General features: G+C 68.2%; 55 protein-coding genes (1 of these 55 cut by a window edge). 33 read left to right on the forward strand and 22 right to left on the reverse strand.

Annotated elements, in window-relative coordinates:
- Positions 1–7 precede the first annotated feature (7 nt).
- The 13 genes from AC07WJ_RS16530 to AC07WJ_RS16590 all read left to right on the forward strand — a co-directional run bounded on the left by AC07WJ_RS16530 (position 8) and on the right by AC07WJ_RS16590 (position 12469).
- Positions 8–448 (forward strand): ATP-binding cassette domain-containing protein, encoded by a 441-nt coding sequence (locus AC07WJ_RS16530; protein ID WP_494936242.1) that lies wholly within the window; start codon positions 8–10, stop codon positions 446–448.
- Positions 445–1140 (forward strand): ABC transporter ATP-binding protein, encoded by a 696-nt coding sequence (locus AC07WJ_RS16535; RefSeq protein ID WP_494936243.1) that lies wholly within the window; start codon positions 445–447, stop codon positions 1138–1140. Before AC07WJ_RS16530 ends, AC07WJ_RS16535 begins: the two co-directional genes overlap by 4 nt.
- A 43-nt stretch (positions 1141–1183) precedes the next feature.
- Positions 1184–1993, forward strand: coding sequence for an enoyl-CoA hydratase/isomerase family protein (locus AC07WJ_RS16540; RefSeq protein WP_494935708.1), 810 nt, complete (start codon positions 1184–1186; stop codon positions 1991–1993).
- 98 nt (positions 1994–2091) lie between these two features.
- Complete coding sequence (locus tag AC07WJ_RS16545) at positions 2092–3729, forward strand: AMP-binding protein (RefSeq protein ID WP_494935709.1); 1638 nt, start codon at positions 2092–2094, stop codon at positions 3727–3729.
- 39 nt (positions 3730–3768) lie between these two features.
- The gene (locus AC07WJ_RS16550; protein ID WP_494935710.1) at positions 3769–4821 is read left to right on the forward strand and encodes an NADPH:quinone oxidoreductase family protein; all 1053 of its coding nucleotides are present in this window, start codon (positions 3769–3771) and stop codon (positions 4819–4821) included.
- A 16-nt stretch (positions 4822–4837) separates the two neighbouring features.
- The gene (locus AC07WJ_RS16555) at positions 4838–5269 is read left to right on the forward strand and encodes a PaaI family thioesterase (protein WP_494935711.1); all 432 of its coding nucleotides are present in this window, start codon (positions 4838–4840) and stop codon (positions 5267–5269) included.
- 36 nt (positions 5270–5305) lie between these two features.
- The gene (locus tag AC07WJ_RS16560; protein ID WP_494935712.1) at positions 5306–6058 is read left to right on the forward strand and encodes a TetR/AcrR family transcriptional regulator; all 753 of its coding nucleotides are present in this window, start codon (positions 5306–5308) and stop codon (positions 6056–6058) included.
- A gap of 541 nt (positions 6059–6599) precedes the next feature.
- Positions 6600–7352 (forward strand): enoyl-CoA hydratase/isomerase family protein, encoded by a 753-nt coding sequence (locus AC07WJ_RS16565; RefSeq protein ID WP_494935713.1) that lies wholly within the window; start codon positions 6600–6602, stop codon positions 7350–7352.
- A 10-nt stretch (positions 7353–7362) separates the two neighbouring features.
- Positions 7363–8103, forward strand: a complete 741-nt coding sequence (locus AC07WJ_RS16570; RefSeq protein WP_494935714.1) for an SDR family NAD(P)-dependent oxidoreductase — start codon at positions 7363–7365, stop codon at positions 8101–8103.
- A gap of 34 nt (positions 8104–8137) precedes the next feature.
- A complete protein-coding gene (locus AC07WJ_RS16575) occupies positions 8138–8968 on the forward strand; it encodes an enoyl-CoA hydratase family protein (RefSeq protein ID WP_494935715.1) in 831 nt (276 codons plus the stop codon).
- A complete protein-coding gene (locus AC07WJ_RS16580) occupies positions 8968–10149 on the forward strand; it encodes an acyl-CoA dehydrogenase family protein (protein WP_494935716.1) in 1182 nt (393 codons plus the stop codon). The genes AC07WJ_RS16575 and AC07WJ_RS16580 overlap by 1 nt, the downstream gene beginning before the upstream one ends.
- A gap of 21 nt (positions 10150–10170) precedes the next feature.
- Positions 10171–11316, forward strand: coding sequence for an acyl-CoA dehydrogenase family protein (locus tag AC07WJ_RS16585; protein ID WP_494935717.1), 1146 nt, complete (start codon positions 10171–10173; stop codon positions 11314–11316).
- A 19-nt stretch (positions 11317–11335) separates the two neighbouring features.
- On the forward strand, positions 11336–12469 hold the full coding sequence (locus AC07WJ_RS16590) for a CaiB/BaiF CoA transferase family protein (RefSeq protein WP_494935718.1): 1134 nt from the start codon (positions 11336–11338) through the stop codon (positions 12467–12469).
- A 44-nt stretch (positions 12470–12513) separates the two neighbouring features.
- Here the strand turns inward: AC07WJ_RS16590 and AC07WJ_RS16595 are convergent, their stop codons facing one another.
- The 7 genes from AC07WJ_RS16595 to AC07WJ_RS16625 form a co-directional block, all read right to left on the reverse strand.
- Positions 12514–14430 (reverse strand): AMP-binding protein, encoded by a 1917-nt coding sequence (locus AC07WJ_RS16595; protein WP_494935719.1) that lies wholly within the window; start codon positions 14428–14430, stop codon positions 12514–12516.
- A gap of 3 nt (positions 14431–14433) precedes the next feature.
- Entirely contained in the window at positions 14434–14730 is a 297-nt protein-coding gene (locus AC07WJ_RS16600) for a Dabb family protein (protein WP_494935720.1), read from the reverse strand.
- A gap of 70 nt (positions 14731–14800) precedes the next feature.
- On the reverse strand, positions 14801–15565 hold the full coding sequence (locus AC07WJ_RS16605) for an SDR family NAD(P)-dependent oxidoreductase (protein WP_494935721.1): 765 nt from the start codon (positions 15563–15565) through the stop codon (positions 14801–14803).
- A gap of 25 nt (positions 15566–15590) precedes the next feature.
- On the reverse strand, positions 15591–16373 hold the full coding sequence (locus AC07WJ_RS16610; RefSeq protein WP_494935722.1) for an SDR family NAD(P)-dependent oxidoreductase: 783 nt from the start codon (positions 16371–16373) through the stop codon (positions 15591–15593).
- A 23-nt stretch (positions 16374–16396) separates the two neighbouring features.
- Positions 16397–17152 carry an SDR family NAD(P)-dependent oxidoreductase gene (locus AC07WJ_RS16615; protein ID WP_494935723.1) on the reverse strand — a complete coding sequence of 252 codons (756 nt, stop codon included), beginning with the start codon at positions 17150–17152 and terminating at the stop codon, positions 16397–16399.
- A gap of 43 nt (positions 17153–17195) precedes the next feature.
- Complete coding sequence (locus AC07WJ_RS16620) at positions 17196–18050, reverse strand: SDR family NAD(P)-dependent oxidoreductase (RefSeq protein WP_494935724.1); 855 nt, start codon at positions 18048–18050, stop codon at positions 17196–17198.
- 117 nt (positions 18051–18167) lie between these two features.
- Complete coding sequence (locus tag AC07WJ_RS16625) at positions 18168–18908, reverse strand: SDR family NAD(P)-dependent oxidoreductase (RefSeq protein WP_494935725.1); 741 nt, start codon at positions 18906–18908, stop codon at positions 18168–18170.
- 154 nt (positions 18909–19062) lie between these two features.
- Here AC07WJ_RS16625 and AC07WJ_RS16630 point away from each other — a divergent pair, with 154 nt between their 5' ends.
- The 7 genes from AC07WJ_RS16630 (at position 19063) to AC07WJ_RS16660 (ending at position 23656) form a co-directional block, all read left to right on the forward strand.
- On the forward strand, positions 19063–19884 hold the full coding sequence (locus AC07WJ_RS16630) for an IclR family transcriptional regulator (RefSeq protein WP_494935726.1): 822 nt from the start codon (positions 19063–19065) through the stop codon (positions 19882–19884).
- A gap of 174 nt (positions 19885–20058) precedes the next feature.
- On the forward strand, positions 20059–20952 hold the full coding sequence (locus tag AC07WJ_RS16635) for a LysR family transcriptional regulator (RefSeq protein ID WP_494935727.1): 894 nt from the start codon (positions 20059–20061) through the stop codon (positions 20950–20952).
- A gap of 39 nt (positions 20953–20991) precedes the next feature.
- Positions 20992–21402 carry a hypothetical protein gene (locus AC07WJ_RS16640; protein ID WP_494935728.1) on the forward strand — a complete coding sequence of 137 codons (411 nt, stop codon included), beginning with the start codon at positions 20992–20994 and terminating at the stop codon, positions 21400–21402.
- 506 nt (positions 21403–21908) lie between these two features.
- Positions 21909–22232: an ArsR/SmtB family transcription factor gene (locus AC07WJ_RS16645; protein ID WP_494935729.1), complete on the forward strand. Its 324-nt coding sequence runs from the start codon at positions 21909–21911 to the stop codon at positions 22230–22232.
- Positions 22229–22639 carry an SRPBCC family protein gene (locus tag AC07WJ_RS16650; protein ID WP_494935730.1) on the forward strand — a complete coding sequence of 137 codons (411 nt, stop codon included), beginning with the start codon at positions 22229–22231 and terminating at the stop codon, positions 22637–22639. Before AC07WJ_RS16645 ends, AC07WJ_RS16650 begins: the two co-directional genes overlap by 4 nt.
- 72 nt (positions 22640–22711) lie before the next feature.
- Complete coding sequence (locus AC07WJ_RS16655) at positions 22712–23182, forward strand: DUF1801 domain-containing protein (protein ID WP_494935731.1); 471 nt, start codon at positions 22712–22714, stop codon at positions 23180–23182.
- Between the two features lie 78 nt (positions 23183–23260).
- Complete coding sequence (locus AC07WJ_RS16660; RefSeq protein ID WP_494935732.1) at positions 23261–23656, forward strand: DUF1801 domain-containing protein; 396 nt, start codon at positions 23261–23263, stop codon at positions 23654–23656.
- A gap of 99 nt (positions 23657–23755) precedes the next feature.
- Here the strand turns inward: AC07WJ_RS16660 and cnbZ are convergent, their stop codons facing one another.
- Genes cnbZ through AC07WJ_RS16695 form a run of 7 tightly spaced genes read right to left on the reverse strand, consistent with a single transcriptional unit; the run spans position 23756 to position 30547 of the window.
- Positions 23756–24505: a 2-amino-5-chloromuconate deaminase CnbZ gene (gene cnbZ / locus AC07WJ_RS16665; protein ID WP_494935733.1), complete on the reverse strand. Its 750-nt coding sequence runs from the start codon at positions 24503–24505 to the stop codon at positions 23756–23758.
- Between the two features lie 51 nt (positions 24506–24556).
- A complete protein-coding gene (locus AC07WJ_RS16670) occupies positions 24557–26020 on the reverse strand; it encodes an aldehyde dehydrogenase family protein (protein WP_494935734.1) in 1464 nt (487 codons plus the stop codon).
- Between the two features lie 27 nt (positions 26021–26047).
- Positions 26048–26764 carry an ABC transporter ATP-binding protein gene (locus AC07WJ_RS16675; RefSeq protein WP_494935735.1) on the reverse strand — a complete coding sequence of 239 codons (717 nt, stop codon included), beginning with the start codon at positions 26762–26764 and terminating at the stop codon, positions 26048–26050.
- A complete protein-coding gene (locus AC07WJ_RS16680; protein ID WP_494935736.1) occupies positions 26761–27513 on the reverse strand; it encodes an ABC transporter ATP-binding protein in 753 nt (250 codons plus the stop codon). Before AC07WJ_RS16680 ends, AC07WJ_RS16675 begins: the two co-directional genes overlap by 4 nt.
- Positions 27513–28460 (reverse strand): branched-chain amino acid ABC transporter permease, encoded by a 948-nt coding sequence (locus AC07WJ_RS16685; RefSeq protein WP_494935737.1) that lies wholly within the window; start codon positions 28458–28460, stop codon positions 27513–27515. The genes AC07WJ_RS16680 and AC07WJ_RS16685 overlap by 1 nt, the downstream gene beginning before the upstream one ends.
- Positions 28461–28468: 8 nt before the next feature.
- Entirely contained in the window at positions 28469–29344 is an 876-nt protein-coding gene (locus AC07WJ_RS16690; protein WP_494935738.1) for a branched-chain amino acid ABC transporter permease, read from the reverse strand.
- A gap of 3 nt (positions 29345–29347) precedes the next feature.
- The gene (locus AC07WJ_RS16695) at positions 29348–30547 is read right to left on the reverse strand and encodes an amino acid ABC transporter substrate-binding protein (protein ID WP_494935739.1); all 1200 of its coding nucleotides are present in this window, start codon (positions 30545–30547) and stop codon (positions 29348–29350) included.
- A 357-nt stretch (positions 30548–30904) separates the two neighbouring features.
- Between AC07WJ_RS16695 and AC07WJ_RS16700 the strand changes: the two genes are divergently transcribed.
- The gene (locus AC07WJ_RS16700) at positions 30905–31759 is read left to right on the forward strand and encodes a hypothetical protein (protein WP_494935740.1); all 855 of its coding nucleotides are present in this window, start codon (positions 30905–30907) and stop codon (positions 31757–31759) included.
- An 18-nt stretch (positions 31760–31777) separates the two neighbouring features.
- Here the strand turns inward: AC07WJ_RS16700 and AC07WJ_RS16705 are convergent, their stop codons facing one another.
- A complete protein-coding gene (locus AC07WJ_RS16705; protein ID WP_494935741.1) occupies positions 31778–32848 on the reverse strand; it encodes a sensor histidine kinase in 1071 nt (356 codons plus the stop codon).
- A 255-nt stretch (positions 32849–33103) separates the two neighbouring features.
- Between AC07WJ_RS16705 and AC07WJ_RS16710 the strand changes: the two genes are divergently transcribed.
- The 4 genes from AC07WJ_RS16710 to AC07WJ_RS16725 all read left to right on the forward strand — a co-directional run bounded on the left by AC07WJ_RS16710 (position 33104) and on the right by AC07WJ_RS16725 (position 37220).
- Entirely contained in the window at positions 33104–33487 is a 384-nt protein-coding gene (locus tag AC07WJ_RS16710) for a response regulator (RefSeq protein ID WP_494935742.1), read from the forward strand.
- 75 nt (positions 33488–33562) lie between these two features.
- Positions 33563–36406, forward strand: coding sequence for a PAS domain-containing hybrid sensor histidine kinase/response regulator (locus AC07WJ_RS16715; protein ID WP_494935743.1), 2844 nt, complete (start codon positions 33563–33565; stop codon positions 36404–36406).
- Between the two features lie 112 nt (positions 36407–36518).
- Positions 36519–36716 (forward strand): hypothetical protein, encoded by a 198-nt coding sequence (locus AC07WJ_RS16720; protein ID WP_494935744.1) that lies wholly within the window; start codon positions 36519–36521, stop codon positions 36714–36716.
- Positions 36717–36881: 165 nt separating this feature from the next.
- Entirely contained in the window at positions 36882–37220 is a 339-nt protein-coding gene (locus AC07WJ_RS16725) for a hypothetical protein (RefSeq protein ID WP_494935745.1), read from the forward strand.
- Positions 37221–37347: 127 nt separating this feature from the next.
- Here the strand turns inward: AC07WJ_RS16725 and AC07WJ_RS16730 are convergent, their stop codons facing one another.
- A complete protein-coding gene (locus AC07WJ_RS16730) occupies positions 37348–37605 on the reverse strand; it encodes a hypothetical protein (RefSeq protein WP_494935746.1) in 258 nt (85 codons plus the stop codon).
- Positions 37606–37873: 268 nt separating this feature from the next.
- Positions 37874–40237 carry an amylo-alpha-1,6-glucosidase gene (locus AC07WJ_RS16735; RefSeq protein ID WP_494935747.1) on the reverse strand — a complete coding sequence of 788 codons (2364 nt, stop codon included), beginning with the start codon at positions 40235–40237 and terminating at the stop codon, positions 37874–37876.
- Positions 40238–40550: 313 nt separating this feature from the next.
- On the opposite strand from AC07WJ_RS16735, the gene tkt reads away from it, so the two are divergent.
- The 8 genes from tkt to AC07WJ_RS16775 are packed head-to-tail and all read left to right on the forward strand — an operon-like array spanning position 40551 to position 51599.
- Complete coding sequence (gene tkt / locus AC07WJ_RS16740; protein WP_494935748.1) at positions 40551–42668, forward strand: transketolase; 2118 nt, start codon at positions 40551–40553, stop codon at positions 42666–42668.
- The gene (locus tag AC07WJ_RS16745) at positions 42665–45505 is read left to right on the forward strand and encodes a bifunctional transaldolase/phosoglucose isomerase (RefSeq protein ID WP_494935749.1); all 2841 of its coding nucleotides are present in this window, start codon (positions 42665–42667) and stop codon (positions 45503–45505) included. Before tkt ends, AC07WJ_RS16745 begins: the two co-directional genes overlap by 4 nt.
- A 48-nt stretch (positions 45506–45553) precedes the next feature.
- Positions 45554–46567, forward strand: coding sequence for a phosphogluconate dehydrogenase (NAD(+)-dependent, decarboxylating) (gene gnd / locus AC07WJ_RS16750; protein ID WP_494935750.1), 1014 nt, complete (start codon positions 45554–45556; stop codon positions 46565–46567).
- Entirely contained in the window at positions 46567–48174 is a 1608-nt protein-coding gene (gene zwf, locus AC07WJ_RS16755) for a glucose-6-phosphate dehydrogenase (RefSeq protein ID WP_494935751.1), read from the forward strand. Before gnd ends, zwf begins: the two co-directional genes overlap by 1 nt.
- On the forward strand, positions 48171–48992 hold the full coding sequence (locus AC07WJ_RS16760) for a Cof-type HAD-IIB family hydrolase (RefSeq protein ID WP_494935752.1): 822 nt from the start codon (positions 48171–48173) through the stop codon (positions 48990–48992). The genes zwf and AC07WJ_RS16760 overlap by 4 nt, the downstream gene beginning before the upstream one ends.
- A gap of 50 nt (positions 48993–49042) precedes the next feature.
- Positions 49043–50008 carry a class I fructose-bisphosphate aldolase gene (locus AC07WJ_RS16765; RefSeq protein ID WP_494935753.1) on the forward strand — a complete coding sequence of 322 codons (966 nt, stop codon included), beginning with the start codon at positions 49043–49045 and terminating at the stop codon, positions 50006–50008.
- The gene (gene pgl / locus AC07WJ_RS16770; protein ID WP_494935754.1) at positions 50005–50730 is read left to right on the forward strand and encodes a 6-phosphogluconolactonase; all 726 of its coding nucleotides are present in this window, start codon (positions 50005–50007) and stop codon (positions 50728–50730) included. The genes AC07WJ_RS16765 and pgl overlap by 4 nt, the downstream gene beginning before the upstream one ends.
- A gap of 32 nt (positions 50731–50762) precedes the next feature.
- Positions 50763–51599 (forward strand): ROK family protein, encoded by an 837-nt coding sequence (locus AC07WJ_RS16775; RefSeq protein ID WP_494935755.1) that lies wholly within the window; start codon positions 50763–50765, stop codon positions 51597–51599.
- Between the two features lie 34 nt (positions 51600–51633).
- On the opposite strand, the gene AC07WJ_RS16780 is transcribed toward AC07WJ_RS16775, so the two are convergent.
- From AC07WJ_RS16780 to AC07WJ_RS16800, 5 genes are all read right to left on the reverse strand, one after another.
- Positions 51634–51939 (reverse strand): hypothetical protein, encoded by a 306-nt coding sequence (locus AC07WJ_RS16780; protein WP_494935756.1) that lies wholly within the window; start codon positions 51937–51939, stop codon positions 51634–51636.
- Positions 51914–52138 (reverse strand): hypothetical protein, encoded by a 225-nt coding sequence (locus AC07WJ_RS16785; RefSeq protein ID WP_494935757.1) that lies wholly within the window; start codon positions 52136–52138, stop codon positions 51914–51916. Before AC07WJ_RS16785 ends, AC07WJ_RS16780 begins: the two co-directional genes overlap by 26 nt.
- Positions 52139–52214: 76 nt before the next feature.
- The gene (locus AC07WJ_RS16790) at positions 52215–52340 is read right to left on the reverse strand and encodes a hypothetical protein (RefSeq protein WP_494935758.1); all 126 of its coding nucleotides are present in this window, start codon (positions 52338–52340) and stop codon (positions 52215–52217) included.
- A gap of 117 nt (positions 52341–52457) precedes the next feature.
- Positions 52458–54674 (reverse strand): amylo-alpha-1,6-glucosidase, encoded by a 2217-nt coding sequence (locus tag AC07WJ_RS16795; RefSeq protein ID WP_494935759.1) that lies wholly within the window; start codon positions 54672–54674, stop codon positions 52458–52460.
- An 89-nt stretch (positions 54675–54763) separates the two neighbouring features.
- Positions 54764–55017, reverse strand: partial view of a glycosyltransferase family 4 protein gene (locus AC07WJ_RS16800; RefSeq protein WP_494935760.1) — the 3' portion only. 862 nt of this gene lie beyond the right edge of the window; only the last 254 of its 1116 coding nucleotides appear in the window; the start codon falls outside the window, past its right edge; it ends in the stop codon at positions 54764–54766.

The raw sequence follows: 55017 nt of genomic DNA on the forward strand, positions 1-55017 counted from the left end.
GACCAACATCTTTCCCGCCCTGAAGGTGCGCGAGCAGATCGGCCTGGGGGGGCGCGCCGCCGAGACCGACAATACCGACGAGGTGATGAAGGCGCTGGGCCTGTCGGCCTATGCCGAGCGTCGCGCCGCCGACATTTCCTATGGCGACCAGCGGCGGCTGGACCTCGCCTTGGCGCTGGTCGGGCGCCCCTCGGTGCTGCTGCTGGACGAGCCGGCGGCCGGATTGTCGATCAGCGAATCCATCGTGCTGGCTCGCCTCCTGAAGGACCTGGTGGCCAGCTGGCAGGTGACGGTGCTGATCGTCGAGCACGACATGGACGTGATCTTCTCCATTTCCGACCGCATCACCGTGCTGCATCTCGGCAAGGTGCTGGCCGACGGTCCGGGCGACGAAATCCGCGCCAACCAAGAGGTCGTGCGCGCCTATCTCGGGACAAGTATCGCATGACACTGCTCCGGCTCGAGGGCGTCGACGCCTATTACGGCGAGGCCAAGGTGCTCCACGACGTCACGGTCGAGGTCGGCCGCGGCGAGCGCGTCGCCATTCTCGGGCGCAACGGCGTCGGCAAGACGACGCTGGTCAATGCCTGCACGGGGATCGCCCGGGTGCGCAAGGGCACGATCGCCTTCGGCGGCAAGCCGGTGCCCACCATCCGGCATTTCACCGCGGCGCGCTCCGGCATCGCGGTGGTGCCGCAGGGGCGGCGCATCGTGCCGGGCCTGACGGTGCGCGAGAACCTGCAACTGGGCGCAGCGGTAGGCCGGTCCGGGCCCTGGTCGTTCGACACGGTCTGCGCGCTGTTCCCGATCCTGCGCGAGCGGGCCGATACGCTGGGCACGGCGATGAGCGGCGGCCAGCAGCAGATGCTCGCCATCGGGCGGGCGCTGATGGCCAATCCGGAGCTGCTGGTGCTGGACGAACCGAGCGAAGGCCTGGCGCCGGTCATTGTCGACGAACTCGGCGAGACGCTGGTCAAGCTCGCCGCCGGCGAGACCAGCATCCTCCTGATCGAACAGAACTTCAGCCTCGTTCACCGGGTGGCCGAACGCTACTACGTGCTCTCCAAGGGGGCGGTGGTGGAGGAGGGGCGCCTCGAAGGGCTGTCCAAGGAAAGCCTGAAACGGCACGTCGCGGTGTGAACCGCCCGGCGCGTCGGCGCCGGATTTTCAAGGGAAAACAGCCATGTCGGACGTCTATGCGAAGTATCAGCGGCTGCGCTTCGACCGGCCTCATCCGCGCGTGTTGCGCATCACCATGTACAATCCCGAGCGGCTGAACTCGGCCGACGAGATCATGCATGCCGAACTTGCCACCATCTGGCAGGATGTCGACAAGGACCCGACCGTGTCTGCGGCGATCCTCACCGGCCACGGCAAGGCCTTTTCGGCCGGCGGCGACTTCAAGATGATCGACAAGATCATCAACGACTTTCCCACTCGCGCGCGCAATTGGAAAGAGGCGCGCGACATCGTCTACAACGTCATCAATTGCTCCAAGCCGATCGTCAGCGCCATGCGCGGGCCGGCGGTGGGCGCGGGCCTCGTTTGCGGCCTGCTCGCTGATATCTCGATCGCCACCAAGGACGCCCGCATCATCGACGGGCATACCCGGCTCGGTGTCGCGGCCGGCGACCATGCCGCGATCATCTGGCCGCTGCTCTGCGGCATGGCCAAGGCCAAATATTACCTGCTGCTGTGCGATCCGGTGTCGGGCGCCGAGGCCGAACGCATCGGCCTGGTGTCGCTGGCGGTCGAGGACGACGCGCTCGACGCCAAGGCGGTCGAACTGGCGTCCCGGCTTGCCGAGGGCGCACCCAACGCCATCCGCTGGACCAAATATGCGTTGAACAACTGGTTGCGCCAGATGGGCCCGACCTTCGATGCCTCGCTGGCGCTGGAGTTCATGGGGTTCACCAGCCCGGACGTGAAGGAAGGCCTCGCGTCCCACGTCGAGAAGCGCAAGCCGGATTTTGCCCCGGACTCGCCGCTCTGAGCGGCGGCCGCGGCGAGCGCGGCTTCGGGCAACGAACAAGGGGGGCATGCCGGCAAAGGCATGCCCGGCGCGGCTCGGCCGCCTCCAGGGAGAACAGCATGCAGTCGGATGGATTCGTCGCGAGACGCGAGGCCATGGTCGCCGCCGGCTTCTGGAAGGACCGGTTGCTGCTCGATGATTTCGACGCGCTTCTGGAGCGCGCGCCGCAGTCGGCGGCGATCGTCGCGCATGACGTCACGACCGGCGGCCAGGTCCGGCTGAGCTATGGCGAGCTCGGCGAAATGGTCGAGCGCATCGCGGTCAATCTGGCGGCGCTGGGCGTCGCCAAGGGCGATGTCGTGTCGTTCCAGCTGCCCAATTGGTGGCAGTTCGGCGCGCTTCACCTGGCCTGTCTCAGGATCGGCGCGGTGACCAATCCGATCATGCCGATCCTGCGCCGGCGCGAGCTGGAATTCATGCTCAATCACGCGCAATCGAAAGTCATCGTGACGCCGAGCCGGTTCCGCGATTTCGATTATGCCGGGATGATCGCGGGCATGCGCGCGGCGGTGCCGCATCTGAAACATGCGCTGGTGGTCGGCGGCGACGGCGAGGCTGCCTTCGAGCGGCTGCACGACAAGCCGGTCGACAAGGCCGCGGCCAAGGCCCTGTTCGCCGAACGCCGGCCGGCGCCGGACGACATCATCCAGGTGCTCTACACCTCGGGCACGACCGGCGAGCCGAAGGGCGTGACCCATACGTCCAACACGCTGATCAGCAATCTCGGCCCCTATATCGCGCGCCTGCACCTCTCGGGCGACGACATCGTGTTCATGGCCTCGCCACTCGCTCACCAGACCGGTTTCCTCTACGGCCTGATGATGCCGATCGTGCTCGGCTGCCGGGTCGTGCTGCAGGACATCTGGAACCGCAAGGCCGCGGCCGATCTGTTCGCCGCGGAAAAGCCGACCTTCACCATGGCGTCGACGCCGTTCCTCGCCGACCTGACCGAGGAAGCCGAGGCAAGGCCCGAGGCGTTCACCTCGCTGCGCGTCTTCCTGTCGGCCGGCGCGCCGATCCCGCGCGTGCTGGTGCGCCGCGCCACCGAGCATCTCGGCGCCACCATCGCCTCCGGCTGGGGCATGACCGAGAACGGCGCGGTGACCGTGACCAGGCCGGAAGACCCGCCGGAAAAGGCCTTCGAGACCGATGGCTGCCCGCTGCCCGGCATGGAGACGCGGGTGGTCGACGGCGGCGACAAGCTCCTGCCGCCGGGCGAAGAGGGCCGCTTGCAGGTGCGTGGCTGCAGCAATTTCGTCGGCTATCTGAAACGCCCCGAGCTGAATAGCACCGACGCCGCCGGCTGGTTCGATACCGGTGATCTCGCCCGCATCGACAGCGAGGGCTATGTCCGCATTACCGGCCGCGCCAAGGACATCATCATTCGCGGCGGCGAGAACATCCCGGTCGTCGAGATCGAGGGCCTCGTCTACAAGCATCCCGACGTCAACGACGTGGCGATCGTCGGCATGCCGGACGACCGGCTGGGCGAACGGGCCTGCGCCTTCGTCACCACCAAGCCGGGCGTGAGCCTGACGCTCGGCGATGTCGTCCAGTTCCTGTCGGCGCAGGACATTTCGAAGAACTACCTGCCCGAACATCTGGAGGTGCTGGAGGAGTTGCCGCGCACCGCCAGTGGCAAGATCCAGAAATTCCGGCTGCGGGAAATGGCCAAGTCGCTGAAGGCGACGCGCTGAGCGGCGGCCGCGGAACCTGGAGCAGGGCGGGAGAATGTCATGAAAGCTATCGTGGTCGAGCGTTTCGGATCGCCCCGCGACCTCGCTGTGCGGGACTGGCCGATACCCGTGGCGGGGCCGGGCGAGGTCGTCGTCAACGTCCATGCGATGGGACTGAATTTCCCGGACGTGCTGGTGGCCGCCGGAAAATACCAGACCTTGCCGCCTCTGCCTTTCGTGCCGGGCAAGGAACTGGCCGGGGTCGTGGCGGCGGCAGGGGCTGATGTGACCAGCCTCGCGGTCGGCGACCGGGTGATGGCTCAGCTCGAGAATGGCGCCTTCGCCGAGACCGTGGTGGTGGCGGCCGACCATTGCTTCAAGCTGCCCGACGGGCTGCCCATGGTGAAGGCGGCGGCCATGGGCCTGACCTATCAGACCTCCTGGTTCGCCCTTCTCGACCGGGCGCGGCTGGTGGCCGGCGAGACCGTGCTGGTCACCGGCGCGGGCGGCGGCGTCGGCGTCGCCGCCATGCAGATCGCCAAGGCGCATGGCTGCCGGGTGCTCGCCGGCATCGGCAGCATGGACAAGCGCGATTTCGTCCTGGCCCAGGGGGCTGACGCGGTGATCGACATGAGCGGCGGCGATCTGCGCGAGGACGTGCGCCGGCAGGTTTACGCGGCGACGGGCGGGCAGGGGGCCGACGTGGTCATCGAGAATGTCGGCGGGGCCGTCTTCGAGGCGTGCCTGAGGGCGCTCGCCTGGTCCGGTCGCCTGGTGGTCGTCGGCTTCACCTCGGGCGAGATCCCCTCGGTCAAGGCCAACTACATCCTGGTCAAGCACATCACGGTCACCGGCGTGCACTGGAGCGACTATCTCGAGCGGACGCCTGAGGTCGTCAGGCAGGCGCAAGACGCGATGTTCCAGCTCGCCGCTCAGGGGCGGATCGATCCGCCGCTTTGCGCCGTGCTGCCCATGGCGGAGGTCGCCGCCGCGATGGATCTGATCGTCACACGCAAAGCCCTGGGCAAGATCGTCCTGGTCACCGAACATGGTCGCAGCGCAGACCCCGGATTCGCCGGGGATCCGCCCATGCGGCCGGCTTGGCCAACCTGACGAAACGGACCGTCCGATGAACCAGCATTCACCGCCGCCGATCCCCGAGGGCTACACGCTCTGCCCGATGATCGATGGCGAATTCAGCGCCGGCCTCGGACCGCTCTACCGGCGTCGCGATGGCGGCGGCTACGCCTTCCGGCTCGAGGAGCGACACAGGAATGCGCGCGGCGCCATCCATGGCGGCATGCTGATGACGCTGACGGATCAGATACTTGGACTGACCGTGCAGCAGGCGATCGACGGCGCCCCGGCGGCGACGGTCAGCCTGAACTTCGACCTGATCGCCGGCGCGGTGCCGGGCGACCTGATCGAGGGCGAGGCGCAGGTAACCCGGGTGACGCGTTCGATCGTCTTCATCCAGGGGTCGTTGCGTTGTGGCGAAAGGTTGATTTTAACTGCCAGTGGGCTTTGGAAACGACTCCATACGGGTTATCCAGGCGGTTAGCGCGCCGTCGGTGGCCAGTGCCGCGGCCGCGCAGGATTGGACGAACACACGATGACGAAGTCTCCGACGCCACCCAGCCAGGCCTTCGATCAGACGCTTGTTAAGAGCCAAGTTACGGATGAAAAGCTGATTTTCCGCCGTCGCGAACAGATCGTGGCGGCCGCGGTGGAGCTGTTCTCCGATCAGGGCTACTACCGAACGACCATTCAGGACATCGCCCGCAAGGCGGGTGTCAGCATTGGCCTCATCTACCAATACGCGCAGACCAAAGAGGATGTTCTGCTGCTGTCGCTGATGAGCGTGCTCGAATCCTACAAGACCGAGATCCCGCTCTCGGTGAATGAAAGCGACGATCCGCTCGAGGCGCTCTGGTCGTCGCTGGCCACCTATTGCCGTGTCATCGATCGGCGCCGGAACGCCGCTGTCCTGGCTTACCGCTCGACCAAGTCGCTGCCGCGCGAGCAGCGCGAAATCATCATGCGGCTCGAGGTCGAAACCAACGAGTTCATTGCCCAGCGCTTGCGCGACGGCATCGCCGCCGGGCTGTTTCGCGAGATCAATGTCGATCTGATCACCTATCAACTGGTGCTTTATGCCCATACCTGGGCGCTGAAGCACTGGCGGCTCAGTCAGATCACGACAATCGAAGGTTATATCGAGCAGGGCTTCGATTTCTTCGTCCACGCCATGGCGACCCCGGCCGGGCTCGTGCAATACGGGCGTTTCCTGGGAGATCGGCGCCGGAAGGCCGAGAAGCCGGTGAAGAAGGCGAAAGCCACAAAGGCCTAGTGTTCGGCCGAATGATCTGTCCTCTTTGACCGGATGGATTGGGCGACCTTTTCAGGCTTTTCGACGGTAACCGGCTGAATTCGTGGATGGCCGGGACAAGCCCGGCCAAGACGAGAATTATCCTTGGAACGACGGGGGCTGGATCGACCGGGCGCAGAACCACGCGCCGTCGCCTCCGGACGGCGAGCTCTGCACATCGTCTTGCCCAGGCTTGTCCCGGGCATCCACGAATTGGCTGCACCAAAATCAGCCTGTCATGGTCACCGTTCAGCAAAACCGAGCCCGGCCGGGCGATACCCTGGCGGCTGCGGCGGTGATGTCCCGGCGCAACCGCCGGTGGCGTGGGGCACTCCGGATCGAGGCGGGCGCTCGACCGACCCAATCCGAAGCGACCTTGGCTTGGGCCGACATCTCCGACAGCCGCCTCCGCATCACCCCCATCCTCCAATAGGCGCAACCCAGGCAGCCCCGGAGTCGCTTGACGGCCGCAGCGCCTTCCCTTATCCCAAATGAAATGAATGATCATTCATTCGGTGAGCAGATGTTCAGTTTGGAAACCAGGGGTGCGGTTCTCGTGCTGACGATGGCGCGCGCTCCGGTGAATGCCATCAATCGCGCCTGGATCGATCAGTTCGGCACGATCCTCGATGGCTTGGCCGATCGGCCGGACGTGGCGGTGCTGCTGATCCGCTCGGCCGAGCGAACCTTCTCGGCCGGCGCCGATCTCAAGCTGATGCGCGCGTGTTTCGCGACCGAGGCCGGTCCCGACGACATGGTCGAGACGGTCAGGCGGATGCAGCGCCTCTATGACCGTATCGAGGCCTTGCCGCAGGTGGTCATCGCCGAGATCGGCGGGGCGGCGCATGGCGGCGGCTTCGAGCTGGCGCTGGCCTGCGACCTGCGCGTGGCGGCGGCGGATGCGCCGCTCGGCCTTCCCGAGACGCGGCTCGGGCTGCTGCCGGGGGCCGGCGGCACGCAGCGACTGTCGCGGCTTGCCGGCCCGGGCATCGCGCGGCGGATGATCCTGACCGCCGAGGTGGTCAGCGGCGCCGAGGCGCGCGATCTCGGGCTCGTGCAATGGGCGGTGCCGCGGGGCGAACTCGCCGCCTTCGCCGATGGCCTCGCCGATCGGGTCGCGGCGCTGTCGCCCAGGGCGGTCGCCGCCTGCAAGCGCTGCTTCGGCGCCGCCGATGCCGCGCTCGGCTCCGGCATGCTCATCGAGCTTCTCGAAACCCACAAGCTGCTCAACAGCGCCGACACCCGCAAGAGGGTCGCGGCCTTTCTGGACCGGTGAGGACACCAACATGACGCTGCAAGGAAAAACCGTCGTCGTCACGGGTGCCGCCTCCGGCATCGGCCTGGCGACCGCCGAGGCCATGGGAACGGCCGGCGCGCGGGTCGTGCTGGCCGACCTGTCGGCCGAGAAGGGCGAGCGCGAAGCGGCGCGGCTGCGCCGCGAGGGCATCGATGCACGCTTCGCGCAGGTCGATGTCGGTTCCGACGCCTCGATAGAGGCCTTCGTCCGCCATGTGCTGGACCAGGGCGAGGTGCATGTGCTGGTCAACGGCGCCGGCTTCGGCCGGGCACAGCCCTTCGTCGAGAACGACGCGGCGTTCTGGGACACCGTGGTCGACGTCAATTTCCTGGGGCCGGTCAAGCTGACTCGGGCGCTGCTCGGACCGATGATCGAACGGAGATCCGGCAAGATCGTCAATGTGGCGAGCGATGCCGGCCGGGTCGGCAGTTCGGGCGAGACGGTCTATTCCGGCGCCAAGGGCGGGCTGATCAGCTTCAGCAAGGGCCTGGCGCGCGAGATGGCGCGCTATTCCATCACGGTCAACTGCGTCTGTCCCGGTCCGACCGAAACGCCCATGCTGATGGCCGTGCCGGAGAACCACCGGGAGGCCTTCAAGCGGGCCATCCCGATGCGCCGCTTCGGCAAGCCGTCGGAGGTCGCCGACGCCATCGTGTTCCTGGCCAGCGAGAAATCCGACTACATCACCGGCCAGACGCTGAGCGTCTCCGGCGGATTGACGATGGCCTGACGACGCCATTCCCAACTCATAAGGAAAAGCCAGCGTGCAGACGTTCAGAGCAGCCGATTACAAGGCGACCCATTTCAAGTGGGACTGTGAAGGCAAGGTCGCGACCATCACCCTCAACCGGCCGGAGCGGAAGAACCCGCTGACCTTCGAATCCTATGCCGAGCTGCGCGACCTGTTTCGCCAGCTGGCCTATGCGAGCGACGTGAAGACCGTGGTCGTCACCGGCGCCGGCGGCAATTTCTGCTCGGGCGGCGACGTCCACGAGATTATCGGCCCGCTGGTGCGCATGCAGGAGGCCGACGACATGCCGGGCCTCCTGCGTTTCACCCGGATGACCGGCGACCTGGTCAAGGCGATGCGGCATTGCCCGCAGCCGATCATCGCGGCGGTCGACGGCATTTGCGCCGGCGCCGGCGCGATCGTCGCCATGGCCTCCGACATGCGCATCGGCACGCCGCGCGCCAAGACCGCCTTCCTGTTCGTGCGGGTGGGACTTGCCGGCGCCGATATGGGCGCCTGCGCCATCCTGCCGCGCATCATCGGCCAGGGCCGCGCCTCCGAGCTCCTTTATACGGGACGCTCGATGTCCGCCGAGGAAGGCGACAAATGGGGCTTCTTCAACCGGCTGGTCGCGCCCGAACAGGTGCTCGCCGAGGCCCAGGCGCTCGCCCGGGAACTGGCCGACGGTCCGACCTTCGCCCATGGCGTGACCAAGACCTGCCTGCATCAGGAATGGTCGATGGATATCGATTCGGCGATCGAGGCCGAGGCCCAGGCCCAGGCCATCTGCATGCAGACCAAGGACTACGGCCGTGCCTACCAGGCCTTCGTCGCCAAGCAGAAACCGGTCTTCCTGGGCGACTGATGAGCGACCGCAGCTTCCTCGCCTGGCCGTTCCTGGAGCCCCGGCATCGCGATCTCCATGATCGCGTCGATGCCTGGGCGATCGGGCATGTCGCGGCCTCGGGCGATCAGGCCGGGACGAGCGCGGCGGCGGCGGCGACCGTCGGCCGGCTCGTCGCGGCCATGGGGGAAGCCGGCTTTCTGGCGACCGCCGTCGGTGGCGGCGACGGCGCGCCGCACGGCCGGCTCGATGCCCGCAGCCTCTGCATCTGCCGGGAGGTGCTGGCGCGCCATGCCGGCCTTGCCGATTTCGGCTTCGCCATGCAGGGGCTGGGGTCCGGCCCGATCAGCCTGTTCGGTTCGCCGGAGCAGAAGGATCGCTGGCTGCCCGAAGTGGCCCGCGGCCGGCTGCTCTCGGCCTTCGCCCTGTCGGAGGCGGAAGCCGGTTCCGACGTGTCGGCGCTGGCCATGCGCGCCACCCGGGACGGCGATCATTGGCGTCTCGACGGTGCCAAGACCTGGATCTCCAATGCCGGCATTGCCGACCTCCATGTCGTCTTCGCCCGCACCAGCGGCGAGACCGGCGCGAAGGGGCTGTCGGCCTTCGTCGTCGAAGCGGGAACGCCCGGTTTCACGGTCGCGCGGACCATCGACCTGATCGCGCCGCATCCGATCGGCACGCTGGCCTTCGATGGTGCCAGGATCCCTGCCGGCCACATGCTGGGCGCGCCGGGCGAGGGCTTCCGCATCGCCATGGCGACGCTCGACGTGTTCCGTCCGACGGTCGGCGCGGCGGCGCTGGGCTTTGCCCGGCGCGCCCTCGACGAGGCGACACGCCACGCGGTCGGCCGCAAGCTGTTCGGCCAGCCCCTGGCCGACCTGCAGCTGACCCGCGCCAAGCTCGCGGACATGGCGCTGGCGGTCGATGCCTCGGCCCTCCTCATCTATCGCGCGGCCTGGACCAAGGACGCCACCGGCGCGCGGATCAGCCGCGAGGCCAGCATGGCCAAGCTGTTCGCCACCGAAGAGGCGCAGAAGGTGATCGACGCCGCGGTGCAGATCTTCGGCGGCCTCGGCGTGACCCACGGCCACATCGCCGAGACGCTCTATCGTGAAATCCGGGCGCTGCGCATCTACGAGGGCGCGAGCGAAGTTCAGAAACTGATCATCGCCACCCGGCTTCTCGACGAATTCAACACCTGAGAGCAGCGGGACCTGGACGCCATGATCCTCAACGAGCAGCAGACGATGATCCGCGACATGGCCCGGCAGTTCGCGCGCGAAAGGCTGACCCCGAACGCCGCGCGCTGGGACCGCGAGGCGCATTTTCCGATGGAGGTGATCCGGGAGATGGGACGGCTCGGCCTGATGGGCATGGCCGTGCCGGTGGAATGGGGCGGTGCCGGCGCCGACGCGGTCTCGACGGCCCTGGCGCTCGAGGAAGTCGCCTTTGGCGATGCCGCGACGTCGACGGTCATGAGCGGCCACAATTCGGTCGGTTGCATGCCGATCGCCCATTTCGGCACGGACGACCAGAAGGAGCGCTTCCTGCGGCCCATGGCGGAAGGCCGCATGCTCTCGGCCTTCGTGCTGACGGAGGCCCATGGCGGTTCGGATGCCGGCGCGCTGACGACACGGGCGGTGCGCGACGGCGACAGCTATGTGCTCAACGGCACCAAGCAGTTCATCACCTCGGGCAAGAATGCCGACGTGGCGCTGATTTTCGCGCGCACCGGCCCGCAGGACGGCACCAAGGGCATCTCCGCCTTCATCGTGCCGACGGCGACGCCCGGCTATCAGGTGGTGCGGGTCGAATCGAAGCTCGGCCAGCGCGCCTCCGACACCTGCCAGATCGCCCTCAATGATGTTCGCGTGCCGGCAGGCCAGCGCCTCGGCGAGGAAGGGCAGGGCTATCGCATCGCGCTGTCGAACCTGCAGGGCGGCCGTATCGGCATCGCCGCCCAGGCGGTCGGCATTGGCCGGGCGGCTTACGAGACGGCGCTCGCCTATGCCCGCGAGCGCGTCGTGTTCGGCAAGCCGATCATCGAGCATCAGGTGGTTGGCTTCCGGCTGGCGGCGATGGCGACGCGCGTCGAGACCGCGCGCCAGATGGTGCTGCATGCGGCAGCCCTGTCGGACGCCGGCCAGCCCTGCCTGATGGAGGCCTGCATGGCCAAGCTGGTCGCCTCGGAGGCCGCCGAATGGGTCTGTTCGGAGGCGATCCAGACGCTCGGCGGCTATGGCTACCTGACCGATTTCCCGGTCGAGCGCTTCTATCGCGACGCCCGGGTCTGCCGGATCTACGAAGGCACCAACGACATCCAGCATCTCGTCATCCTGCGCGAAATGCAGAAGCGAGACGCCGCCTGACCGGAACGGGAGATCCTCCATGACAGCGCCAGCTGCCTTGCCGCTCGCCGGCCTCAGGGTGATCGATTTCTCGACCTTGCTGCCGGGTCCCTTGGCCAGCCTGATGCTCGCCGAGGCGGGTGCCGAGGTGATCAAGGTCGAGCGGCCGGGCGGCGGCGACGAGATGCGCGGCTACGCGCCCGAATTCGGCGACACCAGCGGCAATTTCGCCTTGCTCAACCGCGGCAAGACCAGCCTTTGCGCCGACCTGAAGGAGGCCGGCGACCGGGCCCATGTCCAGGCGCTGGCGCGCGTGGCCGATATTCTCATCGAGCAGTTCCGGCCGGGCGTGATGGCCAGGCACGGCCTCGGCTACGCGGATCTCGCCCGGGACAATCCGCGCCTGATCTATTGCTCGATCACCGGTTACGGACAGACCGGCGAACGCGCTCTGAAGGCCGGGCATGATCTCAACTATCTCGCCGAGACTGGTCTGCTCGGCCTGACGCGCGGCCGGGACGGCGCGCCGGTGCTGCCACCGGTTCTGGCCGCCGATATCGGTGGGGGCGCCTATCCGGCGGTGACCAATATCCTGCTGGCGCTGCAGAGCCGCGCCGCGAGCGGCCGCGGCTGCCATCTCGACATCGCCATGACCGACAATCTCTTCACCTTCGCCTATTGGGGCCTTTCGGCGGGCCATGCCGCCCAGTGGCCGCGCCCGGGCCAGGAACTGATCACCGGCGGCTCGCCGCGCTACCAGATCTACCGTGCCGCCGATGGCGAATATCTCGCCGCGGCACCGCTGGAGGAGCGGTTCTGGCAGATCTTCTGCGACCGGATCGGGCTTGCCGCCGCCGACCGTGACGACATCAGCGATGCCGAGGCGGTCAAGGCCAAGGTCGCGGCACGGATCGCCACGCGCAGCGCGGCGGAGTGGCGGGCGGTGTTCGCCGGGGTCGATGCCTGCGTCTCGGTGGTCGCCCGCCTCGAAGACGCGGTGAGCGATCCAGTTTTCGTTGCACGCGGCCTGTTCGACCGCGAGGTCACGGCGCGCGGCCATGCCATGCCGGCTCTGCCGGTGCCGGTCGCGCAACCCTTGCGCGATCCGGCGCGGCAGCGCGAGGCGCCCGGGTTGGATGAGGGCGCGCGCCGGAGGGGCTGGGCTCGCGCGTAAACCCTCTCCACGAAGGCGTGGGCGGGCGTTGACGTGCCGTGGCGTCAGCCCTTCTGCATCGCCGCCGTCGCGGCCCTGAGATCGTCGACGGCCTCGGGATTGACCAACCCCGAGAGATCGCCGACCGGCTCTCCCAGCCAGACCGAGCGGACGACGCGGCGCATGATCTTCATGCTGCGGGTCTTCGGCAGGCTTGCCACGAAGGTCACCGCCTTCGGCCGGAACGAGGCGCCGAGGCCGGCGACCACGGCCTGCCGCAACTCGTCGGCAAGCTCCGGCGTGGCGGTGACGCCGCGCGCCGGCACGCAGGCGCAGACCACGGCCGAGCCCTTGATCGGGTCGGGGATGCCGATCACGGCGGCCTCGCCGACCTTGCCGGTGGCCAGCAGCAGGGCTTCGATTTCGGAGGGGCCGGTGCGCTTGCCGGCGATCTTGATGGTGTCGTCGGAGCGGCCGTGGACGAACCAGTTGCCGGCGAGATCGACGGAAGCGAAATCGCCGTGGATCCACATGTCGGGGACTTTCGCCCAATAGGCTTCGATGAACCGCTCCGGCGCGCGCCAGAGGCCCCGCGTCAGGCCAATCGACGGCACGGTCAATGCGAGCTCGCCGACCTGGCCGAGCGGCAAGGGCCGGCCGTTGTCGTCGACCACGGCCGCCCCCATGCCCGGGATCGGCCCGGCAAAGGCGCCGGGCGGCAGGTCGCGATGCAGCATGGTGCCGGCGACGATGCCGCCGCCGATCTCGGTGCCGCCGGAATAGTTCAGGATCGGCGCATTGCCTTTGCAGACATGGGCGAGGAACCAGTTCCAGGCCTCCGGCGTCCAGGGTTCGCCGGTCGAGGCGGTGACGCGCAGCGACGAGAAGTCGTAAGCCGCGACCACCTCCGGCGGCTGCTGGATGAAATTGCGCACCATGGTCGGCGCGACACCGAGGAAACTGACCTGGTAATCCTGGGCGAGACGCCAGAGCCGGCCTTGCTCGGGATAATCGGGCGTGCCCTCGGCCAGCACCATGGCGGCGCCGACCAGCGGCACGGCCACCGCCAGGATCGGGCCGGTGAGCCAGCCCATGTCGCTCATCCACAACAGCCGGTCCTCCGGCGTCAGGTCGAGAATGATGCCGAAATCGAGCGCCACCTTGGTCATGAAGCCGCAATGGCTGTGCACGGTGCCCTTCGGCTTGCCGGTCGTGCCCGAGGTATAGACGATCATGACCGGCGCATCGGCATCGACCGGTTCGGCCGGGCAGGAGGCCTCGACCGCAACGAGATCGTGCCACCAGGTGCGATCGCCCTGGAAGCGATCGGGGTGGCGGGCGACCACCACGACATGAGCCAGCGCGGGAAGCTGCGGCCGGACCGTCTCGATGATCTCGGCCATGGCGATGGCGTTGCCGCGCCGATAGGTGACGTCGACGGTGACCACCGCCTTGGCCTCGGCATCGGCGAGCCGCTCGATGACCGCCTGCGGCCCGAAGCCGGAGAACATCGGCAGCGCGATGCCGCCGATACGGGCAATGGCCAGGAAGGCGGCGATGGTCTCGGGCAGGAACGGCATGTAGATGCCGACCACATCGCCCTTGCCGAGGCCGAGCCGCTTCAGGCCGGCCGCCGCGCGTTCGGCCGAGGCGGCCAGTTGCCCGTAGGTCCAGCTGCGGCGCTCGCCGTCCTCGCCCTCCCAGAAAATGGCGGTCTTGTCGCCATGGCCGGCGGCCAGCGTCCGCTCCATGCAGTTATAGGCGAGGTTGGTGGTGCCGCCGACGCACCATTCCGGCCATTGCACGCCCTCGGAGACATCGAGCACGCGGTCGAACGGCTTGAAGAAGACCAGGCGATGGAAGTCCATGACCGCCGGCCAGAACCATTCGGGATCGCGGTCGGCTCGTTCGATCAGCGCCTCGTAGCTGGCGAAACCGTGCCGCGTCATGAAGCGCTGGAGCTGGCAAGGGGCCGATGTCATGGCTCAGGCTCCCTGGTCGGTGTCGAGGACGACGATGCGATCCATGCGCGTCGCCATGAAGGCCTTCATTTCCTGGTGCACCGATGAAGCCTGGTAGACGTCATGGGCGGCCGACGAGGTGAAGGTTCCGACAATGCCGTGGGTCAGCCCGTCGCTGCGGCTCGCGGCGTTCTCGGCCATGAAATAGGTCACGACGCCGTCGCATTCGCTCAAGACCCGTTCGACATAATGCTGGGCCTTGGCGAAGAAGGCCCGGTCGGTCTCGGGCCTGAAGCTCATCAGGACGATGTGGTAGAACATGGGGCGATCCTCGGGTCGAAACCGCCGCTCTTCGATGGCGGCGTGAAACAGGAAACGGCGGCAGCGGCGGTCAGCCGGCGGTCCAGCCGCCGTCGATCAAGAGCGACGAGCCGGTCATCAATGACGCGGCATCGGACGCCAGGAACACCACGGCGCCCATCAGGTCCTCGATCGCGCCGATGCGGCCGAGCCTGATCTTCGACAGGACGAAACCCCGGAACGCCGGGTCGGCGAGCGCCGGACGGGTCATCTCGGTCTCGATGAAGGTCGGGCAGATGCTGTTGACCCGGATGCCGCTCGGCGCGAGGTCGACCGCCATCGCCTTTGTCAGGCCTTCGATCGCGAATTTGGTGGTGGTGTAGACCGAGCGGGCGGGCGAGGCGATGTGGCCGGCCTGCGAGGAGATGTTGATGATCGCGCCGCGCGTGCCGGCGGCGATCATGCGCCTGGCCACCGCCTGGGCGGTGAAGAAGGCGGCGCGCACGTTGAGCTGCATCAGGACGTCGAAATCCTCCTCCGTCACATCGACGAAGGGGCGAGGCCGGTTGGTGCCGGCATTGTTGACGAAGATATCCGGAGCGGGCAGGGCGCCGATGCCCGCGCGCACCGCGGCGGTGTCGGTGACGTCGAGCACCAGCGTATCGGCCTTGCCGCCCGCGGCCCGGATCGCTTCGGCGCCCGCCTCGATCTCGCTTCGGGTGCGGGCGCACAGCGTCACCGCCGCGCCGGCCTCGGCCAGCGCCGCGGCGAGACCGAGCCCGATGCCGCGGCCGGCGCCGGTGACGAGGGCGCGCTTGCCGTCCAGGCTGAAACTCGGCGTCCGCGGTATGGTCATGGCCTTAACCCTTGTCCGTTGCAACTCAGCCGAAGGCGAGGAAGCCGCCGTCGACGGTCAGCACCGAGCCGTTGACGAAACCGCCGCCCTCGGAAGCGAGATAGACCGCGGCCGGCGCGAGATCGTCGGGGCGGCCCCAGCGCCCGGCCGGCACGCGCTGCATCAGCCTGGCGGTGAACTCCGGATTGGAATGCAGCACCTGGGTGAATTCGGTGGCGATGTAACCGGGCGCGATGGCGTTGCAGGTGATGCCGAGCGGCCCGAGCTCGATCGCCAGCGCCCGCACCAGCGAGGTCACGCCGCCCTTGGCCGCGGCATAGGCCGGGATTTCGGCTTTCGGCTGCTGCACCGCCACCGAGCCGATCATGATGATGCGGCCGAAGCCATGGGCGGTCATGGCTGGGATGACCGCGCGGGTGCACAGGAAGGCGCCATGAACATGGGTCTCGATGACCGCGCGCCATTCGTCATAGCTGAAATCGACGAAGCGCTTGCGCTTCTGGATGCCGGCATTGTTGACCAGGATGTCGACCCGGCCGTGGGTGGCGACGATGGCGTCGATGCCCTTGGTGACGGCGGCCTCATTGGTGACGTCGAAGGCCTCTGCCGAACCGCGAAGGCCGGCGGCGCGGAGCTCGGCGAGCTTCGGCTCGAGGCTTGCCGGATCGAGATCGTTCAGCACCACATGGGCGCCGGCCTCCGCCATGCCGCGGGCGATGCCCCAGCCGATGCCGCGCGCCGAGCCGGTGATGAGCGCGACCTTGCCCGATAGCGTGAAGGTGTCCGCGTGGCTTCTCGTCTTGTCCATCATGGGTCTCCGGGTGGGGCGGATCAGGAGATCGTCAGGCCGCTGTCGACCGCCAGGATGTGGCCTGTGGTGCGGGCGGATTCGTCCGAGGCCAGGAACAGGGCGGCCTGCGCGACATCCTCGGGTTCGGCGAGGCCGACGAGATGGCGGGCGGCGATCTTCTGGGTGGTTTCGCTGGCGGCGAGCTGGGCGAGCACGCGCGGCGTGCGGGTGACGCAGGGCGCGATGGCGTTGACCCTCACCTTGTGCGCGGCATATTCGGTCGCCATCGAGCGGGTCAGGGCCGAGATCGCGCCTTTCGAGGCGGTATAGGCATCCTTGCCGGGCCAGCCCATCAGCGCCACCACCGAGGAGGCGTTGACCACCGAGCCGCCGCCGGCCTTGATCAGTTCGGGAATGCCGTGCCGGCAAACCAGCCAGGTGCCGAGCAGGTCGAGCTTGATGGCGCGCCAGAACTCCTCGACCGGCGCTTCCGTCACCGGGCCGTCCTGCATCGTCGAGCCGCCGGCATTGTTGTAAAGGATATGCAGGGCGCCGAAGCGGGCAACCGCGGCCTGGATGGCGTTGACGACGCTCGCCTCGTCGGTCACGTCGGTCTGGACGAACAGGGCCTGGCCGCCGGCGGCCGTGATCGCCTCGGCCGCCGCGCGGCCGGTCGCCGCGTCGAATTCGGCGATGACCACGCGGGCGCCTTCGCGGGCGAAGAGCGCGGCGGCGGAGCGGCCGATGCCGGTGCCCGCGCCGGTGATGAGGGCAACCTTGTTTGCCAGACGTGCCATGGTTTCCCCGGGCCTTTCGTGGTGATGATGATGGCGGCGGCGCTCAGCGCATATAGGCGCCGCCATTGACGTCGATGATGCTGCCGCAAATGAAGCTCGCTCCCGGCGAGCACAGGAAGGCGATCGGCCAGGCGATCTCTTCCGGCCGGCCGAAACGCGGCAGGGGGATCGACTTGAGGGCGCTCGGGTCGGCGGCCGCGACCATGGCGGTGTCGGTCGAGCCCGGCGCAATGCCATTGACCAGCACCTCCGGCGCCGCCCGGCGCGCCAGCCAGCGCACCATGGTGTGAAGCGCGCCCTTCGAGCAGGCATAGTGCAGCGGCGAATGGGCATAGGTGCCGCCGGTCGAGGCGGCGACCGAACCGAGCAGCACGATCCGGCCATTGCCGCGGCTTTTCATGCCGGGCAGCAGGGCACGGGCGAAATGCGCGGGAGCCTTGACGTTGACGTCCATGGTCCGGTCGAAATCGTCGTCCCAGCTGTCGTCGTCCCACTGGCTGATGGTGAAGATGCCGGCATTGAGCACCGCCGCATCGACGGCGCCGATGTCGGCGCAGAGCGTCTCGATGGCGGGGCGCGAGGTGATGTCGCACGCCGCGAAACGATGGTCGCGGCCATCGGCGCGCAGCTCGTCCAGGAGTTCCGGCGCCGCGATGCGGTCGGTCAGGATCAGCTCCGCGCCAAGCCGGGCCAGGAGCCTGGCGGTCGCCCGGCCAATGCCGCCTGACGCCCCGGTGAGCAGGATGCGCTTGGCCGTGAGGTCATAGGGAGGCGTCGACATGCTGGGTTGGGTCATGGTGGGTCGGGTCATGGTGACGTGAGCCATGGTGATGTGAGCCATGGTGATGTGAGCCATGGTGATGTGAGCCATGGTGACTTGGGCCATGGCGGCGGTCATGGCCCGTCCTGCTCGAAGTGGCGCATGATGCGAGATGATTGAATGTTCATTCAGTCAAGTCAACCGGGCTGGCCTGGGCGCAGGGCAGCCTTGCCGCGCGGCCCGCGCGGTGGCTGTTCAGTGGATGTGATAGCCGCCGTTGACGTCGATGACGGTGCCGGTGAGATAGCCCGCCAGCGGGCTTGCCAGGAACAGCACGACCCGCGCCACGTCGGCGGCGGTGCCGAACCGGCCGAGCGGGATGGTTTCGCAGATCGCGCGGGTCCGGTCGGCGTCATATTTGCCGTCGGTCATGCCGGTCTGGATGATGCCGGGCGCAACCGCGTTGGCACGAATGCCGGAACCGCCGCATTCCCGGGCGGTCGCCTTGGTGAAGCTGATCACGCCGCCCTTGGCCGCCGCATAATGCGAGCCGCCGAGCAGGCCGCCACCACGCTGCGCGGCGATCGAGCCGATGTTGACGATCGCCGCATCCTTTTGACTTTGCTTGAGAAAAGGGAGAGCCGCCTGGGTGATGTTGAACGTGCCGATCAGGTTGACCTCCAGCATCCGGCTGAACTCGGCGGCGGTCAGCTCGGGGATACGGGTGGGCGCGACGATGCCGGCATTGTTGACCACGATGTCGATGCCGCCGAGCCGGTCGGCAACCGTCTCCACCACGTGCTGGCACATGTCGGGATCGCTGACATCCAGGGTCATGGCCGTCTGGCCGCCGGGCAGGGCGCCCGTGGGAAACTCCCGGTCGAGCACGACGACGTTCGCGCCGTTCTCGACGAACAGGCGCGCGGTGGCCTGGCCGATGCCGGCCGGATGGCCGCCGCCGGTGACGATCGCCTTGCAGCCTTCGAGAAGTCCCATGGCCCGTTCCTCGCCGTGCTCGAATATCGGTTGTCGGCAAGACGCTAGTAAGAAACATTGAAAATATCAAATTATGATATTTTCGATCAAATGACTCCTGCGACGCTTTCTGCGAGACAGGAAGCCCGACGCGGCGAGCAGCTGGAACGGCGCGATGAACAGTCTGGAAAAAATGCTTGGGATCCTCGACCTGTTCGATGACGAGCGGGTCGGTTTCCAGCTGGATGACGCGGTCGCGGCGACCGGTGCCTCGCGGGCCACCGCCTATCGCTACTTGCAGGCCTTGTCGGCTGCCGGACTGATCGCGCCCGCGACCGGCGGCACCTATGTGCTCGGCTCACGCGTGATCGAGCTCGACCGGCTGGTCCGGCGGACCGATCCGTTGTCGACCGGCGCGCTGCCGATCATGCAGGAGGCGAGCGCGCGGCTCGGGCTCAACATGCTGCTCTGCAGCTATTACGGCGACAAGGTGATGTGCGCGGAGGTGGTCTGGCCCGACCTTAGCGCACCCCAGGCCTATGAACGCGGACGCAAGATGCCGATGTTCCGCGGCGCCATGGCCAAGCTGATCCTGGCCCATCTGACGCCCTATCAGTTGCGCAACATGATGCTCTGGCACGCCGACGAGATTCGCGCCGCCGGGCTCGGCGACAACTGGGAGGAGTTCCGCTCGGCCATGGCGCGCATCCGCAAGGAGGGCAGCTGCGTGACCCGGGGGGAAGTGGTTCGCCGGCTCATCGGCATTGGCGCGCCGGTCTTCGACGGCGAGCGGCGGATTCTCGGCAGCATCGTCTTCGCGGTGCCGGAAAAGCGCTGCGCCGCACTCGGCGAGGCGACTCTGCGGGCCGAGATCATCGCCATTGCCGAGCGCATCAGCGCGGCGGCCGGGCAGGGACGGGACGGGGAGGCGCGGCCGGCGGGCCGGTCGGCGCGGCCCCGGCGCGCCAGCGCCGACAAGGCGGCGGACCGGCGCTAGGACGGCCTGACCGTTCCCGGCTTCCGGCGGCAGGCCCGCGCGCCCGTGCCGCTGCGCGGCCGGCTTCCCGGCATGGGCCGCCCGCGATAGCTTGCGCGACCTTCAGATGTCATGACGCTGGTCGCCCGACCCGCGTGCTGCCGGCTCGGAGGCGGCCAGAGGCGAGGCGTCCGGATGGATTTCACCCAGTTGCGCTATTTTCACGAGGTCGCCCAGGCGGGCACGATCCGCAAGGCTTCGGACAAGCTCAACGTCGCGCCCTCGGCGCTCAGCCGGCAGATCCAGCAGCTCGAGCACCAGGTCGGCATGCCCCTGTTCGAGCGCCACACCCGCGGCATGCGGCTCACGGAAGCGGGCGAAATCTACGCGCTTCACGCCAAGCTGGTGATGATGGACGCCGAACGGGCCCGCTCGGAACTCGCCGCGCTGCGCGGCCTGGAGCGGGGCGCCGTGCGCCTGGTCGTGGTCGAAGGGCTGGTGTCGAGCTATCTGATGAAGGCGATCGGCCTCTTCAGGGCCGATCATCCCGACATCAGCTTCGAGTTGATGGTGACCGGCACGGCCGATGTCGTCGCCGGCGTTCGCAAGGGCGACGCCGATATCGGTATCGCCTTCAACGCCAAGCCGGATCCGCAGGTCGAGTTCCTGTTCCGGCTGGACGACGAGGTCCGCGCCATCTGCCGTGTCGATCACCCGCTGACGCGCCAGGCCGATGTCGCGCTGCGCGACGTGTTCGGCTATCCCGTCGCCATGCCGGTCACCAGTTTCGGCATTCGCGCGCTGGTCGACGAATGCTGCCGGGTGCAGCGGCTGCGCGCGACGCCGGCGCTGGTGACCAACAGCATCGATGCCCTCAGGAGCTTCGCCAGGGCCGGCCTGGGCATATCCCTGATCACCGCCTTGTCGTGCCAGAGCGACGCGCTCGCGGGGGAACTCGCCTCGATCCGGCTGAGCGATCCGGTTCTCGCCGCCTCGATCGACGTGCTGGTGCTCGGCGAGCGCCGCCTGCCGCTGGCGGTCGAAGCCTTCCTGAGGACGCTCAGAGCACTTGCGGCGACGCGCCGTTGAGGATGACAGTGGCGCTCATGCGGGCCGGAATGGAGAAGCATGGCTTTCGCGATCAAGGCCGAGGTGAGCGATCCGCGGGCGAGGAGATTCGCGTTCGCCGCGCAAAAGACGATGTATGGCGGCAAGTTCATCGCCGAAGGCGACACGGTTTTCGTGTTCGCCAGCGAGAATGAGGGCGGGCAAGGCCTCATCGCCCGTGGCATTGCCGGTTCCGCCGAAGCGATCGCCAGGCAGCCCGGCCTTGTCAGGCAGACGCCACGCGTCAGTCTCACGATTGAACGCATCGGGCTGGCGAAGCGGCCGCTGGGGCGGAGCGAGCTCAGACATTTCACCAACTGGAATGACGGCCGGGCCGAGACCGAGCTCAATTTCAAATTCTACCGCCAGGCCACCAACAAGATCGTCGGCCTCTCCGACGAGGCGGCGGCGTTTCTGAGTGGGTTCTTCTAGCGCGGCGGCCCGGTGGTTGTGGCGGGTTGATCGCCGCGAGCGGATGCATGCGTGGATATCAGCGCGGAGCCGGGTATCCGGGACAAGCCCGGGTCGGACGATGTGTCGGCCGCGCGGAGTGCTGGGCTACGGCGCGTGCCCGGCGCGCGGTCGATCCAGCGCCGGTCGCTCCAAGAACAATTCTCGTCTTGGCCGGCACAAGCCCGGCCAAGACGAAGTGGTGCGAGCAATAGAACGCGACACCGGGGCGCCGTCACCCCGTTCTCTCCGTCGGCATCGCGCTCCTCCAGGTGGCAACTCATAACCTCGGAGCAACGATAACGGTGTGACCCGCCGCCTGCGGTTTTGCGAGCGATTGCGCGTGACGCATAACCGGCCAAGCATGACAAACTCAGCAGCGCGTCATCACGGTCGTCGCTGATTAGCGTTGCACCGCGTTGCCGCTTGACCGACGCATATCCCTGCGGTTATACGAAAATCCATCACCCGCAGGTTATGGATGCTCCATGCCAAACGCCCACGACGCGCTGTTCAGGACGCTCGCCGACCCGACCCGGCGGGCCCTGTTCGAACGGCTGTGCCGCGACGGCGAGCAGACGGTCGGGGCGCTGACGGCGCGCGCCGGGGTCTCGCAGCCGGCGGTTTCGAAACATCTCGGCGTGCTGAAACAGGCCGGCCTGGTGCGCGACCGCCACGAGGGGCGCCAGACCCATTACAGCGCGCAGCTCGGCGCGCTTTCCCCGCTGATCGACTGGACGAGCCGGATGGCGGGGTTCTGGCAAAGCCGGTTCGACGACCTGGAAGATCTGTTGAAGAGGATGGACCAATGAACGGAAATTCGACCGAAACACGCTCCGTCATTGTCGAGCGCGAGATGCCTTTCCCGCCGGAAAAGCTGTGGCGCGCGCTCACCCAACCGCATCTGATCGCGGAGTGGCTGATGAAGAACGACTTCAGCCCGGTCGTCGACCACCGTTTCAATCTTCGCGCGGATTGGGGTTCTGTCGATTGCCAGGTCCTGGCTGTCGAGCCGAACAAGACACTGTCCTACACCTGGGCGGCTTATGGTCTGGAGAGCGTGGTGACCTGGACTCTCACCCCGACGGGCACGGGCACCCACCTGCGCATGGAGCAGTCGGGCTTCCGGCCGGACCAGCAGCAGGCCTATGGCGGCGCCAAGGGCGGGTGGCAGCAGTTCTTCGGCAATCTGGAGCAGGTTTTGGCGCGGATCGATTGACCTCCGCCGCCACGGGTTCAGGCTGAGGAGCGGGCGCGCGTTGTATCGCTGAAGCATGCATGGGTGAATGCAATGGCCAAGAAGACGTCGATCACGTCAACGACGGTTGCAAAGGAGGCGGCCAATCAGGGCGCCGTGAAGCTGATCCTTCTGTCGGGCGGCAACCCTCAGATCGCCAAGGCGGATGGCGACGCGCCGGTCCAGGCCTATATCGCGGCGATGCCGGGCTGGAAGAGCGATCTCGGCAAGCGCCTCGACGCGCTCATCGTGCAGAGCGTGCCCGAGGTGCGCAAGGCGGTGAAGTGGAACTCGCCATTCTACGGCATCGAGGGGCAGGGCTGGTTCCTGACGTTCCATGTCCTCACCCACTACGTCAAGGTGACCTTCTTCGAGGGCATGTCGCTGCAACCGGTCCCGTCCGGCGGCACGGTGCGCAGCAAGCAGGCGCGCTGGATCGACATTCGCGAGACCGATGTGCTCGACGAGGCGCAGATGGCGGCCTGGGTCAAGCAGGCCGCCGCCTTGCCGGGCTGGGTGCCGTGATCGCGGCCCGGGCGTCTCGCGGATGACGAGGGGAGGTCGCTTCAAGATGGAAAAGCCGGCGAACGAGGTGCGGACATCATGAAGAAGAGCGCAACCAACACGGATGAATCCCCGTCTCTGCTGATCGACGCGCGGATCAGGGAGCTGGACGACTGGCGGGGCATGATGCTGTCCCGCCTCCGTGGCCTCATCAAACAGGCCGAACCCGAGGTGATCGAGGAATGGAAGTGGCGCGGCGTGCCGGTCTGGTCCCTGGGCGGCATCATCTGCACCGGCGAGACCTATAAGAGCGTGGTGAAACTGACCTTCGCCAAGGGCGCCAGGCTCGACGACCCCTCGGGGCTCTTCAACGCGAGCCTGGACGGCAATACCAGGCGCGCCATCGATGTGCATGAGGGCGACGTCCTCGACGAGGATGCGTTCAAGGCGCTGATCCGTGCCGCCGTGGCGCTGAACAGGTCGCCGGCCCGATAATCGCCGCGGCGAGGCGGCAGAAGCGAAGGGCCCGTCCACCGGACGGGCCCCTGCCGCATTCTTCAGTCCGGTCCGGCGTCTTGCCGGCCCGCGGCCGGCTCAGGCGACGCGCTCGATCGCGACGCCGCGGCAATCCATCTCATATTCCAGCTCCTGCACCGGCGGCCGGTTGAAGTGCCAGGTGAGCCCGGCGCGCATGGCGCCGCGGCGGACGATCTCGTCGGCAAGGAAAGGGTGAATGTCGTGCACGGTATAGAGCTGGGCGGCGGTTGCCTGGTCCCAGGTGAAGCCCAGGGCCGCCATGCGCCGCTCCATTTCGGCCAGCACGAAACGCGCCTTGGCGCGCAGGCCGGCCGGGCTGACGTCGCCACGGCTGACGATATGGTCGGCATAGGTGGCATGGCCCTCGGGCGCCTCGCCGCTGCCGGCGACGACGAAGGAGGGCGGGGCATCGGCGGCGACCGTCGTGAAGGAGAAGGCGTAGAAGCTCGGCTCCGAGGGCGGATCGATGTCGGGACAGACATTGCTGCGAGCGATCGGGTTGAGACCGTCCTGGAACAGGCCCCATTCCTTCAGCGTGGTGATGTAGACGGCGTTGAAGGCGATGAAGCCCTGCTCGGTGAACGGCGCCGGCGAGCGCAGTTCGCAGGAGGCGAAAGCGGTCAGCGGGCGGCCAGCGGCCTTGATGATCTCGGCAATGCGGCGGAAGCCTTCGGCGAGCGGCACGGGCTGAGCGAAGCGAACCCGCTCGAGCCGGAAGCCGGGAAGCGCGGCGACGCCGGCCGAATATTGCGACACGCCCTTGATGAACTTGTAGCCGCCGGGGGCGAAATCGATGACCTCGGTCATGGGAACTCTCTCTTGGATGATTGAGGGAAAAACGGAGCGGCTGCGCGCGCTTCAGGCGTAGTTGACCACCAAGTGCTTGATGTCGCTCATCTCTTCCATGGCGTAGAGCGTGCCTTCGCGGCCGAGCCCGGATTCCTTCCAGCCGCCGAAGGGCATGTTGTCGAGCCGGTAGATCGGCACGTCATTGACCATCAGGCCGCCGACATCCCAGTCCTCGATGGCGCGGAAGGCGCGCTTGAGATCGCCGGTGAAGAGGCCGCCCTGCAGCCCGTATTTGCCGGAATTGGCCTGTGCCACCGCGTCCTCGAACCGGTCGAACGGGTTGACGGTCAGGACGGGACCGAAGATCTCCTCGTCCTCGACCTTCATGCCCGGCCGGGTGTCGGTCAGCACGCAGGGTTGGATGACCGCGCGGTCGCGCTCGCCGCCGATCAAGGCGCGGGCACCGCCCGCCTTGGCCTCGCCGATCCAGCTCTCGATGCGCTTCGCCGAGCCCTCGTCGATGACCGGGCCGACATCGATGCCCTCGTTCATGGGATTGCCGACCTTCAGGGCGCGCACCGAGGCCAGGAGCTTCTCGACGAAGGCGGCATGGACCGGGCGCTCGACCATGATGCGCTGGACGCCGATGCAATATTGGCCGCCATAGACCATGCCGCCGCGGACGCAGCGGGCGGCGGCGAGATCGAGATCGGCATCGGCGCAGACGATCACCGCGCCATTGCCGCCGAGCTCGAGCGCCACCTTCTTGCGCCCGGCGATCGCCTTGATGTGCCAGCCGACCTTGGCCGAGCCGGTAAAGGTGACCATGGCGAACCGCTCGTCGCGGACGAGCCGCTCGGCGAGCGGCACCGGGCAGTGGACCACCGAGAGCGCACCCTCGGGCAGGCCGGCTTCGCGGAAGATATCGGCGAGCAGCAGCGAGGTCAGCGGCGTCTGCGGCGCCGGCTTCAGCACCACGGAATTGCCGACGGCAATGGCCGGCGCGACCTTGTGCAGGACGAGGTTGAGCGGAAAATTGAACGGCGCGATGGCGAGGATCGGGCCGATCGGAAAACGCCTGGCGATACCGACGCGCCGGCGCAGCGCCGCGAGGTCGTCGACCGGCGCCTGGGACAGGTCGAGCTTGCCGCCGCTCGCCGTGGTCGTCTGGTATTCAAATACGCCGGCATCCATGTCGAGCGGCACTTCGTGACCGCCGAAACGGCGCGTCTCGGCGGCGGCATTGGTCAGGTTGAACAGCGAGCGGGCGACCTCGCCGCGCGCGTCGTAGAGCGGCTTGCCGGCCTCCGCCGCGATGGTCCGGACCGCCTCGTCCCGGCGGCGGCGCAGGATCTCGGCGGCGCGGTCGAGAATGTCGGCACGGGTGAAGCGGGGCAGGCGGCGCATGGTCTCAAAGGTGCGGCCGGCGGCCACCGTCGCGGCCTCGACCGCGGCCTCGTCGGCGACCGGCATCTCACCGACGGCTGAGCCGTCGAACGGCGAGCGGATGACCTCGAATGGGAGTTGCGTCATGTCGGTTGTCCGGAATTGGATAAGGAATCAGGCTTCGCCGAGATAGGCGGCGCGCACGGCGGGATCGGCGGCGATCTCGGCGCTGGTGCCGGTGCGGGTGACCCGGCCACGGTCGAGCACCACGATGGAGCTGGCGAGATCGAAGGCGACCGCCACGTCCTGTTCGACCACCAGCAGGCCGAGCCCGTCGGCGGCCACGGTCTTCAGGGCGGCGACCAGCACGTCGACGGCGACCGGGGCGAGCCCCAGCGACAATTCGTCGATCAGCATGACCTTCGGCTTGGCCATCAGGCCGCGGCCAATGGCGCACATCTGCTGCTCGCCGCCGGACATGGAGACCGCGTCCTGCTTGCGTCGCTCGCCGAGCCGGGGAAACACCGCATAGATGGCGTCGAGGTCGCGCTGCAGCGCGGCGGCCGGCACGCGGCGCGAGAAGGCGCCCATCAGCAGGTTGTCCTCCACCGTCATGCCGGCGAACAGCCGCCGGCCCTCGGGCACATGGGCGATGCCGGCGCTGACGAAACCGTCGGGCGCCAGTCCGGCGAGGTTCTGTCCGTCGAGCGTCACACTGCCCGCGGACGGACGGATCAGGCCCGACATGGCGCGTAGCAAGGTGGTCTTGCCGGCGCCGTTCGAGCCGATCACCGCGGTGATGCCGGGGGCGCCGACGGCGAAGGAGACGCCGGTCAGCACCGTCACGTCGCCATAGCCGGCGGTCATGGTCTCGACCGTCAATCGGGTCATCGCGCGGCCTCCAGCATGGCGGCGCCGCGGGCGCCGAGATAAGCGTCGATGACGGCCGGGTCGCGGGCGACCGCGTCGGTCGGTCCGTCGGCGAGCAGCGCGCCCTGGTGCAGCACGACGAGCCGCGTGCACAGGCCGCGCACGACCTTCATCAGGTGCTCGATCACCACGATGGTGACACCCTCGGCGGCGATCGCGCGGATCATGTCGAGCACGCCGTCGATCTCGGCCGAGTTGAGGCCGGCATTGACCTCGTCGAGGAACAGCATTTTGGGCCTCGCCGCGAGCGACTTGGCGAGCTCCAGGCGCTTGCGTTCGGCGAGCGTCAGGTGCGGCGGCAGCTTGTCGGCGACATGGGCGATCCCGAGCCGCAGCAAGGCGACCTGCGCCGCGTCGCGTGCCGCCGCCATGTCGGGCGCGGCGCCCGAGAACAGCGCGGCCGCGGCGACATTGTCGCGTGCCGGCAGTTGCGCGAAGGGCTGCACGACCTGGAAGGTGCGCAACAGGCCGAGGCGCGCCAGGCGGTAGGGCGGCGAGCCCGTGATGTCGCGGCCGGCGAAGGTGACGCGGCCGGCGCTCGGCTTGAGATGGCCGGTGACCAGGTTGACCAGCGTGGTCTTGCCGGCGCCGTTGGAGCCGATCAGGCCGACGATCTCGCCGGCGCCGAACGACACCGTGACATTGTTGACCGCGGTCAGGCCGCCGAAGCGCCGGGTCAGGCCTTCGAGATGAAGCAGGGGAGCGGTCATCACAAGGCTCTCCGCTTCAGGATGGTGGGAATGATGCCGCCCGGCATGACCAGGACCAGCAGCGCGATGAGAATGCCGAGCGCGCCGGTGCCGAAGGTCAGGAGGTTGCGCCACATCAGCTCTTCGAAAACCATGTAGACGACGGCGCCGACCACGGGTCCGAAGATGGTGCCGACGCCGCCGATGAGCGTCGCGATGATCGGGCGCACCGACCACATGACGTCATAGACGTCGGAGGGGTCGATATAACCGATCCAGCGGGCATAGGCCGCGCCGGCGAGACCACAAATGGCCGCCGAGAGCGTGAAGGCGATGGTCTTCAGGCGCGGGGCGTCGATGCCGGCGCCGAGCGCCGCAGTCTCGTTCATGCGGATGCAGGCGAGCCCGAAGCCGAGCCGTCCCTTGGCGACGACGATCGACAGGGCGAGTGCCACCGCCGCCAGCATGACCATGGTCTGCAGGGCGATGCGGGCGATGACGACCGGGTCGCCGCCGGCGCCGGGCAGGTTGATGCCCATGCCGCCGCCGGTGAGCGAGGCCCAGCCGGTGGTCAGCTCTTTCAGGATGGTCACCAGCATGAGGCTGGCGATCGCGAAATAATGGCCGCGCAGCCGCAGAATGGCGAAGCCGAAAGGGGCGGCCAGCAGCGCGCCGCAGACGGCGGCGATCGCGAAGCCTGCGAGCGCCGGCCAGCCGGCCTGCTGCGCCACGGCGGCGGCATAGGCGCCGAGGCCGAAAAACGCGGCGGTGGCGAAGGACGGATAGCCGGTGAAGCCACCGACCAGGTTCCAGGCGATCGAGAGCGTCACCAGCAGCGCCAGGGAGGTCGCCAGCCGCGAAACATAGGTGTGTTCGCTGAGCAGCACCGGCGCGCCGATGGCGATCACCGCGCCGATCGCCAGGACGGCGGCCGGCAGGATCCAGGGGGAGCGTGTCGACGATGTCATCGTGCCACTCATTCGTAACCGGCCCGGCCGAGCAGGCCTTGCGGACGCCAGAGCAGCATGAGGATGAGCAGCACGGAGGCGACGGTGACGCTGTATTCCGGGCCGACGAAGATGGCGCCGAAGCTCTCGACCACGCCGAGCACGAGGCCGCCGACGATCGCGCCGACGACACTGCCGAGACCGCCGAGGACGCAGGCGACGAAGGCGACGCCGAGATAGCCCGGGCTGTTCAAGGGCGAGATCGGGAAGACCGCGGCCATCAGGCAGCCGGCAATGCCGGCAAGCGCCAGGCCGATGCCGAAGGTCGCCGCGTAGATCGCTTCGACCTTGACGCCCATCAGCATGGCCGTCTCGCGGTCCATGCGCACCGCGACGATGGCCCGGCCGAGCCTGGAGCGCGTCAGGTAGAGGTGGATGGCCAGTGTCGCGGCGATGCCGGCGAGTGCCGCCAGCAGCCGGTCAACCGGCAGGCCGACCGGGCCGATATTGAGGGGCGGCCATCCCGAAACGCTGGCGATCTTGCGGTAGTCGGCCGAGAAGGCGGCGATCATGGCGTTGTTGAGGATCAGGTCGAGCGCGAAGGTCAGCACCAGCGTGATCAGCACCGGCGCGGCGATCACCCGCTCGACCAGATAGCGTTGGATCGCCCAGCCGAGCGCGCCGATCGCCGGCCCGACCACCAGCGCCGAAACGAAGGGGTTCACGCCGAACCGCAGCCAGCCGAAATAGGCCGCGTAGGAGCCGAGCACGATGGCCGAGCCGTGCAGCATGTTGACGACGTTGAGAACGCCCCAGACCAGCGAGAACCCGGCTGCGACGGCGGCGTAGAGGCCGCCGAGCAGCAGGCCGTTGGCCAGGACTTGCGCGAGAAGGGAAGGGGTCATGGCTCAGGCGATGCCGAACTTGAGTTCGCCCTGCTTGATCTCGCCCGGCAGCAGCACGACGGTCTTGCCGTCCTGGATCTGGAACACCGGCGGGGTCAGGCTGTCGATCTGGCCGGTCGGTCCGAAATGGACCGGACCCCAGAAGGTCTGGACATTGAGGGCGGCCAAGGCATCGCGCACGACCGGGCCTTCCAAGGTGCCGGCCTTTTTGATCGCGAGCTGCAGGATGGCGCCGGCCGAAGACGCGGAGGCTTCGGCATAGTCGGGCGTCTCGCCGTTATAGGCGGCGCGGAAGGTCTCGACGTAGCGGGCGGTGGACCCGAAGAGGTCGGCGCCTTCGTAGCGCACCGCGGGATGCCACCAGGACGCGCTGGTGACGTTCTCGGCGGCGCCCTTCAAGGCCTGGATATATTCCTCGTAGGCCGGCCCGGCGATCATGGTGAGCACCTTCGGCTTGAGGCCGAGGTCGCGCATTTGCGAACGCACCTGGACGAGGTCGTTGATATAGCCGCCGACAAAGATCCAGTCGGGCGCCGCCGCCCGGATCTGGGTCAGGGCGGAGGCGAAGTCGAGCGTGCCGATGGCGAATTTCTCGTCATAGACCACGCTCAGATTGCGGGCCTGGCAGGACTTGCGCATCTCGGCGGCGAGCGACAGCGGCAGCAGGTCGTTGCGCGAGAAGATCGCGACCTTCTTCACGTCGGGCGCTTTTTCGGTGACCAGCCTGGCCAGCGGCTCGGTCAGCGTCGAGTTCGGCGTGAAGGTGCCGAACAGATATTTGAAGCCCTGGTCATAGACCTCGACCGAGGAGGCGGTCGGCGCGATCATCGGGATCTTGTAGCGTTCGGCGATCGCGCTGCCGGCTTTGGCGGCGCCCGATCCGAAGGGCGAGAACAGGAAATGCACCTTTTCCTGGGAGACCAGCAGGTCGCAGGCCTGGACGCCGCGCGGCGTGGCCGACTGGTAGTCGGAATAGATGATCTTGACCGGCAGCTTGCGGCCACCGACATCGAGCCCGCCCTGCTTGGCGACCTCGGCCGCCCACAGGTCGTAGCCGCGCTTCTGCTTGCGGCCTTCCGGCGCGAGCGGCCCGGTCAAAGGCAGCGGCGCGCCGATGCGGATTTCGCTGGTGGCCTGGCCGAATGCGAAGCGAGAGCCGAGGGTCGCGGCGGAGAGGCCGCCGAGCAGTGCGCGTCGATCCATGACGATGTCCCCATGTGACCCCGCCTCCCAGGACAGGGTTTCTGACTGAAGTGTGACAGGGCGAATTCCCGCAGGAAGCCCAATCTTGCGCATGCCGCGTTGCCGCTATGAGAACGCTTTCGGCGCAAGCCAGCGTTCGTGCGTACTGGTGGACCGCGAGCACAGGCGAGAACGAGATGTGAAACTATTTCATCTGGAGCCCGCCCATGCGCCGGAACCAATCCGGCGGCGCTCTCGTTGTGCTTCCAAACACAGGAGGTTTTCATGGGTCGCGGAATTCTGCTTTGGCTGCTGGGGGTTCCAATTCCGGTCATCATTCTTCTCGCGCTGTTCACGCGATAATTCGGGGAGGCCAAGATGACCCAAGCAACTGTTCCAGTTGAATCGCCATGGTCGGCGGTATCCTGGAGTGCAGTCTTCGCCGGTGCCGTCGTCGCGGCGACCGCCAGTCTGTCGCTCTTCTTCTTATGCGCGGCCATTGGCCTTGCCGGCGTGTCGCCCTGGTCGGGGCAAGGCATGAGCGCGACCGCTTTCGGCGTCTCCGGCGGCATCGGCTTGATCCTGGTGCAATGGATCTCCTCCGGCTTCGGCGGCTTCGTCACCGGCCGGCTGCGCACGCGCTGGGCCAATCTGCACAGCGACGAGGTGTTCTTCCGTGATACCGCCAACGGCCTGCTGACATGGTGCGTCGCCACCTTGATCGTCGCGGCCTGCCTGACGTCGACCATTTCGGCGGTGACGCGGACCGGTGTCCAGGCGACCGCGACGGTTGCCGCGGGCGCCGCCTCCGGCATCGCCGAGGGGCAGACGGGTTCGCCGGCCGATGCCACGGGTTACGTTGTCGATACGCTGTTCCGCGGCGCGGCGCCGACACCCGCGGGCACTGGCGATTCGCGCGCCGAAGCGACGCGCATCCTGATCGCGGCGGCGGCCAATGGCGAGATGCCGGCGGCCGACAAGACCTACCTTGCGCAGATCGTCGCGCAGCGGGCGGGCATTGCCCAGGACGAGGCGCAGCGCCGGATCGATGCCATGCTGGCCAAGGCCGAGGCGGCCAAGGTCAAGGCGAAGGAAGCCGCCGACCAGGCGCGCAAGGCGGCCTCGCTCGGATCGCTCCTGGTCTTCCTGTCATTGCTCATCGGTGCCTTCATCGCCTGCGTCGGCGCGGCGCTCGGCGCCAGCTACCGCGACGACGTGCCGCTGTTCGAATGACCGGCCGCTGGCCGCATCTCAGCGGCCGAGGCGGTCGACCGGCACCGCCAATGTGAAGGTCAGGCCCGCCGGGCTCCAGTCGTAAGACGCGACCGCGCCGAGCTGCGCGGTCGCCGCTTTTTGCGACATGATCGTGCCGAAGCCCTGGTGCGTGGGTGTCCCGGCCACCGGGGGGCCGTCGCGCTCCTGCCAGGTCAGCACGAGCAGGCCGGGCTGTTCTTCGCCAACAACCGACAGACGGCCCGAGGGCGTCGACAGGGCGCCATATTTGACGGCGTTGGTGGCCAGTTCATGCACCACCAGGGCGAGGGCGGTGGCGGTTCGCTCCCCGATCGGCCGGTCGTGCCCGGCGATGACGATGTGCTGGCGATCGTCGTGCTGGTAGGCGGCGAGCAGCAACCGGACAAGGCCGAGCACGGTCTGCGCCGGCGCGTCGGCCGCGGCGTCTCGCTGCGGCCGCACGTAGTCGTGGGTCTGGCCCAGGATCCGGATGCGATCGCCGACGGCCTGGGCGAATTCGCGCATCTCGGGACGGTCTCGCGCCGACAGCAGGACCAGGCTGTTGACCACGGCGAAGATGTTCTTGATGCGATGCGACAGTTCGCGCGCGATCAACTCGCGCTGTTCCTCGGCGTGCCGCCGATCGGTGATGTCGATATGGGCGCCGATCAGCCGAATCGCCTTGCCCTCGGCATCGCGTTCGATCTCGGCCTTGGCCAAGATCCAGCGGACCTGGCCGTCGCTCGGCCTGACGATGCGATATTCGGCCTCGTAGTCGGTGGCGGAGCCGGCGACCACCTCGCGAAAATGCTGCTCGGTGCGCTGACGATCGTCCTTGTGGATACGCTGCACCCAGGCTTCGTGCGTTTCGGTGGCGGCCTCGGGCGGCAGGCCGTGAACCCGCAGATATTCGGGGGAGCGCTTGTTCTTGAAGTCGCCGCCGCGCAGATCGACCTGGAGGCCGCCGACCTGGCCGATCAACTGGACGCGTGCGAGCTCGGCCTCGCGCTCGCGCAGGAGTGCCTCGATTTCGCTCTCCGGCCGCTGCGCGGAACGGTCGCGGGCGCCGTCATCCGATATGTCGTTCAAAGCGGCTGATCTCCGGAGCATATGCTCGCTTCGTTTCTTGGCTTACTCTCGTGCCATGTTTCTCGGCGGCGGGCGAGGTCGGGCAATGCGAGGAGCCACGCGCTCCCCACGCAAAAAATACCGCGCCGGCAGGGAACCACTTCGGCGCGTCGCCAGTTTGGAAGAGCTGAGCCTGCCTGACGGCATCGACAAGGGCGAGGCCGGCCGTCGAGACGGCCGCATGGGCGCGGAGAAGACATGATGGAGACTGGTGGCATGTCCCCTTGCACGATCCTGTTCGTCGATGACGATTATCTCATCGCGATGAGCACGGTGGATATGCTGGAGGATCTCGGCCATCGCGTGATCCAGGCCGGCTCGGGCAAGGAAGCCCTCGCAATCCTGGAGAGCGGCCGGGAGGTCGACGCCATCATTACCGACCACGCCATGCCCGGCATGACCGGGGTCGAGCTCGCCGCGAAGGCGCGGGCGCTCAGGCCGGGCATCCCGATCCTGCTCGCGACCGGCTATGCCGAACTTCCCGAGGGACTGAGCAGCGACCTGCCGCGCCTGGGCAAGCCCTATCTGCAGCGCGACCTGTCGGAAAAGCTTGCCGGGCTGCTGTCGGCGTCGACCCGCGACAGCCGGCCCGTCGTGTAGCCGGGACCCGTCGCCGTTCTCGTCATGTGTTTCCGGCCGCCGCTGCCGGCCAAGGTGCAGGTTCCGGAAGACGCTATGCCCGAGCTTTCCTCGCCCTCGTCTCCCGCCTTCCTGGTCAATGGCGGCGCGACCGGTGCGCTCATTCGCGACCGCGATTGGTCCGCGACGCTTGGCCCGGTCGCGGCCTGGCCGCAGAGCCTGAAGCTCGTCACCAGCCTGGTGCTGCAGTCGCAACTGCCGATGGTCCTGCTCTGGGGCGCCGACGGCGTCATGATCTACAACGATGCCTATTCGGTGTTTGCCGGCGGCCGGCATCCGGAGGCGCTCGGCTCGAAGGTGCTGGACGGCTGGCCGGAGGTGTCCGAATTCAACGCCAATGTGCTGAAGGTCGTGTATGGCGAGGGGCGCGCCCTGGCCTATAGCGACCAGCACCTCGTGCTGCATCGCAACGGCGTGCCCGAGGACGTCTGGCTCAATCTCGACTACAGCCCGGTGCTCGACGAAACCGGCAAGCCAGCCGGGGTGCTGGCCGTGGTGGTGGAGACGACCGGACGCATCCGCGCCGAGGAGCGCCTGCGCATTGCCCAGGAGGCCGGCGGCGTCGGCACGTTCGAATGGTATCCCGAAACGGGCAAGCTCGATGCCTCGGATGAGTTCCGCCGCATCTGGGGCGTGCCGCGCGAGCTCGACCTGACCGACCGGGTGCTGGTGGCGATGATCCGGTCCGATGACCGCGACCGATCCGGGCCGTCCCGGATGCTGCGCTCCAATCCGCTCGAATATGCGGAGTACCGCATCCGCCGCGCCGATACAGGCGAGGAGCGCTGGATCGCCCGGCGCGGCGAGGTCGTCGATACGCCGAACGCCGCCGGACGCCGGTTCGTCGGCGTCACCATGGATGTCTCCGACCGGCGGCGGGCGGAAGAGGCCAGGCAGGCGAGCGAGGCGCGGCTGCGCGACCTGTTCGCGCAGATGCACGAGGGCTTCTTCCTGGCCGAGGCGGTGCGCGACGCCGCCGGCCGCATGGTCGATTTCCGGTTTCTCGAGCTCAACCCGGCCTTCGAGGCGCATACCGGAATTGCGTCCGGCGACGCCATCGGCCGGCGTGTCCGCGAGGTCGTCCCGGATATCAAGGACGCCTTGATCGAGGCCTATGCCGGGGTGGTCGATACCGGCGAACCGGCGATGCTCGATGTTCACGTGGCGGAGCTCGCCGACCGCTGGTTCGAGGCCCGTGCCCACCGCACCGGTCCGGACCGTTTCGCCGTGCTGTTTCTGGAGATCACCGAACGCAAGGCGGCCGAGGCGGCACTGTCGGAAAGCGAGAAGCGCTTCCGCACCTTCGCCCAGGCCATGCCCAATCACGTCTGGACCGCGCCGCAGAACGGCCGGCTCGATTGGTTCAACGATCAGGTCTACGATTATTCGGGCTTCAAGCCGGGTGAGCTCGACGGTGTGCAATGGGCCGTGATGGTCCATCCCGACGACTTTCCGAAAGCGGCCGAGGCCTGGACGCGATCGGTGCGGGAAGGCACGCCCTATCAGGTCGAATTTCGCCTGCGTCGCGCCGATGGCGCCTATCGCTGGCACATCGCCCGTGCCGTGACCATTGGCGGCGAGCTCGGCTCGCCGCGCCGCTGGGTCGGCACCAACACCGATATCGACGACCAGAAAACGGCGGTGGAGGGCCTGGCGCGGCTGGCCGCCACTTTGGAAGAGCGGGTCGCGCAACGCACGACTGCGCTGACCGAAGCCCACGAGGCGCTGCGCCAGAGCCAGAAGATGGAAGCCGTCGGCCAGTTGACCGGTGGAATCGCGCATGATTTCAACAATCTGCTGCAGGGCATCATCGGTTCGCTCGACATCATCGAGAAACGGCTTGCCCAGGGGCGGACCCAGGATGTCGGCCGCTTCGTCACCGGCGCCATGACCGCGGCGACCCGGGCGGCGGCCTTGACGCATCGCTTGCTCGCCTTTTCCCGGCGCCAGCCGCTGAGCCCGAAGCCGGTCCGGGCCAATGCGCTGGTCGCCTCCATGGAGGACATGCTGCGCCGGACCCTCGGCGAGCAGATCGTGCTGGAATTCGCGATGGCGCCCGGCCTGTGGCTGACGCGTTGCGATCCCAACCAGCTCGAAAGCGCCATCCTCAATCTGGTGATCAATGCCCGCGACGCCATGCCGGATGGCGGCAAGCTGACGATCCGGACCGAGAATGCCCTCCTGGCGGATGAGCGCGCCGCGCGCGGGCACGGCGTGCGGCCGGGTGAATATGTCTGCATTTCGGTCGCGGACACCGGCACCGGCATGACCGATGACGTGGCCGAACGGGCCTTCGATCCGTTTTTCACCACCAAGCCGATCGGGCAGGGCACGGGTCTCGGCTTGTCGATGATCTATGGTTTCGCCCGGCAGTCCGAGGGCTATTCGAAGATCTCGACGGAGGTCGGCAAGGGCACGAAGGTCAAGATCTTCCTGCCGCGCTGCCAGGGCGAGGACGCGCTCGACGAGCCGGCCGCGGGCGCGCCCGCCGCCGACGGCGTCGGGACCGGCGGGACGGTCCTGGTCATCGAGGACGAGACCGTCGTCCGGGCCCTGGTGGTGGAGGTGCTGCATGAGCTCGGCTATCGCGCGCTGGAAGCCGCGACCGGTCCGGCCGGTCTCGATATCCTGCAATCGGATGCCAAGATCGATCTCCTGGTGACGGATATCGGCCTTCCCGGCCTCAATGGCCGCCAGGTCGCGGATGCGGCGCGGACCAGGCGGCCCGGCCTGAAAGTGCTGTTCATGACCGGCTATGCCGAGAGCGCGGCGATCGCGCAGGGTTTTCTCGAGCCTGGCATGACGATGATCACCAAGCCCTTTTCGATGGAGGTCCTGGCGGCGCGGCTGCGCCACATGATCGCGGATGAAGCCCGCTAGCGGGCGCGCCGGAGACTTCGGGACGGCACCCGTGCCGCGATTATCGACCCGGTCCGGAACCTTCGCTCGCCCAGGGCCTTTCCCTTACAGGCAGGGGGATTTCGAAAGGACCATGATCATGGACAAGCAACACGGCAGTGGTTCCCATCAGCCCGGTCAGAAGCAGGAAGGCAAGGACAAGCAGCAGAGCCAGACCGGCGGCAGCCCGCAGCACGGCGGCCAGCGGAGCGGTGCCGACGATCGCGAGCGGGAACCCGGCCACAAGGGGCCCGGCCACCAGGGCGATCACAAGAGCGATCAACGGCGCTGAAGCGCCCCGGCGGCCCGGACGGGCCGCCGGTTTTATGCTCAAAGGCATGGCCCGCCCGTCGGCGGGCCTTTTTTTTGGACCGCGATTGCCGTCGGCGGCGGGAACGCAGGCCGCGCTCGCCGGTTGGTCCTGGGTGAGCCAGGGAGGACGACTATGCGCAGTTTCATGATCCTGCCGGTCTTCGGACCGGACCGACCGTCCGAGCCGGCGCCGCCGGTGGCTGACGATCTCGGAAAGATGTGGGGACGGGAACCGGCCGAAGACGCGGCGGACGGCGCTTCGGCCGATCCAGGCGCTGCCGGTGCCGGCCCGGGTGCGCCCGACAGGCGGGCGGGAATGCCGTCCTCCGCCGATCCGCGCGAGCGCAGGGAAATCGGCGAGGCGGTCGCGGATCTCGACAATCCCGCCGACGCGGAAGAGACACCGGCGGATGTTTCGTCCGGCGGGGACGACGATGACCGCGCGGCATCCGCCGCCGGGTCGGTGACCGGAAGCTGGGCCTGAGCCGTTGCCGGGCCGGGCGACGGCGTGAGCAGGACCTGTCTTCGACGCGATCCTGCCCAAGCGCCCGCGACCGCCCGGCGGCGGCAAGCGGCCAGGCGGGATCGACGGCCGGGCAGAGGTGATCGTCCTATCGGATCTCGCCGCCACCGCCGGCAGGATCGTCGTCGACCGCCGTGCCGCCGGCCTGCCGTTCAATCCTGGCGATCTTTTCGATCTGATGGGGCAGGAACCGCCTGATCACCCGATGCGAGCCCCGGGGGCCCCAGGCGCAATAGATCGCCGTCTTGCCGGAGCCGGCGAGCCGCACGCTCACCACCTCCATCTCGCGCCCATCGGCTTTGGCGATGACACGGTCGCCGATCGCAAATCCTGAAGTCGTCGGCATGCTGGAGCGGCCCCGTGGCTGGCCGTCGTGCAGGCCTTGCCCGCCGAACCTATCGGGGTTGCCGACTGGCACAATGTCAAAAGACATATCCGGCACTGCGCCACATCCACCGCGCGGGGATGGCTCGGCCGTTCGGCGGGGTGGCGCGACCAGGCGCCACGGCTAGACTGACCACTCCTCCCGCGCGGTTCCGGCGGCCGGCCGATGGCCCGCGCGAGGGGAGCAGCAGCCAAAGACCTCCCTGGCCCGCTTCGGCAATGAGGCGGGCCTATTTTCGCGCGTGACCATGTCCGTCCGGTCCGGGCGCCCCGCGTGAAATCTGGGAACCTCGTGGCCGGCGACCGGCCTTTGCGGCGCGCGCACCGGCACCGTTGACGGTCTCCTCGAGCGGCGAAGCCGGCGCTCCCGCCGGGGCCGCGCCATGATCGGCGCGCCGGGGCTTTCGCGCCCGCGCGCCGAAGGCTGCCGCCGGCGCCGCGACATTGCCCGACAGCGCGATGCTCATCCGCTGCACCGCGTCGCGCTTGCCCTTCAGCACTTCGAATCGGGTGTTGCCGCCGTCCCTCCAGAAACGGATATCGAAACGCCGCCGCCCCAGCCTCAGGTCGGTCAGCGTCACGTCCGGCAGCCATTCGGGCAGGGCCGGATCGACATAAAGCGTGCCGCGCGGGGCGTCCTGCTGCAGGCCGAGCATCGCCTGAAGCAGCAGGAACGGCGTTCCCGCCGCCCAGGCCTGGGGCACGTTGGCGCCGAGATATTGCACCGGGAAACTGGTCGGGTCGCGTTGCAGGCCGGCATAGAGTTCGGGCAGCTGGTTCAGCAGGAAATGGCTGGCCGCGCCGCTGATATCGCGGGCGACCGCCGCCGCCTCGGCGGCGAAGCCATAACGTCGCATGCCCAGCGCGATCAGCGAGTTGTCATGCGGCCACACCGCGCCGGTCTGGTAGTCGTAGGGGTTGAACGCGGGGTGATCCGCCGACAGCGTGCGAATGCCCCAGCCGCTCCACATGTCCGGGCGCATCAGCCGCTTGACCACCGCGCCGGCGCGTTCGGGTGCGATGATGCCGGACCACAGGCACTGGCCGACATTGGAAACGACCGACAGGACCTTGTTCTTGTCGCCATCGAGGGCATAGGCATAGAAGCCGCTCGCCTCGTCCCAGAAGACCTCGTTGAACCGCTTGAACAGGGCCGCGGCCTTTTTGCGCAGCCGGTTGGCGCGCCGCTTGTCGTTCAGTTCGTCATAGATCTCGGCCATGCGCAGCCAGGCGTCGTAGACATAGCCCTGCAGCTCGCACAGCGCCTTCGGTCCGCGCACCAGCGTGCCGTCGGGATACATGACGGCGTCGCCGGAATCCTTCCACGACATGTTCTCGTAGCCGGCGGTCGAGCGCGTCTGATATTCCTGGAACCCGTCGCCGTCGCGATCGCCATAGTGGTCGATCCAGGCAAGGCAGGCCTCCGCGGTCGCCAGATGCCGCTCGATCAGCGCGCGGTCACCGGTCGCCCGCCAGGCCGCATGCAGCGCCACCAGATAAAGCGGCGTCGCATCCGCGGTGCCGTAATAGGGCGTGTGCGGGATCAGCCTGAAATGCGCCAGCTCGCCATAGCGCAGCTCGTGCAGGATCTTGCCGGGCTCGGCGTCGCGATAGTCGTCGCGCCCGGTCGCCTGGTACTGCCCGAGCACCTCCAGCGCGCCCTTGGCGAATTCCGGATAGACGATCATCGTCTGCAGCGAGACGATCAGCGAGTCGCGGCCGAACAAGGCGACGAACCAGGGTAGCCCGGCGGCGGGCACGAACACCATGTGATCGGTGCCCTTGAGCGGCAGGCGCAGCGCCGCCATGTCCTGCACGGCCTGGCTGTAGCAGCGATAGAATTCCTCGTTGCTGGTGTCGATCTTGAGCACGGTGCGCTGCCATTCGTTCATCTTGCCGGCGTGATCGGAGCTGGCGCTGGAATGGCTGCATTGGCGGGGCCCCGGAATGCGCCTGGCGCCATCGACCAGATCGTAGGTCAGGCAGCGATGCCAGGCCTGGCCCGGCCTCAGGGCGATGTCGAAGCTCAGCCGGCCATTGGCATTTACCGTCGGATCGCCGTCTCCGGCGCCGGTGCGCACGATCACGTCGCGTCCGAAATCCTTGTTGCGATAGCGGATGTGCAGCGCCTGACGCTTGTCCGACCAGGCGGTGGTGATGCGACCGCGGCGGACGATCCGGCCGCTCTTGACCTCGAAGATGTCGGCGAAATCGGCGCGGATCGCGATCTCCAGGTTGAAGCGCACCGGGGTGCGGCTGTTATTGGTGATGTCGATGTCCTCGTGCAGTCCGCCGTCGATATGGCGGCCGACCATCAGGCCGAGCGTGCGCGCCGCGACCGGCCCGTCCTCGCTGGCGAAGGCGCGGTTGGTCAGGAAGATGCGGGCCGCGTGATGAGCGACCGCGCCGCCGTTCAGCAGGTCCCATGGCTCGCCATTGGCATAGATCGCCCAGGCGCTGACCACCCGGGTGTCGCGGAAATAAAGCCCATGCTGGCTCGGCCAGTTCACCTGACCGTCGGGCTCGGTGACCAGCACCGTCTGGCCCTGATGGATGGCGATCTGCGAGGGGCCGACCTGGACCTTGAATGCCATGGGCGCGTGCCTCCCGATGCTGCCGGGCCCGGCATTGCCGGCCCGATCCCGCGGGCCCTCGTCACCGCAAGACATGGATCAACGCGGTGAACGGCCATGCGGTTCAGTTTCGGGCGGAAATTTGCCGGAGGCTGCGCACGGAAGCGTGAAGCCGCGCCGTGGCCATCGGTGGAACGAACATCCGGCAGGGCCGTTCGCAATGTGGTGCGGATCGCGATCGGGCTGCACCAGCCAGTGGCTTCGAGAGCCACCAGAGCCGTGGCCCCGGCCGATCCGGCCACGGCGCGGGATCGCGGCGATACGGGACACACCGATGAGCACGGGCGCGAACGAGACGGGCGTGGCCGAGACGGGCTTGGCGTTATCGAGCCCGATCGACGATCTCTGCATCAACACGATCAGGACATTGTCGATGGATGCCGTGGAACAGGCCGATTCCGGCCATCCCGGCACGCCGATGGCCCTGGCGCCGGTGGCCTATGCGCTGTGGCAGGGTTTCCTGCGCTTCGATCCCGACGACCCGGCCTGGCCCAATCGCGATCGCTTCGTGCTGTCCAACGGCCATGCCTCGATGCTGCTCTACGCGCTGCTGCACTTGGCCGGCGTCAAGCAGGTCGATGCCGGGGGCAAGCGTCGCGACCAGGCCGCGGTCACGCTCGACGATATCAGGCATTTCCGCGAAATCGGCAGCAAGTGCCCGGGCCATCCCGAATATCACGTGACGTCGGGGGTGGAGACCACGACCGGCCCCCTGGGGCAGGGCTGCGCGACCAGCGTCGGCATGGCGATGGCCGGGCGCTGGCTGGCCGAGCACTTCAACCGGCCCGGCCTCACCCTGTTCGACTACGACGTCTATGTGCTCTGCGGCGACGGCGACATGATGGAGGGCGTCGCCAGCGAAGCCGCCTCGCTCGCCGGGCACCTGAGGCTCGGCAATCTGTGCTGGTTCTATGACAGCAACCACATCACCATCGAAGGCCATACCGATCTGGCCTTCAGCGAGGATGTCGAGGCGCGCTTCAGGGCCTATGGCTGGGCCGTCACGCGGGTCGGCGATGCCAATGACCGGGCAGGGATCGCCGCGGCGATCGCGCTGTTCCGGCGCAGCCGTGACGTGCCGGTGCTGATCATCGTCGAAAGCCATATCGGTTATGGCGCGCCCCACAAGCAGGATACCAGCGCCGCCCATGGCGAGCCGCTCGGCGCCGAGGAGATCCGCTTGGCCAAGCGCAGCTATGGCTGGCCTGAGGACGCGAGCTTCCTGGTGCCCGAAGGGGTGCGTGAGCATTTCGACGCGGGCATCGGCCGGCGCGGCCGGGCGCTGCGCGCCGCGTGGTCGGCCGGGCTCGATGCCTATCGGGCCAGGCATCCCGAGCTCGCCGAACAGCTGGACCGGATGGTCCGGCGCGACCTGCCGGAAGGCTGGACCGCCGATCTGCCGGTATTCCCGGCCGATCCCAAGGGCCTTGCCACCCGCGAGTCATCGGCCAAGGTGCTGAATGCGCTTGCCGCGCGGCATCCCTGGCTGATCGGCGGCGCGGCCGACCTTGCGCCCTCGACCAAGACGCGCCTGACCTTCGAGGCCGCCGGCGATTTCGAGGCCGGCCATTATGGCGGCCGCAACCTGCATTTCGGCATTCGCGAGCACGCGATGGGCGCGATCCTGAACGGGCTCGCCCTGTCCGACATCCGCGCCTATGGCGCAAGCTTCCTGATCTTTTCCGACTATATGAAACCGCCGATCCGGCTTGCCGCCCTAATGCAGTTGCCGGTCATCTGCATCTTCACCCATGATTCCATTGGCCTCGGCCAGGACGGCCCGACCCATCAGCCGGTCGAGCAGTTGCTGGCGCTGCGCGGCATTCCCGGCCTGATCACGCTCAGGCCCGCCGATGCCAACGAGGTGGTCGCGGCCTGGCGGGTCATTGCGGCACTGAAGCATCAGCCGGCCTGCCTGGTGCTGAGCCGCCAGGCCCTGCCGACCCTCGACCGCAGCCGCTATGCCCCGGCGGCCGGGGTCGCGCGCGGCGCCTATGTCCTGGCCGAGGCCGGGCACGGCAAGCCCGACGTCATCCTGATCGGCACCGGCAGCGAGGTGGCACTCTGTATCGCGGCCCATGAGGAGCTCGCGCGTGACGGCATCGCCGCCCGGGTGGTCAGCATGCCCTCCTGGGAGCTGTTCGAACAGCAGGACGACGCCTATCGCGACAGCGTGCTGCCACCCGAGGTCACGGCGCGCGTCTCGGTCGAGGAGGGCTCGGTGATCGGCTGGGACCGCTATGTCGGGACCACGGGCGCCAAGATCGGCATGCATACCTTCGGCTCGTCGGCACCGATCCAGGATCTCCAGACGAAGTTCGGATTCACCCCCGAGAAAGTGGTCGCCGCCGCCAAAGGGCAGCTTGCGCCAGCCAAGGGGAGGGCACCATGAACGCGTTCGAGCAGCTCGAAACGTGCGGCCAGTCACTGTGGCTGGACTATCTGAAGCGCAGCCTGATCGAGACCGGAGACCTGCGCCGGCTGATCGACCGCGACGGGTTGAAGGGCGTGACCTCCAACCCCTCGATCTTCCAGAAGGCGATCGGCGACACCGAGGAATATGCCGAGGCGCTGCGGCAATTCCAGGCCCGCGCCGACCATGCCGTCTCGGCGATCTACGAGCATCTGGCGATCGCCGACATCCGGGCCGCCGCCGACCAGTTGCATCCGGTCCATGAAGAGACGCAGGGCCGGGACGGCTTTATCAGTCTGGAATGCTCGCCTTATCTCGCCGCCGACACCGAAGCGACGGTGGTCGAGGCACTGCGGCTCTGGACCGCGGTCGACCGTCCGAACCTGATGGTCAAGGTGCCGGCGACGCCGGCCGGCATTCCCGCCATCCGCCGGCTGATCGGGGCCGGGTTGAACATCAACGTCACCTTGCTGTTCGCCGTCGATGTCTACGAACAGGTGGTGGAAGCCTATATCGCCGGGCTCGAGGACCTGGCGCGCACCGGCGGCGACGTCGCGCGGGTCGCCAGCGTCGCCAGTTTCTTCGTCAGCCGTATCGACGCGGCCATCGACAAGCAGCTCGACGGGCTGGCCGACGAGGCGGCGGCGGAGGCGCTGCGCGGCAAGGCGGCGATCGCCAATGCCAAGCTCGCCTATGTCAGCTACCAGGCCCGGTTCGCGGGGCCGCGCTGGCAGGCCCTGGCGGCGGCCGGTGCCAGGACGCAGCGGCTCCTGTGGGCCTCCACCAGCACCAAGAACCCGGCCTATCGCGACACCCTCTATGTCGAGGCGCTGATCGGCCGCGACACGGTCAACACCCTCCCGCCGGCGACGATGGACGCCTTCCGCGACCATGGCGTGGTGACGCCTGATGCGATCGAGCAGGACGTGGCGGGGGCGCGAGCGACGCTCGCGGCGCTGGAGCGGCAAGGCATTGCGATGAAACCGGTGACCGACGCGCTGGTGACCGAGGGGGTGCAGCTGTTCTCGGACTCCTTCGACATGCTGCTCGGCTCCATCGCGCAGCGTCGCCGCAAGCTTGTCGAGGGTGACGACGCGGGCCTGCAGATCGCGCTGGGTACGCCGGAACGCACCGCCGCCTTCGCCGTCGAGATGGACGCCTGGCGCAGGGATGGCCGGATCAGGCGGCTCTGGGCCGGCGACAAGACGCTGTGGACCGGCGCCGACGAGGACCGATGGCTCGGATGGCTGCCGACCGTGACCGAAGAACTGGCCGATATCGATCGCCTCGACGGTTTCGCGGCCGAGGTCAAACAGCGCGGCTTCACCGACGTGGTGCTGCTCGGCATGGGCGGATCGAGCCTCGGGCCGGAGGTTCTCGGCGAGACCTTCGGGCGCCAGGCCGGCTGGCCGCGCTTCCATGGGCTCGACGGCACCGACCCCGCCGAAATCGCGGCGGTCGAGCGGGCGATCGAGATCGGCAAGACGCTGTTCATCGTCTCCTCCAAATCCGGCGGCACGCTGGAGCCGAACATCTTCCTGGATCATTTCTTCGCCCGGGTCGCGACGCTGCGCGGCCAGGACAAGGCCGGCGAGCAGTTCGTCGCGGTGACCGATCCGGGCTCGTCGCTGGAGCGACGCGCCGGGGCAATGCATTTCGCCCATGTCTTCCACGGTGTCGCCGCGATCGGCGGCCGATATTCCGTGCTGTCGAAATTCGGGCTGGTGCCGGCAGCCGCGATCGGCCTCGATGTCGCGCGGCTTCTCGCGACCACGCAGGCGATGGCGCTGAGCTGCGGCGCCGAGGTGCCGCCGATGGAAAACCCGGGCGTCAAGCTCGGGGTCGCCATGGCTGTCGCGGCAACGCGCTTCGGTTGCGACAAGGTGACGATCATAACGTCGCCGGGGATCGATGCCCTCGGTGCCTGGCTGGAGCAATTGCTGGCGGAGAGCACGGGCAAGCAGGGGCGCGGCCTGATACCGCTGGCCGGCGAGCCGCTGGCGCCGCCGGAGCGTTATGGCAAGGACCGGTTCTTCGTCCATGTCGCGCTGGACGGTGACGGCGATCCGGCGGAGCGGGAGGCGATCGCGGCGCTGGCCCGGGCAGGGCACCCGGTGGCGCGGATCAGGGTGAAGGACATCTGGCACATCGGCCAGGAATTCTTCCGCTGGGAGGTCGCCACCGCGGTGGCCGGCGCCATTATCGGGATCAACCCCTTCGATCAGCCGGATGTCGAGGCGAGCAAGGTCCGGACCAGCGCGCTGACCCGCGACTACGAGACCTCGCGCAGCCTGCCGGCGGAAACGCCGCTGTTCCGCGACAATGGGCTGAGCCTCTATGCCGATCCGCGCAATGGCGCCGAACTTGGCCGGCACAACACGTTGTCGGGCTATCTGAAGAGCCATTTCGGCCGCGTGCGGGCCGGCGGTCCGTCGGGCGACTATGTCGCGCTGCTGGCCTATCTCGCGCGCGACGAGACCCATGCACGGGCGCTGACCGCGATGCGTCTGGCGATCCGCGATCACACGCGCGCCGCCACCTGCCTCGGCTTCGGGCCACGGTTCCAGCATTCCACCGGGCAGGCCTACAAGGGCGGGCCGAATTCAGGGGTGTTCCTGCAGATCACCTGCGACGACCCCGCCGATATCGACGTGCCCGGCCATGGCTACAGCTTCGGTCTGGTCAAGGCGGCGCAGGCGCGCGGCGATTTCGAGGTCCTGGCGGAGCGCGGCCGGCGCGCGCTGCGTGTGCACCTTGCCGATGTCGATGCCGGGCTCGCGGAACTGGCCCACGCATTGGAAACGGCGCTCGCCTAGCCCCGTCGGGCGGCCGGGCCGGCGCCACCTCTGTCAGGAGTGAAGCAAATGCAGATCGGCATCATCGGGCTCGGCCGCATGGGCGGCAATATCGCGCGGCGTCTGATGCAGGCGGGGCATGGTTGCGTCGTGTTCGACGCCAATGCCGGGCCGCGCGAGGCGCTGGCCAGGGACGGCGCCGAAGCCGCCGGCTCGCTCGCCGCGCTGGTGACGGCGCTGGCCGGGACGCCGCGGGTGGTCTGGGTGATGTTGCCGGCGGGGCGGATCACCGAGGGGACGATCGAAAGCCTCGGCGGCCAGCTCGCGCCCGGCGACATCGTCATCGACGGCGGCAATTCCTTCTACAAGGACGACATCCGCCGCGCCAAGGCCTTGGCGCGGAAGCAGATCCGCTACGTCGATTGCGGCACGTCCGGCGGCATATGGGGGATCGAGCGCGGCTATTGCATGATGATCGGCGGCCCCAAGGAGGCGGTCGACCACCTCGACCCGATCTTCGCCGCATTGGCCCCCGGCCAAGGCGATATCGCCCGCACGCCGGGGCGCGCCACGGAGGATAGCCGGATCGAGCGCGGCTATATCCATGCCGGGCCGTCGGGGGCCGGGCATTTCGTCAAGATGGTCCATAACGGCATCGAATACGGCTTGATGCAGGCCTATGCCGAGGGTTTCGATATCCTGCGCAACAAGGGCTCCGACGATCTGCCGGAGGATGAGCGCTTCGTGCTGAACATGCCCGACATCGCCGAGGTCTGGCGGCGCGGCAGCGTCGTCTCGTCCTGGCTGCTCGATCTCGGCGCCGCCGCGCTGGCCAGAGATCCGCAACTCGAGGGCTTCTCCGGCTTCGTCGAGGATTCCGGCGAGGGGCGCTGGACCGTCGAGGCGGCGATCGAGGAGGCGGTTCCGGCCCCCGTGCTGTCGGCGGCGCTCTTTGCCCGGTTCCGCTCGCGCCAGCAGCATACGTTCGGCGAGAAGATGCTCTCGGCCATGCGGTTCGGTTTCGGCGGGCATGTCGAAGGACACGAGCCGGCCGGCCCGGCAGGACGCCAGGGAGCGGCATGATGGCGGGCGATGCGCCGAAACGGATCCCGCCGGCCGCGCAACTCGTCGCCTGTCCGCCGCGGCGGCCGGCGCGGCCGGCCGACCCCTGCACCATGGTCATCTTCGGCGCCACCGGCGACCTGACCCGGCGCTTGGTGATCCCCGCGCTCTACAACCTTGCCCGCTCCGGGACGCTGCCGGAGAATTTCGCGCTGATCGGCATCGGCCGATCGGCCGGCTCGACGCAAGCTTGGCGCGACCATCTGCACGACGCGCTGCATGCCTTTGCCGGCAATGCCGCGGCCGAGTCCGATATCGGCCCTGTCGACGAGACGACCTGGAGCCGGTTGGCGGAGCGCATGTCCTATGTCCAGGGCGACGTCACCAGCCCCGAAGTCTACGCGACGCTGCGCGGCGCCCTTGCCGAGGCCGAAAAGACCCATGGCACGCAGGGCAACGTCATCTTCTACCTGGCGCTCGCGGACAGGCTGTTCGGACCCGTGGTCGACCAGCTCGGCCAGGCCAAGCTCACCATCGAGGGCGCGGAAGCGCACGGCCGGCGCTGGCGGCGTGTGGTCATCGAGAAGCCGTTCGGTCACGACCTGGCCTCGGCGCGCGCCCTGAACGCCCGCGTCCGAACCACGTTGCACGAGGACCAGATCTTCCGGATCGACCACTTTCTGGGAAAGGACGCGGTCGAGAGCATCATGGCGTTCCGTTTCGCCAACGGGCTGTTCGAGCCGATCTGGAACCGCGACCGGATCGACCATGTCCAGATCACCGTCGCCGAGACGGTGGGCGTCGAGCAGCGCGGCGCGTTCTACGAGGCCACCGGCGCCTTGCGCGACATGGTGCCGAACCACGTCTTCTCGCTGCTGTCGCTGGTGGCCATGGAGCCGCCGGTCGGCTTCGACGCCGCCGCGATCCGGTCGAAGAAGGCGGAGGTCTTCGCCGCCATGCCGGCGCTCGCCCCGGCACAGGCGGTGCGCGGCCAATATGGTGCCGGAACGGTCCTCGGAAAGGCGGTGGGCGGTTATCGGCACGAGCCCGAAGTCGCCGCCACGTCAGACGTCGAGACCTATGTCGCGATGCGTCTCGAGATCGACAATTGGCGGTGGGCGGGCGTGCCGTTCTACATCCGCACCGGCAAGCACATGTCGCGGCGCATGACCGAGATCGCCATCTGTTTCAAGCAGGCGCCCTACGTGGCCTTCCTGGATACGCCGGTCGACACGCTCAGGCCCAACTGGCTGGTGCTGGGCATCGCGCCGGACGAGGGCATTTCCCTGCAGTTCGAGGTCAAGCGTCCGGGCCCGATCGTCGACCTGGCGGCGGTCAGAATGGACTTCCGATATGGCGACTGGTTCGCGCGCGAACCGAATGTCGGCTACGAGACCTTGCTCTATGACGTCATGATCGGCGACCTCACCCAGTTCATGCGTGCGGACATGGTGGAGCAGGCCTGGCGGGTGGTGCAGCCGGTGCTCGACGCCTGGGCGCCGGCGACGTCGGATGTTCCGGGCTACGGCTCGGGCAGCGACGGCCCGGCGGCCGCCGACGACCTGATCGGACGCGACGGCGAGCGGGCCTGGCGGCCGGTCAGCCCAGCGGCCGGGCCGAAACCATGACCGGGCCGCGCGATATCCGCCTGCTGCTGGCGGACGTGGACGGCACGCTGGTCACCCCGGACAAGCGGCTGACCGAGGCGACGCTGGCGGTCGCCCGGGACCTGCGGCGGGCGGGCATCCTGCTGGCCATGACCAGCGGCCGGCCGCCGCGCGGCATGAGCATGCTGATCGCGCCACTGGCGCTCGAGGGGGCGATCGCCGGCTTCAACGGCGGGGTCTTCGTCAATCCCGGCCTCGACGTCATCGAGAGCCACAGGCTCGATGCCGCAACCGCCGGGCAGGCCCTGGCGCTGATCCTCGACCAGGGGCTCGATGCCTGGGTCTATACCGAGGATGCCTGGCTGGTGCGCGACGGCGCGGCGGCGCATGTGGCGCGCGAGGCCTGGACGGTGAAGTTCGACCCGCAGGTGGTGACGTCGTTCACCGCCGCGCATCTGGCGCGTGCCGTAAAGATCACCGGCGTTTCCGACGATCCCGAACGGGTCGCCGCTTGCGAAAAGGCGGCACAGGACGGGCTTGGTCAAAGGGCCAGTGCCGCGCGCTCGCAGCCTTATTATCTCGATGTCACCCATCCGCTGGCGAACAAGGGCACGGTGGTCGCGACCCTCGCCAGGCTCACCGGTATTCCGCCCGCGAAGATCGCCACCATCGGCGACATGCCGAACGACGTCCTGATGTTTCGCAAGAGCGGGTTTTCCATCGCCATGGGCAATGCCGGCGAGGCGGTGAAGGCCGAGGCGAGCGCGGTGACCGACGGCAACGACAATGAGGGTTTCGCCAAGGCGATACGGCGCTTCGTGCTGCCGCCGGCGGCATGACCGCGGCCGGAGCATGGGGCGAGCTTTCGAGGCTCCCGAGGAGAACGACGATGACACCGCGCGTCAGAGAGATCCTGAGCTGGTACGGCGCCGACAACCCGGGGACCCTGACCAACCTGGCCCGGCTCCTGAACCACGGCCGGCTGGCCGGTACGGGCAGGCTGGTGATCCTGCCGGTCGACCAGGGTTTCGAACATGGGCCGGCGCGCTCCTTCGCTCCCAACCCTCCGGCTTATGATCCACGCTATCACTTCGAGCTGGCGATCGAGGCGGGCTGCAATGCCTATGCGGCGCCGCTCGGCTTCCTGGAGGCCGGCGCGCGGGACTATGCGGGGGACATTCCACTGATCCTCAAGGCCAATGACGCGGATACGCTGCGGACCGACAAGGACCCGGTCCAGGCCCTGACCGCGGGTGTCCATGACGCGTTGCGCCTCGGCTGTTGCGCGGTCGGCTTCACCATCTATCCGGGCTCGGCCCATGAGCTGCGCATGTACGAGCAGCTTCGCGCTTGTGCCGAGGAGGCCAAACGCCATGGCCTGGCCGTCGTCGTCTGGTCCTATCCGCGCGGCGCGGGTTTGAGCAAGGACGGCGAAACCGCGATCGACGTGATCGGCTATGCGGTGCAGATCGCGGCCCAGCTCGGCGCCCATGTCATCAAGGTGAAGCTGCCGACCGCCCATATCGAGCAGGACGCGGCCCGCAAGATCTATGAGGCACAGGGCATTGCCATCGCGACGCCGGCGGAACGGGTCCGCCATGTCGTCGATTGCGCCTTTGCCGGCCGCCGCATCGTCATTTTTTCGGGCGGTGCCACGGTGGCGGACGACAACACGCTGCTCGACGAGATCCGGGCCATCAGCGCCGGTGGCGGTTTCGGTTCGATCATCGGCCGCAACGCGTTCCAGCGCCGCAAGCCGGAGGCGCTCGGGATGCTGGGCGCGGCCATGGACATCTATGCGGCGGGGGCCGGCGGGGGCGGGCCCGATGGCGTGAGGAAGCGAGCAGGCCGATGAGGGATCTCCCCAGGATCGAGCTGGCGGTTCTCGCCGATCCCGAAGCGCTGGCGCGGCGGGCGGCCGACTGGCTGCTGGCGCTGGCGACGGCGAAAGACGGCGTTTTCGCCGTCGCCCTCTCGGGCGGCGCGACGCCGCGGCGGCTATACGCACATCTTGCCGGGCCGCCCTGGCGGGATCGCTTTCCCTGGTCGCGCACCCATTGGTTCTGGGGTGATGAGCGCTTCGTGGCTCACGACGACCCACGGAGCAATTTTCGCACGGCCTGCGAGGCCCTGCTTGCGCATGTGCCGGTGCCGGCCGGCCACATCCACCCCATCGCCACCGAAGGGCTTGCGCCCGAGGCCGCCGCGGCGGCCTATCATCACGATCTGCGATCCTTCTACGGCGCGGAGCATCTGGATCCGGCCCGGCCGTTGTTCGACGTGACCTTGCTCGGGCTCGGGCCGGACGGGCATACGGCCTCGCTCTTCCCCGGCACCGCGGTGCTGGCCGAGCGCAGGCGATGGGTCGCGGCTGTCGTCGGAGCCGAGGCCGAGACCCGGATCACCTTGACCTACCCGGCGCTCGAGAGCAGCCGCCGGACGGCCTTCCTCGTCACGGGAGAGGATAAGCGGGCCATTTTCGAGCGATTTCGCCACGGTGACGACAGTCTGCCGGCGGCGCGCCTCCGTCCGATCGGCACGCTGCACGCCTTTGCCGATGTGGCCGCGACCGGCTAGCGGCCGGATTTTTCGGCGCGGCCGGCCGCCGGTTGACACGGCCGGTCGGCGCGACGCCTGGAGGTCATCGACAGATGTCAGGCCGAAGAGACCATCCTGAAACAGGCATCGCTGCCGGGCGGCGGACCCTGGCGATCGACGTCGGCGGCACCAACCTGAAGGCGTCGGTCCTCGACGACGCCGGCCGGATGCTGGCGAAGCGGGTGCGTGTCGCGACGCCCGATCCTTGCCGGCCCGCCATCCTACTGCGCGCCCTGGCGGGCCTGACCGCGCCGCTGGCGCCGTTCGACCGGGTCTCCATCGGCTTTCCCGGCGTGGTCCGCGACGGCTGCGTCGTCACGGCACCCCATTTCGGCGCCGCGGAATGGTCCGGTTTTCCGCTGGAGCAGGCGCTGTCCGAGCGTTTCGGCATACCGGCCCGCCTGCTCAACGATGCCGAGGTGCAGGGGCTGGGGATCGTCGGCGGGCGGGGCCTGGAAGTGGTCCTGACGCTGGGAACCGGCGTCGGCAGCGCGGTGTTCCGCGATGGCGTGCTGGCGCCGCATCTCGAGCTGGCGCAGCATCCGATCCATAAAGGCAAGACTTACAACGACTATATCGGCGACGTGGCGCGTCGGTCTCACAGCGCGAAGAAATGGAACCGCCGCGTGCGCAGGACGATCGCGATCGTCGAGGCGCTGCTCCACTACGACGTGCTGTATATCGGCGGTGGCAATTCGACCCGGATCACCGGTTCCTTGCCGCACCACGTGCGGCTCGCCTCCAACGATACCGGCATCACGGGGGGCATATGCCTTTGGGACGAAACCGTCTGGCAGGCTGTCCGCGGCCAGGCTGCACGAACGGCGTGGAACAACGGCAAGCCGTGACGGCCGGAGACCGGCGAGCGCTCACCCCGCATCCCTACATCTGGTCGTTGTAGGGGCGCTTGGTTTCGCCGACGAGCACCGCCAGTTCGGCAAAGGTCGGTTCCGGTCGATCGAGCTGGCCATTGGCCAGCCTGAGCAGGCGCAGCGGGAAGACGACGGCATTGCGATTGGCGGGAGACAAGTCTTCCGACTGACGGTCGCCGCTGGTGAGGCTGGCCTCGGCCCGGTGCAGCGCCAGGTCGACCTCGTCCGAGGTGACCACGCCTTTCTGGACCAGCAGCCGGGTCAGTGCCGCGACGGCCATGCAGAGGCCTTCAAGCTGAAGGTTTGCCGTGTTCATGGGGCTCTCCCGCCAGGTCGTCGCGCGCCTTCATCAGGTCGGCGAGAATGCTTTCCTGTTCCGCCATCCGCTCGGCGGTGGCCTCTTCTGCGGCCGCTCCGGTGACGGCGGCGGCCTGCTCGACGAGCTGGCGGATATTGTCGCGTGTCGCGGCGATGCGCTTGTCGAGTTCGAGGATGGTGCCGGTCGAATCGTCCATGATCGTCGCTCCCGTCTCGCCGGCGAAGCCTGCCCCGGCGTTTGGCACGTGCATGCGGATCAACGCTTGCCGGCCGTCAGGTCCAGCTCAGCAGCATGAGCACCAGCAGCACGACACCGGCCAGGCCCCAGCCGGCCATGGCCCGGCCGGTCGGCTCGTTGCTCGATATTCCGGCCAAGGCGCTGCGCAGGTGACGCATCATCCCGGCTCTCCCTCACGCTGCACCGCACCGCTCGGCAGGCTCAGAGCCAACGCCGACCATTGGCAGTTGTTCCCGCTTGCGGCGACGCCGTCGCCGCTCGCCGCATTCAGAGCCAGCTTAGCTCATGGTGACGACACGGACGTGACCGCGTCGCGCCAGCACATTGGCGACGACCTCGGTGCCCGTGCGGCGCAGCGAGACATCGATCGAGCCGCCGTTGATGGCGACGCCGCGCAGCGTGATTTCGTTGAGAAAGTCGGGCATGACCGGCCGGTCGAAGGTGACCTGGCCTTCGCGCGTGTCGAAGCCGAGACCGAGACAGGACTGCACCAGCGACAATGGCGTCGCCGCCGCCCAGGCCTGCGGCGAGCAGGCGACCGGATAGAAGGTCGGCCCGTGGCTGCGCTGGCGCGGGAAGCCGCAGAACAGCTCCGGCAGGCGGTGGAGATCGATATAGATCGAGGCGGCGTAGAGGCCTTCGAAGATGCGCGCGGCCTCGCGCCGGAAGCCGTAGCGGGCGAAGCCCGCGGCGATCAGCGCGTTGTCATGGGGCCAGACCGAACCGTTGTGATAGCTCATCGGGTTGTAGCGGGCCTCGGTCGCGGCCAGGGTGCGCACGCCCCATCCGGAGAACGAGGGCTTGGCCATCAAGGTGCCGACCACCGCCGCGGCGCGCTCGGGCAGGGCCAGGCCGGTGAACAGGACATGGCCGGCATTCGACGCACGCACCCGGCAGGGCCGCTTGTCGCCGTCGAGCGCCAGCACATAGGTGCCGAGCGCCGCATCGAAAAATGCCGCGTCGAAATGCCTGCGCAATCGCTCGGCCTTCGCCGCGAAATCGACCGCCAGCCCGGCATGGCCGAGCGTCGAAACGATTTCGGCGGCGGCGATCCAGGCGCCGAAGACATAGGCCTGCACCTCGGCGAGCGCGATCGGCCCGCGGGCGAGTTGGCCGTCGGCGTGGAAAATACTGTCGTGGCTGTCTTTCCAGCCCTGGTTGATCAGGCCGTCGGCGGTCCGGCGCGCATATTCGACGAAGCCGTCGCCGTCGACATCGCCGTGGTTGTCGATCCAGGCGAGCGCCGCCTCCAGGTTCGGCCACAGGGCGCGGATCGTGTCCTGGTCCCCGGTCCGCCGGAGATAGGCGCCGGCCAGCAGAACGAAGAGCGGGGTGGAATCGATACTGCCGTAATAGCGGCGAAACGGCACCTCGCCGAGCTCGGCCATTTCGCCCTGGCGCATCTCATGCAGGATCTTGCCCGGCTCGGCATCGGCGGCAGGGTCTATGGCGGTGGCCTGGTTGGCGGCCAGATAGCGGAGCACGCCATGCGCGATCGCCGGGTCGAGCCAGAGCGTCTGCAGCGCGGTGATCAGCGCGTCGCGGCCGAAGGCCGTCGAAAACCAGGGGATGCCGGCGTAGGGGTAGGGGCCCTGCGGCGTGTCGGTGACCAGCATGTAGAGGTCGGAAACGCTGCGCCGCGCCGCTTCGTTGAAGATCTCGTTGGAGGTGGAGATCGACGCCGCGCGCGACGACGATACCCGCAGGGCCCGGCGCGAGTCGCGCAAGGCCAGGAAGAAGGCGCGTCGCGTCGGCGGCAGCGTCTGGGCCGGGTCGCAGCGGATCTCGATGAACAGCGGCCTGAGTTCGCCGGGCGCGAGCGTGATATCGAACAGCGCGACCTCGGCGCTGATCTGGTTCGGCGCCGGTTCGAACCGCAGGCGGGTGCTGCGGCGGCGCGCGTCGAGCCCGGTATAGGTGAGCGTCACGCCATCCCCGTGGACCTGCGGCGGATGATGCTCGCCGCGGCTGGCGCGCTTCGTGCCACGGACCTCGAACAGATCGGCGAAATCGGCGGCGAAGGCCAGCGTCAGCCTGACGGTGCGCGGCACGGTGTCGAAATTCCTGACCGCCAGCCGCTCGAAACAGGCGGCCTCCCACAGAAAGCGCGAGCGCCTGATATGCACGAGATCATGGTCGAGGATCAGGCCGCCCGCTGCGTCGAACAGATCCGGATTGGTCAGGTCGCAGGTCAGCGCCGCGTTGTCGTCGCGCAGCGTCGAGGACAGCAGCATCGGCCGGGCGCCGCCGGTGGTCAGGTAGAGGTGCGACAGATAGCGGGTGTCCCGATGGTAGAGCCCTTCGGGACTGCCGGGGCCGGCCAGCGCGTCGCCATTGTGGTCGAATACGGCGAAGGTATCGCCATGCTTGAGCGTGCGGGGCTGGCGCTCCTGCAGGGACGTGGCCGCGGGAATGAAGAACTGCGCCAGCTGCTGGTGCGCTCCGCCCGCCGGTGCCGGTGCGTGCGGGACGGCTTCGGCGCTTATTGTCGGCATCGGCTTCGACCTTTCTGCACGGGCATGCGTGTTGCCGATCGCAACGCTGTTTCAACGCGCGGGTGGTCCGCGCGCCGATGGTTGCGGCGTCAGGCGGGCGAGGCCGAGGCGACCAGGTGCAGGCCCGCGGCCTCGCCGCTGCGGTAGCGAAAGCGGGCCGCCTCGGCGCGAACGCCGGGCAGGGCCCGATAGATCTCCACATAGTCCATGGCCATGCGCGTCGTGGTGAAGCGCTCCTCGAAGACCGCACGCACGCCGGCGCGGCTCAGCGCGCCCGCCCGGCCAACCGCCTCGGTGGCCTCGACAATGGTGTCGACGATGAAGCCGGAGCGGCCATGATCGA

This window comes from Phreatobacter sp. GW821-FHT04C01 (genome assembly GCF_059420385.1).

Excerpts from the sequence above, each read along its gene's own strand:
- AC07WJ_RS16595 (WP_494935719.1), bottom strand. The coding sequence starts at position 14,430 with ATGACATCGGCCCCTTGCCAGCTCCAGCGCTTCATGACGCGGCACGGT.
- AC07WJ_RS16785 (WP_494935757.1), bottom strand. The coding sequence starts at position 52,138 with ATGGACGATTCGACCGGCACCATCCTCGAACTCGACAAGCGCATCGCC.
- AC07WJ_RS16660 (WP_494935732.1), top strand. The coding sequence starts at position 23,261 with ATGAAGAAGAGCGCAACCAACACGGATGAATCCCCGTCTCTGCTGATC.
- AC07WJ_RS16590 (WP_494935718.1), top strand. The coding sequence starts at position 11,336 with ATGACAGCGCCAGCTGCCTTGCCGCTCGCCGGCCTCAGGGTGATCGAT.
- AC07WJ_RS16670 (WP_494935734.1), bottom strand. The coding sequence starts at position 26,020 with ATGACGCAACTCCCATTCGAGGTCATCCGCTCGCCGTTCGACGGCTCA.
- AC07WJ_RS16540 (WP_494935708.1), top strand. The coding sequence starts at position 1,184 with ATGTCGGACGTCTATGCGAAGTATCAGCGGCTGCGCTTCGACCGGCCT.
- AC07WJ_RS16585 (WP_494935717.1), top strand. The coding sequence starts at position 10,171 with ATGATCCTCAACGAGCAGCAGACGATGATCCGCGACATGGCCCGGCAG.
- AC07WJ_RS16720 (WP_494935744.1), top strand. The coding sequence starts at position 36,519 with ATGATCATGGACAAGCAACACGGCAGTGGTTCCCATCAGCCCGGTCAG.
- AC07WJ_RS16600 (WP_494935720.1), bottom strand. The coding sequence starts at position 14,730 with ATGTTCTACCACATCGTCCTGATGAGCTTCAGGCCCGAGACCGACCGG.
- AC07WJ_RS16765 (WP_494935753.1), top strand. The coding sequence starts at position 49,043 with ATGACACCGCGCGTCAGAGAGATCCTGAGCTGGTACGGCGCCGACAAC.
- pgl (WP_494935754.1), top strand. The coding sequence starts at position 50,005 with ATGAGGGATCTCCCCAGGATCGAGCTGGCGGTTCTCGCCGATCCCGAA.
- AC07WJ_RS16545 (WP_494935709.1), top strand. The coding sequence starts at position 2,092 with ATGCAGTCGGATGGATTCGTCGCGAGACGCGAGGCCATGGTCGCCGCC.
- AC07WJ_RS16565 (WP_494935713.1), top strand. The coding sequence starts at position 6,600 with ATGTTCAGTTTGGAAACCAGGGGTGCGGTTCTCGTGCTGACGATGGCG.
- AC07WJ_RS16620 (WP_494935724.1), bottom strand. The coding sequence starts at position 18,050 with ATGACCGCCGCCATGGCCCAAGTCACCATGGCTCACATCACCATGGCT.
- AC07WJ_RS16650 (WP_494935730.1), top strand. The coding sequence starts at position 22,229 with ATGAACGGAAATTCGACCGAAACACGCTCCGTCATTGTCGAGCGCGAG.
- AC07WJ_RS16795 (WP_494935759.1), bottom strand. The coding sequence starts at position 54,674 with ATGCCGACAATAAGCGCCGAAGCCGTCCCGCACGCACCGGCACCGGCG.
- AC07WJ_RS16675 (WP_494935735.1), bottom strand. The coding sequence starts at position 26,764 with ATGACCCGATTGACGGTCGAGACCATGACCGCCGGCTATGGCGACGTG.
- AC07WJ_RS16645 (WP_494935729.1), top strand. The coding sequence starts at position 21,909 with ATGCCAAACGCCCACGACGCGCTGTTCAGGACGCTCGCCGACCCGACC.
- AC07WJ_RS16570 (WP_494935714.1), top strand. The coding sequence starts at position 7,363 with ATGACGCTGCAAGGAAAAACCGTCGTCGTCACGGGTGCCGCCTCCGGC.
- AC07WJ_RS16580 (WP_494935716.1), top strand. The coding sequence starts at position 8,968 with ATGAGCGACCGCAGCTTCCTCGCCTGGCCGTTCCTGGAGCCCCGGCAT.
- AC07WJ_RS16655 (WP_494935731.1), top strand. The coding sequence starts at position 22,712 with ATGGCCAAGAAGACGTCGATCACGTCAACGACGGTTGCAAAGGAGGCG.
- AC07WJ_RS16535 (WP_494936243.1), top strand. The coding sequence starts at position 445 with ATGACACTGCTCCGGCTCGAGGGCGTCGACGCCTATTACGGCGAGGCC.
- AC07WJ_RS16550 (WP_494935710.1), top strand. The coding sequence starts at position 3,769 with ATGAAAGCTATCGTGGTCGAGCGTTTCGGATCGCCCCGCGACCTCGCT.
- AC07WJ_RS16715 (WP_494935743.1), top strand. The coding sequence starts at position 33,563 with ATGCCCGAGCTTTCCTCGCCCTCGTCTCCCGCCTTCCTGGTCAATGGC.
- AC07WJ_RS16735 (WP_494935747.1), bottom strand. The coding sequence starts at position 40,237 with ATGGCATTCAAGGTCCAGGTCGGCCCCTCGCAGATCGCCATCCATCAG.
- AC07WJ_RS16700 (WP_494935740.1), top strand. The coding sequence starts at position 30,905 with ATGACCCAAGCAACTGTTCCAGTTGAATCGCCATGGTCGGCGGTATCC.
- AC07WJ_RS16780 (WP_494935756.1), bottom strand. The coding sequence starts at position 51,939 with ATGAACACGGCAAACCTTCAGCTTGAAGGCCTCTGCATGGCCGTCGCG.
- AC07WJ_RS16695 (WP_494935739.1), bottom strand. The coding sequence starts at position 30,547 with ATGGATCGACGCGCACTGCTCGGCGGCCTCTCCGCCGCGACCCTCGGC.
- tkt (WP_494935748.1), top strand. The coding sequence starts at position 40,551 with ATGAGCACGGGCGCGAACGAGACGGGCGTGGCCGAGACGGGCTTGGCG.
- AC07WJ_RS16685 (WP_494935737.1), bottom strand. The coding sequence starts at position 28,460 with ATGACATCGTCGACACGCTCCCCCTGGATCCTGCCGGCCGCCGTCCTG.
- AC07WJ_RS16760 (WP_494935752.1), top strand. The coding sequence starts at position 48,171 with ATGACCGGGCCGCGCGATATCCGCCTGCTGCTGGCGGACGTGGACGGC.
- zwf (WP_494935751.1), top strand. The coding sequence starts at position 46,567 with ATGGCGGGCGATGCGCCGAAACGGATCCCGCCGGCCGCGCAACTCGTC.
- AC07WJ_RS16610 (WP_494935722.1), bottom strand. The coding sequence starts at position 16,373 with ATGGACAAGACGAGAAGCCACGCGGACACCTTCACGCTATCGGGCAAG.
- cnbZ (WP_494935733.1), bottom strand. The coding sequence starts at position 24,505 with ATGACCGAGGTCATCGATTTCGCCCCCGGCGGCTACAAGTTCATCAAG.
- AC07WJ_RS16635 (WP_494935727.1), top strand. The coding sequence starts at position 20,059 with ATGGATTTCACCCAGTTGCGCTATTTTCACGAGGTCGCCCAGGCGGGC.
- AC07WJ_RS16725 (WP_494935745.1), top strand. The coding sequence starts at position 36,882 with ATGATCCTGCCGGTCTTCGGACCGGACCGACCGTCCGAGCCGGCGCCG.
- AC07WJ_RS16710 (WP_494935742.1), top strand. The coding sequence starts at position 33,104 with ATGTCCCCTTGCACGATCCTGTTCGTCGATGACGATTATCTCATCGCG.
- AC07WJ_RS16680 (WP_494935736.1), bottom strand. The coding sequence starts at position 27,513 with ATGACCGCTCCCCTGCTTCATCTCGAAGGCCTGACCCGGCGCTTCGGC.
- AC07WJ_RS16605 (WP_494935721.1), bottom strand. The coding sequence starts at position 15,565 with ATGACCATACCGCGGACGCCGAGTTTCAGCCTGGACGGCAAGCGCGCC.
- AC07WJ_RS16790 (WP_494935758.1), bottom strand. The coding sequence starts at position 52,340 with ATGATGCGTCACCTGCGCAGCGCCTTGGCCGGAATATCGAGCAACGAG.
- AC07WJ_RS16555 (WP_494935711.1), top strand. The coding sequence starts at position 4,838 with ATGAACCAGCATTCACCGCCGCCGATCCCCGAGGGCTACACGCTCTGC.
- AC07WJ_RS16630 (WP_494935726.1), top strand. The coding sequence starts at position 19,063 with ATGAACAGTCTGGAAAAAATGCTTGGGATCCTCGACCTGTTCGATGAC.
- AC07WJ_RS16690 (WP_494935738.1), bottom strand. The coding sequence starts at position 29,344 with ATGACCCCTTCCCTTCTCGCGCAAGTCCTGGCCAACGGCCTGCTGCTC.
- AC07WJ_RS16615 (WP_494935723.1), bottom strand. The coding sequence starts at position 17,152 with ATGGCACGTCTGGCAAACAAGGTTGCCCTCATCACCGGCGCGGGCACC.
- AC07WJ_RS16640 (WP_494935728.1), top strand. The coding sequence starts at position 20,992 with ATGGCTTTCGCGATCAAGGCCGAGGTGAGCGATCCGCGGGCGAGGAGA.
- AC07WJ_RS16625 (WP_494935725.1), bottom strand. The coding sequence starts at position 18,908 with ATGGGACTTCTCGAAGGCTGCAAGGCGATCGTCACCGGCGGCGGCCAT.
- AC07WJ_RS16730 (WP_494935746.1), bottom strand. The coding sequence starts at position 37,605 with ATGCCGACGACTTCAGGATTTGCGATCGGCGACCGTGTCATCGCCAAA.
- AC07WJ_RS16745 (WP_494935749.1), top strand. The coding sequence starts at position 42,665 with ATGAACGCGTTCGAGCAGCTCGAAACGTGCGGCCAGTCACTGTGGCTG.
- gnd (WP_494935750.1), top strand. The coding sequence starts at position 45,554 with ATGCAGATCGGCATCATCGGGCTCGGCCGCATGGGCGGCAATATCGCG.